The following is a 57,671-nucleotide window of genomic DNA, read 5'->3' on the forward strand; positions in this document are numbered from 1 at the left end:
AAGTATGTCCTCCATTAAATTTACCAATACTTTTTAGAAGAATATAATTATTGGATTTATATTCAGTAAAACATTCAGTTGTCCAATATTTTTCGAAATTAAAATTATCTAAAGAACCAAGAACGCGCTCTATACTAAATCCTTCATATTCTTCTTTTATGTATTTTGCATCAGTCCAAATTAAATAAGATTGTTGTAATTCTGTTTTCTTAAGAATTTCATTTTTAATGCTCGAGTCCAATATAATTCCACCCATCCAATTGCTACTTTCATCTAAATAGACACCATTCCAAAATACCTTTACAGTATCATTGCCTATTTTGTGATAAATATATTTATCATAAACATATGAATACTCCTTGTTTATTGTATTATACTTAACAAAAATTTCTGTTGGTGAAGTAAATACAATTTTATAAAAAATTATTGCGCCCGCAATAGTGTTTTTAAAGACAAATTTATACATTATAATTAGTTACAATTCCAAACTGGACTTGATGGTGTTACCCCAGGGTAAACATTTGATCCTACAGAAATAGATGGAAATACACTTAATAAAAATTGAAAATTTTCAAATCCTGCAATTTTATATTGAGCATTAAGAATTACTGTTAAATGTATTGCCAAGTTTCGATCCATTGCGGTCCAAATTCCCAATCTAGCTAATTTTAAAGCATTGGCTATGTTAGTTTTTATTGGTTTGTCACTGAGCAATACACCATCAATGTTGTGCTCATTGAATTGAATGGAGATATTGCCGATATTCTTATTAATCCATGTACTTGAAATTTGAGGATGAATTTTATATAGACTCTTTGTAAGCAAGATATAATATGTCAATTGAATATTTTGTAGTATGAATGATTGCCTGCACAAATCGGTTATCTCTTCTTCTACTTCCCAATCTCTATAAGTATTTATATTTTTCATATAACATGATTCGAAATCAGTAAAATTTATATTGTTGCCCAAAGAAAAGTTCTCGAATTTTATATAACAAATGTCCAAATCATTTTGACCCTTCAAAGTAGTATATTTCATTAATTTTTGCAAACAAGGTAAGTTTTCTAAACAGTCTATTAAAAGTTCTTGTATTCCTGTGGACTTATTCTATTATTTTAATGCAAATTTATCCTATTCTGCCAAAATTGCAAGTGTATTACAATTAATATTTGATAATTATTCCCTCAATCAAAAACTCTATAACTCCGTATAATTTAATCTGGTTGACCAACACGAGGAGCAATGTAAATGGAAAAATTTATGATCGGCTTTCCCATTTAAGAAAGTCAGATTGTCAAAAAGTTAATTTGGGGTTTCACTTAAAAGTTGGATTGCGGGTCATCCTTAAGGATCCAGGTGTCGTTCACTTAATTTAATAGATTATAGGTGTATCCAAAAAATTTTAAGATATTTACACTTAGAGAATTTAAAAAAAATAGTATAATCTTATGCTTTTATTCAAAATCTTTACAATGAGAATCCCTATTTTATTTTTAGCCATATTATGTTTTTACTCATTGGGTTGTTCTCAAAATACTTACGCTCCGGAAACCCTCGATAGAATCAAAGAATTCGAGAATAATATCTCAGGAAATCTATTGCTAAATGATGAAATGCCGGGTACCATTGCTGAAAGGATGGCTAAATATAAGGTGAAGGGGATGAGCATTGCAGTCATACATAATTATAAAGTGGATTGGGCAAAAGGCTATGGTTGGGCAGATGTAGCAGAGAAGAGACCGGTAACCACGGAAACTTTATTTGAACCGGGCTCTATATCAAAGTCTTTGAATGCTGTAGGTATTTTAAAATTGGCTCAGGATAAAAAGTTAGACCTATACACCGATATAAATACCTATTTAAATTCATGGAAGTTTCCTTACGATTCACTTTCCGGAGGAAAAAAAATTACTTTGGCTAATTTACTTAGTCATACAGCCGGCTTAACAGTGCATGGATTCCCGGGGCATGATATCCATGGGCCAATTCCAAGCTTGATTGAGGTTTTGGACGGGAAAAAACCTTCTTTTACACCAGCAGTGCGCAGCATGTATGAACCAGGAGTGAAGTATGAATATTCAGGAGGAGGCACTTCAATTTCCCAATTAATTTTATCGGATATCGTAAAGCAACCTTATGATGTTTGGATGTATGATCATATTTTAAAACCAATCGGTATGACCCATAGTACTTATGCACAGCCACCAGCACAAGATAGAAGGTATTTATGCGCTTCTGCCTACAATCAGGACGGCTTGCCGATAGATAATAAATTCCACGTGTACCCGGAACAGGCTGCTGCTGGATTGTGGATGACACCAAGTGACCTTTGTAATTATATTTTGGATATGCAAATGGCATTAAAAGGCACAGCTTCAAAAGTGCTGAATGATGAGATGGTGAAATTGCATCTGACTCCGTATATTGACGAAAGCGCTGCGATGGGCACTTTTATAGAAGATCACGATGGCGTTAAATATTTTCAACACGGAGCTGGAAATGATGGTTTCTGCGGACAATTTTATGGTAGCCTGGAAGATGGCTATGGTGTTGTCATTTTCTTGAATTCAAGCTATCCAAAACTCTTGCCGGAATTAATTAATAGTGTAGCTAAGGTGTACAAGTGGAAAAATTTTTACCGGGAACCCCAAAGGAAAAAGAGTATCATGGTTAAGGAGGAAGTCATAAAGGACTATGAAGGTATATATTTATACGATGACCAGTGGGCTGCAGTCGGAAAGAAAGACAATGAATACCATTTTTATACTAGATGGACTTATGCCAAAATGCATTTTACTTCAATGACCAGTTTTTTCAATGAGGAATTTCCAGCGGTAAAGGAGTTTATTAAAGATGCCAAAGGAAATGTAACAGGCTACAGTAGAAATGTAAATGGAAGGGATTTTCCAAAGGCGATTAAAATTGGGAATCCCGATACTGTCCAATTAACAACCCAATTATTCAATGAAATAGGATGGTATTTCTTAGAGATCAAAAAATATAAGGAGTCATTAGCTTATTTCACCAGAGGAGTCCAGTTATATCCGGAAGATCTGAATTTGTTAATGAATCAGGCTCATCTGTATTTATTTAACCATGAGTATAACAAAGCCATAGATATTTATAAATCTCATCTTAAGGATTCTATTAAGCCAGGTTATATCTGGGAAGATTTAATGAGGGATGATTATATCTTTTTTAAAGATAATAAATATGACCTCGTAATGTTTGATAAGGTATTTGCAGATTTAAATATTAAAAAACCATAGTTGTTTTATTAAAAATTATCAAAAGCAGCTACAACAACTTTTGTAAACAAGTGCCGAAATGTAAGTCGATGTAACTCATTTCACAAACTAGTTTATATTAGATGTTCAGTAATCAATGGTACATTTAGTGCATATCAAACTTTGATCACCAAGTTAAAATTGTAAGGAATTTCACCCACTTTGCAAAGTCGATGAAGTAAGTGATCAGGAGGATTTTATGTTAAAATATATAATTTTTATACAAGAGAAAAATTTATTTATGACCTTTATCAAGGGTTGAATTTGATCGGCGAAGTATTCTTTAATTCTAAATAAAAATGTATTTTTAGCAGATGAATTTTAATTAAAGAAAAATACAAATAGTGTAATATTTATCCATTCTTGCTAGATAGTGATGATTATAATGTAAACAGTCCCAAAAAAGTGGCATATCTTATGGAAACCAAAAAGAATTTAAAGACTTGTAGCAAAGGACATCGGTTCTATAAAAGTTCTGACTGTCCTGTTTGTCCGATTTGTGAAGAAGAACGGAAACCGAAGGATAATTTTCTCTCATTACTTGTTGCGCCGGCTAGACGTGCATTGGAAAATAATGGAATTAAGACACTGGAACAACTTTCAAAGTATGCTGAGGAGGACGTTCTAAGTTTCCACGGAATGGGCAAAAGTACAATTCCTAAACTACAAAGATTGTTGGCCGAAAATGGCTTGCGTTTTAAGAATAAATAATAATTACATTCCGAAGTAATCAAACCAAATGGAAAACAAATCAATTCAAACCCCTTTTGCTCAGACCTATTTTCATGGTACCAAAGCGGATCTTAAAATTGGTGATTTAATTGAAGTGGGGTTTAACTCTAACTTTGGCCAAAGAAAAAATGCCAAATATATTTTCTTAACGGCAACTTTGGACGCTGCCATTTGGGGTGCTGAACTATCTGTGGGCGATGGAAAGGAAAGAATTTATTTAGTAGAACCGACAGGAGAAATCGAGGATGATCCTGATTTGACGGATAAAAAATTTCCAGGTAACCCAACTTTATCTTATCGGTCGACACATCCGTTTAAAGTAGTGGGAGAAGTTACTGTATGGCAAGGACACTCAATCGAACAAGTTGAAACGATGAAAGCACATCTGGCAAAACTCAAAGATCAAGGTATTAATTCTTTAAACGATGAGTAGATTTGAAATTTAATTTACAAAATCTGTAAAAATATGAAATCAACTATTTGTAGAAACGTTTCTCTGAAATTTTAAAGTTAAATGTTGCTTGCCTGTCGTATCTCATAGGGTTGGCAAAAGTTTTTAGTCAGGTAAATTTTATGAGTATTAAGTACAAATTAAACATCTTTAAAAGTTCGATTAAAAGGATTCCGATACCTCATCATATAGATCTCGAATGAGAAATTCAGATCGGCCTTTTTCATTTTAGCATAAACTGATTTAAAAAGCGTTAAAAGCAAAATACTGTTTGAGCTCGCCTGCAGATAAGCTAAGAGGATTATGACAGTAAGGCCAAGAGCTATTATGGATGATTATGGCGAGTTTATTTTGTTTAGCTTTTTAAATCAGTTTTTGCGTTAAGAAATGAAAACAGCCTTGATTTTTTTTGGTTCTTTTTTGTATTAAGACTAAAAGGAACAATGTGAATAAAAGGATGGAATTTAAGACAACTTTAGTGAATACGGGGGGGCGCAAAACTGCTTTCTCCTCAAAATTTTTACTTGACCCAAAGCTTTGTTTCACAAATTTGTTCTTGGCTTAAGATGGAATAGTTTGTTGCTCATTTACCTCAGCAAAATTTTGCAAATCCGACCATTGCAATTTTATTTTTCCTACAAAAACCAATCCCCGGCTTCTGTTTTTTTACGCCTGGAAATAGGAATTTCACAACCATTTTTTAATATAAATTGATCGTCTTTTAATGCATCAATATGGTATCTGTTTACCGGATACGAACGATGGCTACTGAAAAAACTTTTATCGGCAAGTATTTCTTCAAAGTATGCTAAATTTTTTAGAGGACAACTCACGGGAACCGTTTGATAAATAAATATAACTGTAATTGCGCTCTCCTTCAATGTGCGTAATTTGCTTTAGCGTAAAGCGTAATGTACCTGTTTGCGTAGGCAAAACTAACTTTTGATCGTCTATATTTTTTGTTTCCAGATTTTGCAGTGCCAAGGTAACATCACTGTGGGATTTTGTGCTGCCAATTCTACGAATCGCTTCCTTAAGTTCTGAATCTTTAATAGGTTTTACTAAATAATCCAATGCATTAAATCTAAAAGCATTAATTGCATAGTGACTGTGGGATGTAGTAAAAATAGTTTGGAAAGGAATATGGTCCAGCTGATTTAGTAATTCAAAGCCATTCATATCCGGTAATTCAATATCCGAAAAAACAACATTAGGTTTGATAGATTCTATTAGGTGCAGTGCCTCTTTCCCTGTATTGGCTATACCCAAAACTGAAATATTGGAAGCTTCTTGCTGCAGTAGATCTGCCAAAACAGCGGCCATAAAGGCATTGTCTTCTACTATTAAAGCTTTTACCGATTGCATAAAACTTGCAGTAAAGATACATTATTAATTAAAACCGTTTGATCATTATGCTTACCTTTCGATAACTCAAACATAGGCATGAAAGCTATTACAACTATTTTTGAGCTACAATAAAAGATAGACATGAATTCAATAAAAATATTATTATCCCTTTTTATAATTGTTACAGGCATATATCCATGCATTTCTCAAAACAGCTTGCAGGAGAAGAAAAACAAAGATGCAACATCAAAAACCCTTGCACTTCCGCAGGGTTTCGAAAAGCGTCAACAGATACTTTCAAGTATTATAGAGGCTTTACATCGAAAAAATTATAATTTGGCTATAGAGCAAGCGGATAAACTGGTAACAGATGCCATTACCAATCAGGACTCTCTTCATCTTCGTGATGCATATCGCCTACTATCAAAGGCATATCATAAAAAAGGAAATATACAGCAACGCGATCTATGTGAGCAACGTATTCAGGAACTTGCCATTTCCTATGGTTATCATGTGGATGAAGGATAATTGTTTTTATCAAAACTAGCGGTCGGCAGAGATAAAATGTCAGATAAATTACCTTATATTTATGATGAACTTCAACTTCTTGAGGACATGGAAGGAAAATATAGTTTTGAGGAAATCAGTTCCCCTTCATTTCAGGAAAAGTATAAAAATAATTCTACCATAGAGCCAGGAGAAAAGTTATTTAATTTCAGAGTTTCGGAATTAAGCTATTCTGAAACCTCCAGGTTTCTTTTTAATCAAGATGCCGTCTATTGGGTTAAGTTGAAAGTGGTGGGAAGTAAATCAAAAAGAGATAATTATTTGTTTCATGTTGCGCCTTATTGGCAGGCAAGCTGGGATAAGGTAGATTTATTTGTAACTTCAAATAGCGGGTCAACAGAACATTATAAATTTGGTCTGGCGCTTTCGCCAAAAGAGAAAGATTGTAAGTACGGTGCCAATTATTTTGAGCTTAATTTGGCGCCAAACGAGGTGAAGATAATTTATCTGAGACTGGAGGATGCAAGAAAACAGAATGCGGAGGGCTGGCGTCCAGATCACATTTCCCTGGTGTTGGCAGATAATCAGAATTTTTTTGAATTTGGGGAGGTTTATAATATCCAGGATTCTATCATGCATACCCACAATTGGGGACAACCGCGCAGATTAAACCACATTTAACATCTTTTAACTTTTGTTGAAGACCCAAATCAAAAGTATAGTCTGGAAGATGTTATGAACAATTGGGACCAGATGGATCCAATGATCTCGCTTCAAATGATACCCCGAAAACCAGCGGCTTCTTATTGGTGTAGATTGAAGTTAGTGAGTAAAGCAAAAAACAACACGAGACATTCTTTTATGCTGCCCGAACAATGGGATGATGTCGAGGTATATGTGCCGGATGAAAACAAAAACTACACAAAATTTATCACGGGAAGTAATTTAAGTGATGATCAGAAAACGGTTCCCGGAATGTTCAATATTTTCCGCCTTTATGCACATTACGGCGACAGCCTGACCATTTATATTAATTTTAAATCAAACAGATTATTTCCTTATTCATCCACTGGAATTGGTAAATTTGAGGTCGTTCATTTTGAAGAATCCCTACTTTGGTACGATCACTACAGACAAAATCTTCCTCACTACATCATGACAGGCATCCTGTTAATCTTATTCTTGTATTATCTGATTATTTTTCTGATCAATAAGGAGGTCACACATTTACATCTTACGTTTTTCTTTTTGGGTTTATTTCTCAATACATTCAATACATCAAATATCTACGCACAGTTTCAATCCAATCGTGCAATTACTGTTTTTGCAACATCCATCAGCCTATTAGGTTTGTTCAATTATACGGAAACCGTATTGAAAATAAAACAGATATCCCTTTGGGTCCATAAACTGAATAGTTTTGTATTTATATTATTGTTGATCGTCCTTCTTACCCAATTTGGCGTTTTATCTTACCAATATTTATTTGAACCTGCTATTGTTTCAGATGAAGAACCTGTCATTGGAAAGATATCCAATTATTTTACCTTGTTTGTAGTGATTATTTTACTCATTCAAGCTATTTTTGTGGCCATAAAAAGGGTAAAATATGCCAATCTATTTCTATTGTTTTATATCCTGTCCATTGGCTCTCAACTTATACCTTCTTATCCCGGAGTATGGAAATTTGGATATGATCATGTGACTTCCTTTTCTTATGTTTTATTAACTTTATCCACACTTGGATTAATGTTGGTCACCGCTTATCGTCTGAAACAATTACGTGAAGATCAGGCAGAGAAAGAAAAGGCACAAGCCAGGAAAGAGCCAAACATCAATTTCTGGCCAACATGAGCCACGAGATCCGCACACCAATGAACGCAATCAAAGGCATGACCGATATTTTGTTGAGACGCAACCCAAAAGAGGATCAGAAAGAGTACCTGGAAGGCATCAAACAGTCTTCCGATTCCTTACTGGTAATCATCAATGATATCCTTGATATTTCAAAAATTGAAGCCGGTAAAGTTGAATTGGAACAGGAGCCTTTTTCTGTTCATGAATTGGTGGATAATGTGCACACCATCATGCAGTTTAAAGCAGAAGAAAAGGGACTGGAAATGAAAGAGGATCTTCCAAAGGATGCTATACATGTCAAAGGTGATGCGACCCGCTTGCGGCAGATTTTGATCAACCTTTTAGGCAACGCAATTAAGTTTACTGAAAAAGGTTTAGTCACTACGACGTTAAGTTCCGAGCAGACAGGTAATAAAGTGCATTTACACTTCATTGTTTCGGATACGGGTATTGGCATTGATGCCGATAGAATGGACAGGATCTTTAAATCCTTTGAGCAAGCGTACAACGGCACCTCCAGAAAATTTGGCGGTACAGGATTGGGTTTGAGTATTTCTAAGATGTTGATTGAATTGCACGGAGGTAAAATTTGGGTGGAAAGTGAAAAAGGAAAAGGCAGTAGGTTTCATTTTACCCTACCTTATGCCATTGCCGAAACAGCCGTACAGGAACCTCATACTGAATTTTCAAATGCAAATATTGCCGATGAACTCAAGGGCATACGTATTCTGCTTGTAGAAGACAATACATTCAATGCAGTGGTTGCGCAGGAAGAATTGGAAGATGCCATTGAAGGCTTAACATTGGTGCTGGCTGAAAATGGACTTATTGCGGTAGAGAAATTGAGATCTTCAGACTTTGATGTGATATTGATGGATGTACAAATGCCAACCATGAATGGATTCGAAGCAACCAAAGCCATAAGAAACTTTGGCAATGAAAAAGCCAATACACCTATCATCGCCATGACTGCCAACGTGCTCAAAGAGGAAGTAGATTTTTGCTACCAAGCGGGCATGAACGATTTTATTGGAAAACCGTTTGATACAAATGAATTATTACAAAAGATTTATAACTTAAAAAAAAAAAAATGACCAATGACAATCCAACCATTTTCATCGTAGATGATGAGCCACTGTTAACCGAAATGTTAAGTGATTATTTAAAGGAACAAGATGCAGGATTTAATGTAAAAACATTTCCAACCGGGGAAGCGTGTTTATTAAGCCTGGATGAACACCCGGATGCTGTAGTTATGGATTATTATCTCAATTCAAAAGAAAAAGATGCTGCGAATGGTATCGATATTTTGAAAGAAATTAAAAAGCGAAATCCTGCATTACCGGTAATCATGCTGTCCAGCCAAAAAAGTTATGCAATAGCTTCACAAACCATCATGTATGGAGCAATGCATTATGTGATCAAGGGCCAGGATGCTTTTGAAGAAATTTTTCAACTGATTAAGGCAAATGTGTAGATGGTCGATTTAAGCTTTTTAAAAAAGTTCACCAAAGACGATCCTAAAAAAATGAAACGCTACATTTCGTTATACCTTGATGTGACGCCAAAGACTTTTGAGGAAATGCAGCGAAACCTGAAAAATGGAGATTGGGAACAATTACGCATTAATGCACATTCTTTAAAACCACAAGCTGATTTTATGGGCATTGCAAGTTTAAAAGAAGAACTCATCAAAATAGAAGAAGCTGTGAAATTGAATAATGTGGATGTTCTTGAAAAACTATTAAATGAATCGCACTCCATATCGAGGCAATCAGAGAATATACTAAAGGGGATGTTAGATCAGTTTTAAACAACATTTGTATCGGTCTCTTCGACTAAGTGTCCGAAAAGCTGTAAACTATATGCCAAAACATGGGTCAGCTGTTTCATTGTTGTTTTTATTTGTAAAAGCAGAATGTCTGGTGCGTATCGGTAAATACTAACAGAGGTTTAGTCTTGGTGACTTTCTTTGAGGGGAACAGGTGAGTTAAGTAATTTAAACACGATTTTTCGGGTGGGGCGGACAGTGTAAGCATGGAGAGTTAAAGTTTCCGAGTTACTTGATTTTCAGGAATATTATGCGTATTAGAATCCGTATATTTTTTCCTCAAACATCTCTAGTTCTTTTTTTGCTTTTGGTGTTGCATACGTTGACATCAGTTTCATGATCATGGATAAATAGTGACTGATTTGCTCTTGTACACCCATGCGACTGTGTGACACTGCTGCCTCCGAAATCCAGAAACGAATGATTAGCGAGAGTGTGGAAGTTAAGAAATCTATATCCTTTTCATCCTTTATTTTGAGGTAACCGGACTTAGTAAGTGCTTTTATATTTGACTTCATTACACTGTTTCTGTCCTTCCCCGTTTTTTGGTAACGTGCCGAGATGGCCTTATTCTGCTCCATTAAATGGACAAAACTCAACAAAAGACACCTATATTTAACGTGGTTTGCAAATACACTATTCAGCATTTCAAGAAAGGTCAAAACCGTAATATGTTCATTTGCAATGACTAATTCAGAATTCAATTTGTTTAGATCCAATGACAGTTGATTCACCAAATCATCTTTTGTCGGGAAATAATAGGTAATGTTGCTAACCCGCATATCCAAAATAGCAGCCAGTTCCCTGAGGCCAACATATTCAATGCCTCTGTCATTAAACATTTCAAGTGCCTTGGATAATATTTTCTCTTTTGTGGTCATAATAATTTGGACAATGTCCAAATTTATGTATTTTTGGTGAAAAATTAATGCAAATGAACTACAAATATCCATACACCATTGAAAACTGCGTTGGAGAAAAAATTATTTTCCAATCCGTAGAGCCATCCAACGGAGGTGACAAAGTAATATTGGATGCATATTGCAAACCCGGAGCCGGCCCGGCGATGCACACACATTTTAAGCAAGAAGAATCACTCACCGTCGTTTCAGGTAAAATGGGCTATCAACTCCTTGGAGAAGAACCTAAGACGGCAACAGCTGGCGAAACAGTCTTGTTTACAAAAGGCACTCCCCATAAGTTTTGGGCAGAAGGGCAAGAGGAACTACATTGTAAAGGATGGATACATCCAGCCAATTCCATTGTATTTTTTCTTTCGGCAGTTTACGCTGCACAGAATAAATCAGGCAAAGGGGAACCGGAGCCTTTTGACGGTGCCTATTTACTTACAAAATATGCAAGTGAATACGATATGCCCGAAATCCCATCATTTGTCAAGAAAGTAATTTTTCCTATAACCAATTTTATGGGCCGAATTTTGGGCAAATACAAACACTTTGAGGATTCTCCTTCGGCATTGAAATAGAAATAAAAGGGCATTCTTCTGCAGTATTATTTTCTAATTCACCCCATCATCGAAAATACGCACATCAGCTTTTAAAAAGTCTATGCAAGATGACGATGGGAGGATTGTTTGACCATCTGTAGACTTGTTCTGCACAAAATATTTGAACCTTATTATCGGAATATCGCTTTACGAAACGGATCTGTATGTAATGTATTTACTTTTATAAGCAATAAAATAAGATCTTTAAATGCCAAATAAATTAAACCAATAGAGAACCTACAATTTTCTTTTCCTACGCACTTTTTATTCTCCTAATGCAGACCAAAAGGTCTATCCACATGACTAAAGGACTCGATTGATTTTGCAATAGAAATATGGCCTTATTTGAGTGACCAAATTCCAAAGAATCACAAACTTTTATATGTTTGTAACTTCAAGGCTTTAAATAAAAAATTAAATGATACAATTAATCGGACTATTTACAATTTCTTGGATTCTCATTTATTTTTTTGAAAAAGGCAACTTATCGGTTTTGGGATTTGTACCAACAAAAGACAGACTGAAATATTTCACAATTCTTTTCATGGTTTCTACATTTTTTTCTGCGACTGCTTTTCTTTTGAGAATGTATATTGCAAGAGAGGAGTACACAATATCTCAATCTTTATCCCTTAGTTCAATTGTACTTGAAACATGGTATCAGTTTCGATCAGTTTTGACAGAAGAATTAATTTGCAGAGGTGTGTTGCTTTATATTCTAATTAAAAAAATCGGTCAGGTAAAAGCTATTCTTGTTAGCTCTGTATTTTTTGCAGCTATGCATTGGCTAAATGCAGGAGTTTGGGGCAACTGGACCCAAATGACCATTTTGTTTGCATTTACATTTGCAATGGGGCTTTTATTGGCTTATTCATTTGCGAGAACCTTTTCTTTACTCATCCCTTTTGCTATACACTTTGGATGGAATTTAACACAAAACTATATTTTTCCGGATACTGCAACAGGCAACCATATTTTTACTTTAGTAGTTCCTCCACCAACAGTGACTATATCGTATATGGCATTCTTTACAATGCTTTTGTTTCCAAAAATATCAGTGCTTGTGTTTGACTATTTGATTGTAAAACAACATCGACAAATGGATGCACCTTAGAATATGGCATAAAGTATTTTATCATCGTAATAACCATTGACTCTTATGGAGATAAGGTAAGTGAATCAACACTAAATTGAAAAGCCCATGAAGAAGGGCAATAGACTACAATGATTTGCTTCAGGTGTTGGAGGGATAATTCAGCAAGTTTGCAATTTATAAAGTGCCATTCAATGTGACCCACTCAATCTGGGGTAAACTTTGTAAGATATTGTGAGTTAAAAGGGTTAGTTCTAATCTTTAACAAAGGAATAATTGTCCAACGACCTAGTATCTGACTCTTCATAAAAGGTATAAAGTAGCCTATTTGCTCACATATGCAATAAATTGATAGGCTTAGCACCTGAACCAAATTCGATAGTAACATTTACATCAAACCATATTCTCTCAATATCGGGTACCATCACCTCTAACTGGAACAAGTAGTTCAATTGAAAGGCGGATCAAGGTATTCTACGGTTAGATCTGGGGCTTTCTGAGTAACCACATCCTTAAGAGACAGTAGAAATCTTAACAGACCTCATAATTAGAGCTCAAAATATGACCACTCAACTCCTGATTTAAAATTTTGAGAGCTCCTTTCAATTAATATACTGTAGGGATTAATTAATGGTTTCAAATATTTTTTGTTAAAAAATAATAAATTATCGAATAACAATAAATATTTATTATATTTGCCCCATAATTTTAAATTTTAACAAGATGTCAAAAAGAAACAACTATGTATTTATTGGCCTGCAGATTGTTGCTTGGGTCATTTTTGTTGGCTTATGCATTGAAGCAGGAGCCTTGTTAGTGAATTTTATTTACAGTCTGTACAAACCGGATATTATCCAGAATTTGTATCAAAAAATGGACTTAAGTGAAATGTATAATCGCAGCAAATGGGCTTTTTACAGTATGTATAGTTTCATTTTGGTCGTCTCGATTTTGAAGGCATACCTGTTCTATTTGGTCATCGGACTTATTAGCAAACTAAATTTGTTAAAACCATTCAACAGTTTGGTTTCCGATCAGATTACAAAAATTAGCTACTTCACGCTGTCGATTGGACTCGTTAGTTACCTGGCTCGACAAACAGCAAATTATCTCCTGCACCGTGGATATGATATCGATATGCTGGACCAGTTTTGGGCAGATAGCCAGGCATTCATATTGATGGCGGCAGTAATCTATATTATTGCGACAATATTTTCAAAAGGAGTTGAAATTCAAAAAGAAAACGATTTAACCGTTTAATTTATGCCAATAATTGTAAACCTGGACGTGATGATGGCAAGACGGAAAGTTTCTTTAAATGAACTTTCTGAAAGAGTCGATTTGACTTTATCCAATCTTTCGATTTTGAAAACCGGAAAAGCAAAAGCAATTCGTTTTAGCACTCTTGAAGCAATTTGCAAAGCTCTAGACTGCCAGCCTGGAGACATTTTAGAGTATTTAAGTCCACCAAAAGAAGAATAAATTTTAGATGCAGGTTTGAAAAAATTTCGACTTGACAAATGGAATTCCAAGAGTGTATAACCTATTTTCTATCCATGTCAGGACAGATTATGAATGAATGGAAAAACTTTTAATGAAATGGTTATGGCTAAAATAAGGCTTGGCTTAATCGTAAAGGAATTTGTTTATAAATCTTTTATTACTAAGGATATAAATAAGTTAAAAAATGACAACGGGCTTTGTACGTAATAAAGATTTTAAAGAATAAATATACTCTTTCATTAAATTAAAATCCTCTGTTAATTATTCTTGGGATAATTAATTATTAGAATGACATGGTGATGCCATGCACCTAGTTTGTCAACATCTTAAGTGTTCCTCAATATTTTTTCCATTTTCCTGCCTTTTGCCAATTCATCTACGAGCTTATCCAAATATCGGACATTTTGCATCAGTGGATTCTCTATTTCCTCGACACGGAAGCCACATATAACACCGGTGATGAGTTTAGCATTTGGATTTATGGAAGCATTTTGAAAGAAGGTTTCAAAATTTATTTTTTTTTCAATGAGATCCTGAAGCTTCTCATTAGTGTAGCCTGTAAGCCATTCTATAACCTGGATTAATTCTTCTTTAGTTCTGCCTTTCTTCTCCACTTTTGCAACATACATGGGATATACTGAGGCGAAGGTCATTTTTGCAACTCGTTCTTCTTGTACCTTGTTGTTCATAATTTGTGGTTTGGCATTAAGTATTAAGTGAGCTAATTGGATGAAAGGAACAGCTAATCTATTTTACAAATATAGTGCTGTAAAATTTCAAATCATCTTTTGATTAGACTCAAAAATAGTAATCTAAAGATATGCATTAATTTACAAGTTGCGACTTAAATTTAAGTTTCAGTTCATTATGTGGACACTTTCTCAATCAATTTAACATTTAATATTCCAACCTTAAATAAAATGCCGGAACTAAATTAATTTTGAAATTTTATTAATTGAAATGAGGTCATTCCTACTTCGTAGACTAAGGACTGATAAAATTGTATTTATTCTTGTATTGCTGATCATAAATAAAAAAAGGCAGGGGTTTTAAAACCCCTGCCTTTTAGAATTACCAAACATCAAATACAAATTAATTATTCGATATCTTAACTATTTTTTGTGTATAATTTCCCTGTGTAGTGCTAATCTTCAAAATATAAATTCCGGAATTCATACCAAGTATTGTTGCTTCACCATTTCTGGCTCTTGATTTGAAAATCTCTTTGCCGGATAGTTCGTTTATCGAGATATTGAAATCTGCGTTTTGATCTTGACTATTTCTTATATAGATTCTATCCAGTACCGGATTTGGATATACTTCAATGTTTGTTGGCAATATTTCATTAACGGATACAGTTGTTGAAAGAACGGCATCGATGACATGCACAACACCATTATCGGCAATAACATCTGCAACAATTACTTTAGCGTTGTTGATAAAAACGCCATCCGTGTTGATGGTAACCTTTACAGATTGTCCATTGATGGTTTTAATTAATTGTCCGTCAGATAAGTCAGTGGACAAGACTTTGCCACCAACGGCATGATACAATAAAATTTGGGTAAGGGCTCCTTGTGGATCTTTAAGTAAAGCTTCAATGGTACCAGCAGGAAGTGCAGCAAATGCATTATCTGTTGGCGCAAAAATGGTAAAAGGACCAGCACCTTGTAAAGTAGGTACAAGACCCGCAGCTCCGGCTGCAGCTTCAAGGGTAGTAAGTATTGGCGAATTTACGATGACATCTGCCACAGTGGCAGGAGGTAAAAGAACGGCATCAATAACATGTACCACACCATTATCTGCGATCACATCGGCAACCGTTACTTTGGCGTTATTGATAAAAACGCCATCTGAGTTGATGAGGACATTTACAGATTTGCCATTGATGGTTTTGATGAATTGTCCATTGGATAATCCTGTAGACAAAGCATTTGCACCAACCGCATGATACAATAAGATTTGGGTTAGTAATCCTTTCGGATCTTTGAGTAGCGCTTCAACTGTGCCTGCTGGAAGCGCAGCAAAAGCATTATCTGTTGGCGCAAAGATGGTAAAAGGACCTGGACCTTGTAAAGTAGGCACAAGACCCGCAGCCCCGGCTGCAGCTTCAAGTGTATTATGTATAGGGGAGTTAACGATGACATCTGCCACGGTGGCAGGAGGTAAAAGAACGGCATCAATGACATGTACCACACCATTATCAGCGATCACATCGGCAACTGTTACTTTGGCGTTATTGATAAAAACGCCATCTGAGTTGATGAGGACATTTACAGATTTGCCATTGATGGTTTTGATGAATTGTCCGTTGGATAAAGAGGAAGACAAAGCATTTGCACCAACCGCATGATACAATAAGATTTGGGTTAGTAATCCTTTCGGATCTTTGAGTAGGGCTTCAACTGTGCCTGCTGGAAGCGCAGCAAAAGCATTATCGGTTGGCGCAAAGATGGTAAAAGGACCTGGACCTTGTAAAGTAGGCACAAGACCCGCAGCCCCCGCAGCTGCTTCAAGTGTATTATGTATAGGGGAGTTAACGATGACATCTGCCACAGTGGCAGGAGGTAAAAGAACGGCATCAATGACATGTACCACACCATTATCAGCGATCACATCGGCAACAGTTACTTTGGCGTTATTGATAAAAACGCCATCTGAGTTGATGAGGACATTTACAGATTTGCCATTGATGGTTTTGATGAATTGTCCATTGGATAAACAGGTAGACAAAGCATTTGCACCAACCGCATGATACAATAAGATTTGGGTTAGTAATCCTTTCGGATCTTTGAGTAGGGCTTCAACTGTGCCTGCTGGAAGCGCAGCAAATGCATTATCTGTTGGCGCAAAAATGGTAAAAGGACCAGCACCTTGTAAAGTAGGTACAAGACCCGCAGCTCCGGCTGCAGCTTCTAGGGTATTATGTATAGGGGAGTTAACGATGACATCTGCTACAGTGGCAGGAGGTAAAAGAACAGCATCAATAACATGTACCACACCATTATCAGCGATCACATCGGCAACTGTTACTTTGGCGTTGTTGATAAAAACCCCATCTGAGTTGATGAGGACATTTACAGATTTGCCATTGATGGTTTTGATGAATTGTCCATTGGATAATCCTGTAGACAAAGCATTTGCCCCCACAGTATGATACAACAAAATTTGAGTAAGGGCTCCTTTCGGATCTTTGAGTAGCGCTTCAACTGTGCCTGCTGGAAGCGCAGCAAAAGCATTATCTGTTGGCGCAAAAATTGTAAAAGGACCTTGACCTTGTAATGTAGGTACAAGACCCGCAGCTCCGACAGCTGCTTCCAAGGTGTTGTGGTCAGGAGACCCAACAATGATGTCCACAACGGATTGGTTATAAGCATTTAACCACGAAAAACCTGCAATAAGTAGGAGTAACATTTTTGATTTCATAAATTTTTATTTAAAGTTTGATATAGAGCATATATGCGGCCTGAACCAAAAGGGTTGCCTCTTGTTTAACTTTTTATTCAAAATGATTAAACAAAAAAAGGAGACAACCCTTTTTTCAAAAACCGCATATATCTTGAGTAAAGCTTTACAGATTATCGAGGAGAATTTAATATTACGGGCCAAACAAGGTGATGACCGAGCTTATAAAGAATTGTATGATAAATACTGCAATTCCTTCTTTGCCATCTGCTTACGTTATAGTTCATCCAGAGAGGAGGCAGAGGACATGCTGCAGGAAAGTATGATTAAAATTTTTAGAGAATTGCATAGTTTTGATAAAGACCGTGGTACATTTTATACCTGGGGTGCGCGGATTGTAATCAACACCAATCTTGCTTCTCTCAGGAAGTCCAATATTAAATTTGATGCCATTGAAAGTGAAAATTTAGCTAATACTTTAAAAGATCAATACAATGTATTGGCAGATTTAGAGGTAAAGGATGTAATTGCAGCTTTGCAGGAAATGCCGTCCGGATACAGGACAGTTTTTAATCTTTATTATTTTGAAGGTTACAATCACCAGGAGATTGCAGAGCAGCTGGGCGTTTCGGAGAGTACTTCTAAAACACAGTTGATGAAATCTAAAGTTTATCTAAAAAAAACTTTAGAAGATTTAGAATTAGCGAATTAGAAAATGAGTAATAAACTTAATTTAGATAGATTAAAGACCAATAAAATTCAAGAGTTTGAACCTCTAGATGATGTATTTTTCAAACCATCAGATAAAGTTTGGTTAAATGTGCATAAGGAGATCAGGAAGAAGAAAAGGCACCGAAAAGGCTTAATCTTATTTATGCTCACTGGCTCATTTGCCTTAAGTTTACTTTTTATCTGCCAACAGTTCCAGGCCATCCAAAAAACCGAATATATCCAACCTTCTGCAAATCATTTGGAAATAGGTAGAACGAATCAGGAATCAAATTTTTCAAGGATTCATAAAAGTGAAACTTCTAACGGCAATAACGAAAAAGGTGCGCTAACCGAATCAACTGCGAAAAATAAAAAAGAAGAGCAAATAAGGAATTCAAATTATTCTGGAAATTCAAATAGTCATAAGAGTTTAGTAAATGATACCCAAGTAAAAAGTAAGGATGTGGCTACTAACAAATTAAGGGATTACTATTCCACCAAGAATCAAATTGCTCCAAGGGGACTCATGGACTCACTGATTGATTTGAAAAATCTGACTCCATATGTTATTGAAGGATCAGAACGCGATAATTGGCAATATGAGCCCTTAAAGCAATCGAATGATTTAAAATTCAGATTAAATTATGAAAGAAAGTCTATTGACAAATGTAATGTACCTAAAGTGAATTCATCAAGATCAAAATCTTTCATTAATTATATTGGCTTAGAATTAGCCTGTTTCCCTGTCAAATACCATAAGGATATTGAAGTCAGTTCATTGAGTGAAACTGTTTCCTCTTCTATATACGACAGAACATTTGGTGCTGGCATCCAATTCGAAAAATCAATTACCAGAAAATTTGCATTGGTTTTTAACCCTGGATACAGACAGGATCAACTTCTAACAAAATACGATTTGAACATACCTTATGATTACAATACGGAAGAAAAATTACCGACCATAAACATCAATCATTTCACCCATTCTTTGCCAACGGATTTTGGAAACATCCGGACCAATATGACTGTATCCAGAGCAAAAAACAGTTCTGTTGGCCATAATGAATTGGTAAACATTGAATTCCAAGCCAGGCAAATGGTATCCACATTGTCCTTGCCAGTTGGACTTAAGTATTATTTTAAAAAATTCAAAAGTGGTTTTTATACCACAATTTTTGCTGCAACAGAAATAGTTTTGAGTAGAAGAAGTGCAGTAGATAAATTTTTGTCGCATCACAGTCTGGTTCATGGAGATCATGTTGAAATTAACCCAGAATTCTCCTCTTATAAATATAGATTCAATCCGGGCATGTCTCTGCAATATAAATATCAAATCACTAATTCATGGTCGACAGAAATTGGCGTTGGTTATGCCAGAAATCTGAGTAACCTCGGCAGAAATCAAATGTTGAATTTAGGCATATCGATAGGGAAATCTTTGAGATAAACTGATTCGTAATTTCAGGCAGTTCAGGATTTCAAGCAAGTAGCAGTTGCGTTAAAGACATATAATTTTGGAAAAGTGCTATTAGCCTTACTTCTTAAGTATATTTTTTTAAGACAAGTTATCTTTTAAAACGCATTAATCATTCAGTTTTAGTTTCATCATGATGTCCGTCTGCAAGTCATTTCCCAATTGAAAGAGGTGTTTGTCAAACGCAACAAAACCGTTTTTCTTATAAAAATTTATAACTCTGGGATTTTCTTCCCAAACGCCCAACCAAACATAGTCCTTATTTTTTTCTCTGGCAATTTGTATGGCTTTGTTGTAGAGTAATTGTCCAACGTTCTTGCCATGAAATTCTTTTAAAACGTAGATGCGTTCTATTTCAAGCCCATTGTCGTCCCGTATTTCTGTCTGCGATTCTCCGAAATTTAGTTTTAAATAGCCTATAACTTTATCATCTAGTTTGCGAAGTAAAATTCAGCTTTTTTATCGTTCAGTTCAATGCTGAGGTTCGCACTGGAAAATACTTCATCTAAGTATTTATTCATATTTTCTTCCGTATTCCCGGAGGAAAATGTTTCGCAAAAAGTTTGCCGACTGATTTTTTCTAATTGGACTATTTCTTCCAGGCTTACTTTTTGTATGTCCACAACTTAATTTTTAATTGCACAAATCACAGCAAGATAAAAACTGTAATTTAACCAATGTTTGGTTCAATCAATGGGTTCCCATAATTGAATTTTATTTCCTTCGGTATCCAGGATATGGATGAATTTACCGTAATCGTAAGTTTCCATATTATCCACAATGGTTACCCCTTCTTTTTTTAATTCTGCCACAAGTGCTTCCAGGTTTTCAACCCTGTAATTTATCATAAAATCTTTAGAAGAGGGTTCAAAGTATTTTGTGGTTTCAGAAAAAGGTGTCCATTGGGTTTGTGCCTTTTTAGTGCTGTCTTCAGATTCATACCATTCAAAGGTAGCACCATAGGGATTGGTGGTTAAGCCAAGGTGTTTTTGATACCATTCTGTCACTTTTTTTGGATCTTTGCATTTAAAAAAAATGCCTCCGATGCCAGTTACCTTTTTCATATTTGATGCGTTTTTATTTTGATGTACAATTAATGACTTACAAACAAAACCAAAGCCAAATGAGGCTACGGTTAACAGGAGGATAAATGTAAAAGTTTTCATTGATTTTGTAAAGCTATCATTTTTAAATAAACTTATTTTAAGAATTAGTTTGGTTAGAATTCATGTATTTAATTCACCTGAATTTTATAGTTCGGATTGCTTACAATAATAAAACTCATAGGGTCCTATTCCCGGAATTTAATCTGGAGTAGTGATCGTTTAGTTTTGTTTGATGATTAGTAAAATGGATTTACAAATGCATCAAACTGATGGATAGAATCTCGCCTACTTCAATTAATTTCATGCACAGGTACGAATTAAGCTTTCGTCTTTAACTTTATTGTTTTTGCTTATCTTGATTACTATTCAATGACTATTTTCTTATTGGTTAAATTTCTATGCTCATCCAAGATCTGTAAAAAGTAAATGCCATTAATCAATTCACCTCTTTTTAGGATAAATTCTTTCCCATTAAAGTTATGACTTCTTATTTCCTTGCCAAACAAGTCAATTATTTTTATTGTGGTGTTTTTTTGTTCTTCACTAAAGGATAAGGTAGTTTCTGATGTAAGCGGATTAGGATATACAAGGGGCTGATAAACCGTATGCTCATTCAATCCTGTCGTGTTGGGAATGGATTGATTTTGAAACCATGCCATACCACCCGGACCACCAAAACTTGCAGTGAGAATATCCTGATCTCCATCACTGTCTATATCCTCCACTCTTACAAAAACTGGATAATTGATAGCCGTGGTAACCACTTGGTATTTGCTGGAATCAAATACATTACCACCCTGGTTCCAGAAGCATCTGACCGCACCCTTATTGTTGCCACGGACATACATGGATGCAACAAGATCTTTTTGACCATCACTGTTAATATCAGCAGCAAAAATGCTGGTGACTACATAGTTTGTATCCACCACCAGCAAATTATGGATGGTGAAGGTTCCTTTTCCATTGGACTTATACCACTTCATGATGTTGTCAGAATTGGGAAAATAGGTACTTGAAGGATAAAGTATATCTACGTTATTGTCAGCGTCAAGATCACACAGACTCATGTAATAATAGCCAAATTTAAGCAGTGAGTCAATTGTTTTAGGTGCATTAAATCCGCCATTTGTGTTGTTTTGATAAAAAACTATTTTATTGTTGTTTGTATATTGAGCGATGTCTTCAAAAGAGTCGCCATCAAAGTCATGACTTATGGTTGAATAACCGAACAGGCTAAGCTTCGTACCGACGCTGTCGAAAACGCCTTTGGTATTATTAAAAATTCTTCCGGAGGCAACTATTTCAGGGTAGTCATCATTGTTGACATCAACGGTATTGATGCCAAAAAATTCTCCTCCTATATGGCTTGCAACAGTTCTTGTAAAATTTTGAGAGCCATCGTTTATAAACGCAAGGGCATTTTGTCCATAATAATTGTCAGCAGCAAAATCAAGGTGTCCGTCATTATTAAAATCTGCCAAAGCGATGGATTCAGAATAATAAAGGTTGTTTCTTCCGGCGTTCCATATTTGCTTTGCTGGTGAAAAATATCCATTGCCCATATTTTGATACCAGACTATACTGGTATCTGAAGAGCGGTTAACCATAAGTATATCTTTCTTACCGTCTCTATCCAGGTCCACAATCTGTGTGTTGGCTGAAGCTTGTCTGGACAAAGTAAAATGTTTAAAAGAGACTTGTGCTTCTACATGATAATCCAGCGCATAAAATACGAAAACAATAAGTGCGTAAAAAATTTTCATTTTTTTATCTTTTTATCAATTCAAAATGTTTCTAAGCAATAAACTTAAAGTGAGCTCTTTTTACCTGTAGATTCTCACCGCCGTCAAAAATAAAACATTTTTTTAAATCCAAGACCAATTGGTAAAAATAGTTGTATCAAAGAATGGTTGCAATTTGATCTTTTTAATCAGTCTATTTTAGGCTAACTGGTGTTTTTTTTACGACACGATTCATTACTTAGGCCCCTTTACCTTTTAATATTAAAATTTCATATATGTTTTAGGATGGAATATAATATTGATGTAAAAGGCTTGAGATTTCGGTCTCATTGGTAAAATAAATAAATATTGGAATGGTTTACATGGGAAAGTGGTCTACTCGATTGTGTACTGCCTTGTGTAGTATATCTCAAACTCTAACCACACCTATCCTTGCAATTGCTGATAATTTATTGTCAATCGTCAACTGTGGCGCAAGTAATAATCCGTTATGTTTTCCACCTGCCATAGCAAAGACGGCATCATTGGCAAAGTCAATTGGGCACTTCCCCATTTTAGAGTAGGGTTCTTTGGTTGTAAATAGATTGTCGCAATAGTTCTTTTCAAAATAAAGCTGAGAATTGATCCATTCTTTGTTGTTTACGAAAACCTTGAAATGGATATGTGGAATTCGTCCGATATACCAGCAAGGAATAATGGTGTTAAAATTTACCCAACCGTTTTCATCCGTTCTTTGTAAGCCACGCAGATAGGTGATTGTGTCTTTTACTTTTTATAGTTGTAGGGAAAATATGTTTCCCATTTCCAAGGAGTAAATGTGTCGCCAATTAGTTTTTCCAAAAGTTCTTTGAAGATCAATTCTCCATTTGCACTATTTGTCATTATAATAATTGAAATTCCTTTGTCAATAAAATTGATGTTGTAATTTCTCCAGGCGTCATCGTGTCCTTCTTTGAAGAATGCTCTACCATATTTACATTTTAGAAGTCCCCAGCCAAGTCCATAAGATAAGTCTATGGCTTTGTTTTCCGTTGTAGTTTCTTCTGTGATTGTCGGAAATTGGACCTTTGAATGTATTTTAATTTGAGATGACAACATTTCGTTATACATTTTTTTGTCTAACCCTTTTTGTTGCATTACAAACTCAATAAATTTTGAATAGTCAGTAATTGTTGTTACCAATGAACCGCTTGCAACAGGAATTTTTCGTTTTTTCTTTGGGTTTAGCGTTCCATCTTGCAAATGTCCAATTGCAAAATTGTCATCGAATTCTTTGTACCAAATGTAACCAGATCTCTTCATTCCAATGGGAGCAAAAACTTTTTCAATGGCTAAATCTTCAACTGTTTTATGAGTAATTTCTTCTTCAACTAATTGTAAAAGTTTTAAACCTTCTCCTGAATAAGCATATTTTGTACCAGGTTTAAAATAAATTTTCATAATTCCAAGTGTATCTTCCACTCCTGTTGTAGGATGTAACCATCTTACATTTGGAAGCCCGGTTGTATGGCTTAAACACATTCTCGCTGTAATTAATTTCCATCTATCATCTGATTTTAGGTCTGAAAAGTATTCATATTCAGAAATTGGTTTACTTAAATATTTATAAAGAGGCTTATCCAACTCAATTGTTTTTTCTTGAACAAGTTTCAATGTTAAAAAAGCAAATACGGCTTTACTAAATGAAGCACCATACATTACACTATTTGTATCCAATAGTTCTGCATTGGTCTTATTTTTATAACCATAGGATTTTAAATAAACAGTTTTCTTGTTATTGAGAATTGCCAAATCCAAACCTTGAACATTTGCCGTGTCCATAAGATGTTTGACTATTTTGTCAACTTCTGAAAAAGAAATTTTGCTTCCATCAAGTCTTGTAATTTTTTTACTTTGTCCATATGTAAAATAGGATATAAGTAGTAATCCGAATAAGGATTTTAATTTCATAATATTGTTAGTTTAATATTTTGGCGGTGTCGTTTTTTGGCAGAATGTCTTAGGTCCGCAGGCTTTGCGTTCGTGCGGGCTTCGGAGCGCAAAACTGTCAACCTGCACTGAACTTGAATAGAAGCACAAAGCTCCAAGTTTGCACGTCACCACACCTGACGCAAAACATGTGTTAGCGGTAGTTTTAGTCATTTGCTACTTTCAGTTGACCTTTTACTTGTTTACGAACCATTCCCCAATTTTGTAAATCCCCTTTGGGCAATTTCTTATTTGATATAATTTCAAATCCAAATTTCTTATAGATGGCTACATTATCAATATTTTGTGTTTCCAAGTAACACGTTAAATTTTGTCTATCAATTATCTCAAGAGCATGGTTCAAGAGTTTCTTTCCAATGCCTTTTCCCTGCTTGACGGGCAAAACACCCATTACCATAATATAGTAGTGATCAAAATTAGCAGAAGCAAAATGTTCCTTGTCAACATGGTCCATTAGCTCAGAAAAGTTAAAGAAAGTTTTCATGCCTAACTTTAAAGGAAGAGCAAGCATTCCAGCTTTAGCCATTTTCATAAACGTCACTTTAACTTCTGCAGGCGGCAACATAAATAGAACGCCACTATTATCTTCAGTCGCATAGCACTCTCCGTGCGAACATGCATAAATGAATGAGCGTCCCTGAATCCATTCCATTTTTCGTTTGTTATTGATTTGGTTTCCCAAAACAAAATTAAACATTGGGTCTTCGGCAAAAGATTGCCCAAGTAACTCTGAAACCCATTTTAAGTCACTTTTATCTATTCTTTTTATTTCCATGAAAATTCATTTTGTGTTAAATTACCGCTAACGGATTTGGTTTAGACGCTGCACCGCCAAACATTAGCAACCAAAACTAAAAAATTAATTTGTTATTTCCGGAAAAAGAAAAAAAGAGAATGATAAAAGTTGCTTGGCGGAATAGAGTCTATGCCATGTTGGGCGCAGTTACATTCCTTTATTACGCAGTAGCTTCAATTGATTTTTATTTAACATAGCCCAAACTTCTTTTGACTCTAGCACTTGGCCTCCGATGCATATTTTAATTTTTTGTTTTACTTTTATATTGCCTAAAGAAATGTCATGATTATCAAATAGTAGGGATATGTAATAATTTGGTTCTAGTTTTTGCATCCAATAACTATTACCGCAGGTAGCCTTTGAATTTTCTTTAATTATTTGCCATTTGTTATATACAAAAAGATAATTTTCAACGCTGAGTATTGTGGCGTCTGATCTTGGGATTAATACAACAGAATCAGACAGGTTGAATAAATAAGCTTGTATGTACCTGTTTCCATTTTTCTTAATAATTTGATATTTATCAGGAATATAGAAAATAAGTCCAGATTTAGTTTTCAATGATTTATAGTGGTCAGAATTTATGTCAATTTGATCAGTAAATTGGACCCATCCATTACCTTCATTAGATATATAGCCAGATTTTAGTTTTAAGTCATACCATTGTTCAAGAGTAATAATTCCTTTTTCCTTTAATTCCCACAATGAATCGCTTTGCCCCCATGATGCAGTGGTGTACAATAAAATCAGAAATAAATTATATCTCATATTTTCGTTACAATTGTGCCCAACGGTTAGAGATTGATGCAGTGGCCTTTTACTCGATCACCCAAAGAGAAGATACAAAACCAAATATTCAGAGAACACCCTATTTTTCCAATAACGAAGATTTCTGCAGTCCATTGCTTCAATCTGGTGTTATCACCAGCATTCGTTAGTTAATTTTAATATTAATATATTCTTTATATGCGGTTTTTGTTTTTTTGTATACAAAAATATGACATGGGGTACCCGATAGGCCACCGCCAATGCAAGTTATCCCAACCAACAAATACTTTTTATTTCGAAAATAGTTTGGGTTTGTTATATAAACTATATAAGGTAATTTCATTCTTAATCTTTCGTATTCCTTAGCTGAAATTTCAGATTTTATATATTTATTTAAAGGCACCTTTCCTATTCTATTAATTGAGTCTAAAATATCGCAAGCCATTTCAGTATTTATAATTTTACATTTATTTTCTAATGGAAATTGCCAAACAAAGTCCTTACTTAGATTTTCAATAATTTGTTGTTTTTCAATTGATGTAAGAATGATTTTATTTTTGAAATACTTGCAGTTCGTACTATACAAACTATTTTGCTCTAATTTTTCAATAATTATTTTGTTAAGAAATGCTTCTTTTTTGATAGTATCTTTAAGAAAGTAATCTTCTGTGGTGAAGTATTTATTTATTTATTGTTGACGCTAGCAGAGTATCAATTGAAGATTGCGAATAAAGATTATTTTCAATAGAAAAAATTAGTATTATTGATTTAAGGTAATTCATCTTATTTTAGTTGGTGATAACTCGTATATACTTGCCACATCGTTGCACAAGTCTGTCTAACGGTGGAGGGATTGGTGAAACAAAAGGTGTACATATCTTTTTCCAAAATTAATTAAATTTTCTTATAAAGTATCAAATTGGCTGGTAATTTTTTGTAAGTTCTTGTTGCTGACATGCGTGTAAATTTCAATAGTCGTGCTGCTGTTGTGCCCAAACAGCTCTTGAATATATCTCAAATCTGTTCCTGCTTCCAGGAGGTGCGTGGCATAACTATGTCTCATCCAATGTAAAGTGACAGGTTTCTTAATTCCTTCTTTTTCTATAGCTTGTTTTAATACATTGGACAGACTTCTTTCATCGTAAGGTGTATTTTTGGTCTGACCCTCAAACAACCATGTTTTGGGTTTATATGCGTTATAATATTCCCTCAGAATGAGTAGTATTTTTTCGGATAGGGGCACTATCCTGTCTTTATTGCCTTTTGACTGCCGGATAAGAACCACGTTTCGATGGGAATTGATGTCTGAAAATTTAAGATGGACCAACTCACTTCTTCTCAACCCACAGCTATAAATTAGCGAGCGCATTGCCCGATGTTTTAGATTTTTTAATGCATTTAAGATCAATTAAATTTCTTCCTTACTGAAGACATTTGGCAACAATTTCGATCTTTTTGGTCGGTGAATTAAATCAATTTCCAGACTTCTGTTTTCTATTTGCCTGAAAAATAATTTCACGCCATTTACAATTTGGTTTTGGTAGGATGCCGATAAATGATGTTTTAAAATATAGTCGTTGATGAAGTCAAATAAATCCTTATTATTCATGTCTTCTAAGTGTTTTGCTACAAAATAGCTTAAGAACGTTTTTAAAGCTTCGCTATAAGTCTTGATGGTGCTTTCACTATACCGCTTACTTTTCATCCATCTTTTAAAGGATACGATCCTATTTAGGCTTACTTCTGGCAAGAGAGAAGTTTGTGTCGGTAGTGTTTTATTTTCATGCTTAGAGCAATTCTATCCATTACCCACGAATCATGCAAGGTTATCTCCATTCATTATTTATAATGAGTAGTTTCTGAGAAGTCTGCAACACATGAGCGGTTTGTCTTATCTGCAATTTAAAATGAAGTTATCGCAATCAGGAATCCGACTATGCCTTTTTGCACAGGATGATGAAAGCAGGAGGAATGTTGATGGGTACAAATTCAAATCTTACCTGGCCGAAAATCTCTTCGTACATTTTTTTCAAGGAGAGACTGTAATGTAGTTGCACAAAACTGGCGCCTTGCTTCATACAGGATTTGACAGCTTTGAGGATGTTGATGGATAATTCTTTAGGAAACAACACGAATGGAATTGCAGAAATAACGGCATCGATGCTCTCAATCTGAAGATTTTTCAGATATGCTTCGATGTGTTCTGCGGAGTCTTCAATAATGGTGATTCTGGAATCCGGTAGTTTTCTCAATTCCTCGCAAAATGCAGCGTTCACTTCAAAGATCAAAAGTTTGGCATCAGGATGCAGCCTTTTTAAAAGATGCTCTGTTATGGCGCCATCACCGGCCCCTAACTCAACAACTACCCTGGCAAGGTTAAAGTCCACAGCGTCCAGCATGGTCTTGCTGACAAAGCCGGAAGACCTGCTCACAGAACCAATGGTCCGCATGTTTTTTATTCCCTGCCGTAGAAAATCCAGTTTGGCCACTTTATCTGTTATTGATTTTTGTTGTATTCGTTTATCAGTAAAATCAGATCATCGTATTTATCCACAAAATTAATCAGCTCATTTCTTTCCAGTTTTTTACCATCGACAAAGGCACGGATGTTACTACTTTTTTCACTGGTATTCTGGTTTAGGAAGTTTTTAGCCTCCCGGAAAGTTCTGAACAATCCACAATAGTAACTTATCTTTTCGTTCCTAGGGTTTCTTTCTGCAAAAAACTGTTCATTCCCCTTTTGTAAAACAGGGTGATTGAGCACTTGTGCGGATTCTCCAAGCAGGATCGAATAGAACAATCCGGTCTGAAACAGCGCTCTGGTTTCCTGGTTGTTCTCCAGCAGGCTTTCGTTGATCCCTGGAATGTTATAACCTACAAGCAGGTCCGTAGTCTCTGTGCCCAGCAATTGCAGCTCTACACGTTTGTTGATTTTTTGTGAAGCAGGATAAGGGATTCCGTTGATTTCTGTTTTGACAATAGGAAAGGATCGACCTGCTGATCTTAATTCTAATCTGTTTTGTGGGATGTTCTTGCTGATGAGATAATCATTAACCTGGCGGGCTTTTTTCATGGAAAAATACAAATTCAGCGCTTCGGGACTTTCTTCGAAGGAATGTCCCGTAATCCTCAGACGAAGTCCGGGATATTTTTGTAGAAGTTCCACCAGCTTTGCAAGCGTATTGCGGTTGCGCTCGTCTTTGAGAAAATCGTCTCCCTGATCCACAATAGCATCCAGCTTAATTTCCGTTTTAATTGGAAGTGATTTCTCAGGTGTTTCCGTGAATTCCTGGGTCTGTTTGTTTTTTCTCAAAGGTTCGTTAAATTGAAACCATTGAGTGACTGCACTTCCATTGGGTGGATAATATTGCTCTTCGAGATCTTCTTTAAAGTAGGCAATGTAGATATCTCTTTTACCCTGATTGTCTTCTTTGCGGTCAGAGCTAAACACTCCTGCAATCCCATCCGAGGTCAATTTAAAATGCAAATCATCACCGGCGCTGTTGATGGGCACCCCCAGATTTTTAGGTGTCTGCCATTTACCTTCTTCCGCACCAAATCTTGTTCTGTAAATATCAAAGCCACCCATGCTGCCGGAATGATTGGAAGAGAAATACAGGGTCAGGCCATCATTGGCTAAAAATGGGGTGGTTTCATTGTAGTAAGTATTTATGTCCGGACCGAGATTGCTGGCTTGTGACCAATTGCCTTTTCTGAAGACACTAATGTATAAGTCATACCCACCATAACCTCCCGTCCGGGCACTGCTGAAAATCATTATGGAATCCTGAAAGACGCACAAACTGTTGTCCCCAATCTCAGGGTTAAAGATGGATTCGAATTTAGAGAATTTGTATTTGCGGTTGCTGCCGGTAAAGGTGTCTACACTCGCAGTTCCTTTTATTTCATCCCATCCCTGGAAGAAAATCATCACCTCACCGTGTTTCGCAAAATCAAGTATTACGTCATGCTTACTGCTGTTGAGGAGTGGGTTCAGATCTTTCATCGAGGACCAGTTTCCCCTGGCTTCTTCAATCACAAAAAGATCTGCACGAAAACGACCTTTGGTTTTATCCAATACCCCTTCTTCATTTCTTTTCCCCCCTTCATTGTTTTCTTTGACTGCGCTGAAATAGTATTTGCCGGGATAATTTACGCTGGGGAATGCGGCAAACTCATCTTCGTGTGTATTGATTTCGGGGCCGATGGATTCTACAATGGCAAGTGGTTCTTTTTTATGGATTGCGAGTCCTTTTGTGCAGTGTTCAATCTGGGCATAAATCTTTGGTCGCTCATGATTATCCCGGTCCAGTAAGCTCAAATATCTTTTGTGGTAAAAAATAGCCTGCCGAAAATTTCTTTGATACTGATGAATCTGAGCCAGATAACGAAAGGATTCTTTGCGGTATTTTTTGGATTTGCTCAGCAGGTTAAATCCTTCTGCGGCGCGATCCAAACGGTTGCTTTCGTAAAAACATTTGGAAGCAATCAACAAGTCGCTTTTGTCTTTTTTTACTTTGTTGAATAATTGCTCAAATAAGATACCGGCATGGTAATAATCCTCCTGTGCGTAATATTTTTTTGCAGTCCGGATGGATTCTGATTGCGCTTGCATCCTTACCAAAAGCAAGGACAACAGAGCGCAAAAAAACATCCGGCTCATAAGCGTGCTCAGATATTTTGGTTGATGTCAAATTGCTCCAGGTAGTCGCCTACTTTACGAAGGAATTTGCCACCCAAAGATCCGTCCACTACCCTGTGGTCGTAGGAGAGGGACAGGAACATCATGTGACGGATACCAATGGTATCACCTGTTGGTGTCTCTATTACGGCAGGTTTTTTCTTGATGGCACCGGTAGCCAAAATAGCCACCTGGGGCTGATTAATGATGGGTGTACCCATGATGTTGCCGAAACCACCCACGTTGGTGATGGTAAAGGTTCCCTCCTGAATTTCTTCAGGCTTAAGTTTGTTTTGCCTGGCGCGGTCTGCAAGATCGTTTACGGCATAAGTTAAACCAACCAGATTCAAACGATCGGCATTTTTAATGACCGGGACAATCAAATTTCCGGAAGGAAGTGCGGCCGCCATCCCGATGTTGATGTCATTCTTTTTGATGATCCGGGTTCCGTCCACTGAGATGTTGATCATAGGGAAATCCTTGATGGCTTTGGCAACCGCTTCTACAAAAATGGGCGTGAAGGTAATTTTCTGCCCATATTTTTTCTGAAAACTGTCCTTTACTCTGTCACGCCACAAAACGGCCGGGGTCATGTCGATCTCCACAAATGAAGTTACATGCGGTGAGACAGATTTACTCATTACCATGTGATCGGCAATGAGTTTGCGCATGCGATCCATCTCAATGATTTCTACATTGCCACCAATGGATATGGCCGGTGCCTGAGGTTTGGCAGCCGGTGCTTCCACGGGTGAAGAAACTGCGGGTGCTTGTGAGGCTGTAGAGGGTTTACCCTGACTGATAAATTCCAGAATATCTCGTTTTGTCACGCGACCTCCCAGTCCGGAACCTGTGATTTGGTCCAACTGACTTTGGGAAATATTTTCTTCTTTGGCAATACTTCTGACTAGGGGAGAATAAAACCTGTCTTCTCCGGATTTAATGGGTTCTGAAGCAACTACAAGCGTGCTTACGACTGAAGAAGGTGCAGCTGATGTTGCCGGAGCTTCGTTAGCGACAGCAGGAGCAGGAGCTGCTGCAGGAGCAGGGCTTATAGCCACGTCAGATGCATCTGTTTCTATATAGGCGATGACGGTACCGATGGGAACTACATCATTTTCTTTGAAAAGGATCTTACCAATCACGCCGGCGGACGGGGATGGAATCTCACTGTCCACCTTATCCGTGGCTATTTCCAGGATGGTTTCATCCAGTCCAACGGCATCTCCTTCTTTTTTTACCCACTTCAATATGGTGGCTTCCATAATGCTTTCCCCCATTTTGGGCATAATCAGTTCGACTCGAGCCATATGTGATTTATTTTTGTATGAATGTTTAGGTGGTTTAAGTTCCAATTCAGAATCCCCGACCAACGACAAAGGTAAGCAAAATGGCGGCGTTCACAAGTGCTTTTGGTAGTTAGGCAGATGGTTTTTAAGGATAAGTTTCAAATCAGAACCAAAGTAATTTACCTAAGCAAAACCAAAGGCATTCAGATGAATTTACCCCTTACTTTGGGGAAAGTATCCACTCTCTTGCAAGCAAAAGGCCATAGATGCTTGCGGTTTCTATATTTCTGCTTCGGTCTTTCCCCAATTTGAGTTTTCGGGTAAATATTTTATCGGAGTTTCCAGCTGCAATAAAAATGGTCCCAACGGGCAACTCATCCGTTCCGCCTTCGGGTCCCGCAATGCCACTTACCGCAACTGCAAGATCCACACCCAATGCCGCACAGCATCCGACTACCATCTCGCGGACAGTCTCTTCGCTTACCGCACCATGAAACTCCAGAGTGTGGGCGGATACATGCAGCAAACTGTTTTTTACTGAATTGGTATAACTTACAATACCCCCTTTGAAGTAGACCGAACTACCCGCAATTCCGGTAATTTTGTGGGCTATGTTGCCTCCGGTACAACTTTCCGCAGTGCCGATACTCAGGCCTTTTTCCATCAATAATGTGCCTATTGCTTTTTCAAGTGAGCTGTCCCCGGCAGCAAAAACTTTTTCCCCCAAACTGGTGACCATTTGGCCAATATATTCATCGATTTGATTTTTCAACAAATCTGCATTTTCATGATTTCCGGTAAGCCTTACCCGCACTGTCCCCAAGGCCGGGAGATAAGCCAGACTTATGTATTCAGGGAGTGGATCCAGAAGTGGTTCGATGATGGCTGCAATCTCGGTTTCTCCCATCCCCCCCACATGGATGGTCTGATGATACATGTTGGAAGAATAGGATTTGGCGATTAATCCGGGTAGGACACCATGGGTCATAATATAATCCATTTCGTAAGGAACACCCGGCATAGCGACGTAAATCTTTCCGCCATTTTCCATCCACATGCCCATCGCAGTCCCCATTTTATTCTCCAGGAGTGTGGCATTGGCAGGCATGTAACATTGTTGGCGGTGAACCTCGCGGATAGGCACGTTTCTGGGTTCCAGCAAGTTTTTCAGATGGCTATAATTTTCTTCGCTAAAAAACCAATCCGACGCCAAAGTATTCTGCCAATACTGTCTTGGTAACATCGTCTCTGGTAGGCCCAAGTCCGCCGGTGATCAGGATAATTTCAGAGGTTTCACTTGCTTCGGTGAGGGCATATTTTATTTCATTCGCATCATCCCCCACACACCATTTCCGGTGCACGCTTAAGCCAAGAGGTGCGAGAAACTGCCCTATTCTGGCTGAATTACTGTCTATCACCTGACCAAGGAGCAATTCATCTCCAATATTGATGACTCCTATCCTGGTTACTTTCATGCGCTAAGATTTTGTTTTGCAAACCTAACACCCTTCGTTGGAATATGCATGGTCTTGCAATGTTAGGACCTTAAACTTCAGATTGTCCGTCTGAATATTAACTTTGTGTAAACTTATGATTAAATTTTATAACCGAAAGCAATTACATTTTACCCAAAATGAACTTATTGCTTAAGAATCTATATGCAAGAATTTTTATCACTCTACGCAAATATTGAGAATCCAACCCTGGAAATGGTGTTGTTTACTTTTTTGCTTTCTTTTTGCCTTGCCTGTCTGGTAGCCATCACCTATCAAAACACCTCCAACATTACCATCAAGTCTTCCAATTACATTCAATCCCTCATCCTGTCATCTCTGGTGGCTACCACCATCATGCAAGCCATAGGTGATAATGTTGCAGTAGGTCTTGGTATGCTGGGTGCACTTTCTATCATACAATTCAGAACTTCTTTCAGAGACCCCAGAGACATTATTTTTATGTTTGCTGCATTGGGAACAGGTATTGCCTGTGGGGTTTATGGATTTTACGTGGCCATCCTGGGTACAATACTTTTTTGTGTAGTTGCGGTTATTTTGCGGTTTACACCATTTCACAACGGACGTAATGTCGTGTGGGAACTCAGGGTAAGATCGGACAGTGGAATTTTTATGGAGGATTTTCATCTTATCATGGATCAATATTGTATTCGTTATGATTTGGATAATTTGCGCATCGATGCAGAGAAAGGTAAAGAACCTTATCGGGAGTTGGATTACAAGTTGATCTTAAAGCATGAATCAGATTATGAGGAATTGATTAAGAACCTGCACGACAAATCCTATCAGGTAAAAAAGATGTCTCGTCAGGGAGAAGAACAAATCGATAATACATAGGCCCATGAAATTTAATCTCATTTATATTTTTTGGGTGTTGGCGATGATTGGTTTGTATTTTATCAAACAACACATCACCAGTCAAAGTCTGGTAAGTTTTTTTGGCAGCACGGAATCAGAATCAGTGGGTGTTCAGTCTGAACTCGACGGCCAAATTAGTCGTATCCTGATCAGGCCCGGAAGCTATGTGCAAAAAGGTGATACACTCTTTATTCTTCAGGCATTAGAACTTAATAAAAAATTAAAGGAGCAATTATTGCAAATAGATCAATTGAAGAGCGTTGATCGTTTTGATCGTGTATTACTGGAACAGGAAGAGCGCATTACAACGGTTCAGTATGACAGCAAACTGACTGAATTAAAAACAGAATTGAAAGAACTGGAAGGCAAACAAAGTTTTCAGGATAAATTAAAAGAAAGTTTGCTGGGGGCAGGACATCAGCAAGCTGGAGACCTTCAAATCCAAATTGAGGGACTTAGAAAACAAATTGAAAAAATTGAATTGGAAAAATCTGAGAAGTTAAATATTCTGGGAGGAGAGTTGTCAAAAAAGTTTGGACTCAATCAGGGACTGGTACAACAACATCAATCCGAACTGGATTATCTGAATGAGAAAACCGGATTACTTTTTGTGCGTGCCACGTTGAGTGGTTTTGTGGAAGATTTTAAATTACAAGCAGGTGATTTTATTTCTTCCAAATCCAATTTAGTTACCATCACACCAAAAAAACCGCTGAAGGTAAGAGGCTTTATTCCGGAAAGTTCAGAATTGGAATTTGAACCCGGAAGCACGGTGAGACTGGTGTCTTCCTTGCGACCGACCGTTACTGACAGCGGAAGAATTATTTACTGCAATCCACGAGTAGTGGAGCTTCCTACCAGACTTAGAAAAAATCCCGAAATCAAAGCCTGGGGTCGTGAAATATACATAGACCTTTCCGTAGAAAATCCTTTTTTCATTGGGGAGAAAATCAGAATTGAGTTAAATCCTCAGCAATCAAAATAAAATGGGCCTCCACCTGATCATTTATTTTTTTGCAGCAACCATTTTTTATGCGGGTGATCCGGTCATTAAAAAAAATTCGACACAGGTACTGTCCAGTTATAAGTCTGATCCTGTGTTGAACAGCAGACTCTTGCTTTCTGACGCTGCTGCCGGTCAAAAATTTCGTTTACCACTCATCAAAGAACTGGAACTCAGGGCAGGAAACAGGGATCTTTATTTCAACGATCTATTTTATGGGGTTAGGGTCTCTACCAATAATTTTACTGAGCGCAGACAACTAGAGAAACTACCTGCATTGAATGCAGATCTCTATCATTCAGAATACCAGCTTTTGCTGAAGGAAAGTTTGATGGACCGATATGAACTTGTGCTGAAGTATCTGGAGGCACAACAAATGAAATTCTGGATGGATTCTTTATTGTACTGGAATCAAATGAAGAGTGAGATACTTGTTGAGGCAATGGACCACGGAGAGAAAATTGAAATCAAAGATCTCACGAATGCCAGAGAAAATATTTATGCATTGACCAAGGACCTTCATGATTGGAATACCGTTATGGACAATGTCCTCCAAAAGCTGAAGGTGCAATACAAAATTCCTGATTTGGATACGCTTGTAGAAAATGAGCTGGTGCAAATACGGGAATTGGAAAACCGGATGCCATCCAAACTGCAAAATGAAGTTGTGTCACTTACAGAACTCAACAGACAGTCGGAACTGAATTTGTTGCAGCAGGAAATTTTACTGGAAAAAGCAAAGAATCAAAACTGGGGCACTTTTCTTCAATTGAATTATGAAGACAACACCGACCCATTTGTTTACCAGGAAAGATTTGCAGGGCGTGTAGGAGTCAGCATTCCAATTCGTGGCAACTCCAACCGGAAACTCAACGAACTGCAATTGCAGAAAATGGAACTCGAACAAAAAATAGCCGTGAGCCGTGAAATCACCCGGACGAATTATCAACTGAAGACGATTTCTTTGAGAAATGAAATTCGCAATTTTGTGATGGAGGAAGAAAACTTGAGCAATAATATTTTTGTCAGATTTTTAAATTCACCATCGTTGGTGGCAACGATTCAAGCAACTGAGATTATAGAACTCAAGATCGGTCTGATCAAAGAAAAAATTCATTTGGAAAAAAGCAAATGGGCCATTCTTGGATCTTTTACAGAATTTCTTTACGAGTCAGATTTAATTTCTGCAAGCCCTTTGGTTAACCATTTACACAGATCGTCTGTTACCCTTGACTAAATCCTAATTTTGAAGTATTTTATTCTTTTGTTTTGTAGTTGGTGGACCTTGTCGTCCTTTGCGCAAACCGGTCCGATGATTCAGGGCCGGATTTTGGATGAACAGGGTCAGGCTTTACCTGGTGCGAATGTATCTATACTCCGGATCACAGACAGTGTGGTGATGAGAAGCATGCAGACCGAAATGGATGGGAAGTTTAGTTTGCCCTTGCGCAAGGTAGGTACTGTTTTGTTGAAATTCAGTTATGTGGGTTATGAAGATCTGCTGCAAAGAGTGGAAGTCGCAGATGGGACAATGGATATGGGAGACATTCCTTTAAAAAACGAAAGCAGGACGCTGAAAGAAGTCGAGATCAAAGCCCGTGCAGTCAGCGTTGAAAATAAAGGCGATACCACAGAATTTAATGCCCGCGCGTACAAAACCAATCCCGATGCAAATGCAGAAGATCTGGTAACCAAATTACCGGGCGTTGTAGTCACCGATGGAAAAGTACAGGCACAGGGAGAAGATGTCAAACAAGTGTTGGTGGATGGCAGACCATTTTTTGGAGAAGATGCAAATGCCGCTTTACGCAATATGCCGGCGGAAGTCATAGACCGTATTCAGATTTTTGACCGGCGCACGGATCAGAGTTTGTTTACCGGATTTGACGATGGAAACGCTTCTAAAACCATCAACATCACGACAAAACCGGAATTCAGAAATGGTACATTTGGGAGAGCCTGGGCTGGATATGGCAGCGATGAAAGGTGGAAAACAGGTGCTTCGATTAATTTTTTTAAAGACAAAAGAAGAATCACTCTTTTAGGCAATCTCAACAACATCAATGAGCAAAATTTTTCTTCAGAAGACCTCGCAGGTGTGCTCAGTGGAAGCCAGGGAGGTAATCGCGGAGGATCTGGCAGAGGAGGGCCGGGTGGAGGAGGCAGAGGACCCGGACAAGGAGGCCGCGGAGGAGGACCGGGAGGATCCGGAGACCAGTTTCTGGTGGATCAGCGGACCGGAATTGTAACCACAAAAGCTTTTGGCCTAAACTATTCTGATAAGTGGGGATCTGCAGAAGTCAGTGGCTCCTATTTCTTTAACCAAAGCAACAATATTGCAGAAAATGATTTGATCAGAGTTTTTACCAGTCCGGAGAATCTTGGCTTGGTCTATAACGAGATTGGTAACAACCAACTGGACAACGCCAACCACCGGGCGAATTTTAGGGTGGAGTGGAAGATAGACAGCGCTAATGCATTAATCTTTACGCCAAGATTCAGTCTCCAAAATTCAAAAACCATTCAATCAGTAGTTTCTTCCAATGATTTTAATTTATCTCTGCTGAATACAAACAACTACACAAATAATCTGCAGACAGAGTATTATAACTTTTCATTGCCGGTATTGTACCGTCATAATTTTAAATTACCCAGGAGGACTATGTCCGCTCAATTCAATCCTTCCCGGAACAATGGACTCAACAACAATCTTCTTTTTTCTGTATTGGAGGACAGGCTGTTTATGACTACCGATACACTCGATCAATTACAAGATACAGAACGCAAGGGTACTAACTTAAACAGCAATCTAAGTTATACCGAACCCGTAGGAGATAAGAGCATGATGATGTTAAGTTATACGCATGTGCTGAACAACAATGATGCAGATCAAAAAACTTTTCTTTCCACAGGACAAAATGAAATTTACACCTTGGTGGATACTTCTTTATCCAATGTTTTTAATGCAGATTATCAAAGTCACAATGTAAATCTGAGTTATCGTTATCAGTACAAGGCTATTAATTTTAATGTAGGAACTGCGTATCAATTTGCAGAATTGAAGAATGCTCAATTTTTTCCGGCAGAATACAATTTAAATCGTCGGTTTCAAAATATCTTACCGGATGCTTCGCTGCAATGGAAATTTTCAAGCAGCAAGAATTTAAGATTTAATTACCGCACATCCACCAACCAACCATCCATACAGCAATTGCAGGAAGTGGCCTCCATTGCCAACAGTCTTTCCGTGAGCAGTGGGAATCCTGAGTTGTTGCAGGATTTTCGCCACAATATTTTTATGCGATATCAGCAGTCAGATTACATGAAAGGAAATAATTTATTTGCTCTGTTGTCTGTCAGTTTCGCGGATCAATACATTGCAAATGAATATATAATTCCTTCTGCGGACACCGTAATTCTAGGGGATGTGTTCTTAAGTCGGGGAGGGCAATGGGTGCGTCCGGTGAATCTGGATGGCTATCTATCTTTGCGATCATTTGCAACCTATGGTTTTCCGATTACCGCTGTAAAATGTAATTTAAATTTGAATGGAGGTATCAGTTATGTCATCAGTCCTTCCAAAGTAAATGAAACCATCAACGAAAATAAAAATCTGAGCTCCAACCTTGGATTTGTTTTATCCAGTAACATCAGCAAAACCCTTGACTTTACGCTTTCTGCATCCGTCCTGTTAAACGACTTTAAGAATTCTACATCCCCTGATCAAAATACCACCAACTATACACAAAATACCGGATTCAAAATTCAATGGCAGATATGGAAGGGTTTGGTTGTTCAGACGGATTTGAATTCGCAAATCAACAGTGGACTGTCTGATGATCTGAATCAGAATTTTGTCTTATGGAATGCCGCACTTGCCTATAAATTTTTACCTAAGCAGGCGGGAGATCTCAGGTTGAGTGTTTTTGATTTGTTGAATCAAAATGTCAGTTTGGTGCGCAATGTAAGAGAAGCCTATTACGAGGATGTTAAAACCAATGTCCTGCAACAATACGTCATGTTGAGCTTTACTTATAATTTGAAGAGATTCACCGAAAATAAGTCGATGCCCGGCGGTCAGGGGATGCAAAGACATCAGTAAATTCATTTAAGTTACAGGTGGTTGAAAAAGCTTTTTCTTCATACCAAGGTAAGTTATCAGAGTCGGTGAAAATTTTAATGGCAACAGTTACAGCAATCTGATTATTTTTAAGTCTAAATATTGCTGTATGCTAAAAAATTATCGTTTTTATGCTTTTGCGGCTGTAGTGTGCCAATTACTTACCGCGTTTTTACATTCACTGAGTTTTTTCAAAGGTCCTGTAGCTTCCAACGATCAGGAAAAACAGATGCTTGATCTGATGATGAATTATAAAATGGATATGGGTATGGGGATGATGCGATCAATGTATTCACTGTTTAATTCATTAAGTGCTTGCATGACTCTGATTTGTTTTTTGGGTGGGTTGGTAAATTTATTTTTGCTTAGATCCATGGTTGCATCACCTGTGATTAAAGGAGTCATGGGAATCAATGCATTCATTTTTGGTGTAGGTACCATCATCATGATCGTTTTTGCATTTATGCCACCCATTGTGTGTTTTGCATTGATTTTTCTATTTAGTTTTCTGGCCTTTTTGATGGTGCCAAAAACTAAGGTGGGTAATTGAGTTTGAAAATGAATAATCCTTATTTATTTTTTGTGTAATAAATTGAAAACATGCTTTATACAGAATTGGGAGAATTGCCAAAATATTTTGATCGCTACATTAAATTGGTACCGGAGGACATGCATCTTATGGATGCATTGCATAAATATGGTCCGGAATATTACAGGGCAGATCTAAATATCCTAAATGAAATTGGAGACAGAGTATATGCTGCCGACAAGTGGTCCATCAAAGACATTCTTCAACATTTATTTGATGCGGAAAGGGTCTTTACTTATCGTGCAATGTGTTTCAGCAGAGCTGAGAAAATTCAGCTTCCCAGCTTTGATGAAGACGTTTATGCCAAGGAAGCCAGAGCCACACATCGGCATCTGGAGGATTTATTTGACGAAATGCATTTGTTGCGTCAATCTACCATTGCACTTTTTTCATCATTTGACACGCATCATTTACAAAGCAGTGGACAAACCGTTAGTGCAAGCATCTCTGTTCCTGCCATTGGCTTTACCTTGGCAGGACATTTCATTCATCATAAAAATGTATTGGTGGAGCGTTATTACCCGATCATAAATAAAATTTAAAAGGGTCAGGTAAACTTTATTAGGATTAAGTAGAAATAAAGTAGTGTAATAATCTTAGTCATTAAATAAAATTCCATCCTCCTGATCTCATTAATCCCACGCATCATAAAAATCATGGTTCAGACAGATTACGGAATATTGTCTGAACTGGGATTTATGGGATTGTTTGGATTTGTGGGAAGGAATATTGTCTGAACTGGGATTTATGGGATTGTTGGGAGTTGTAGGAATGAAATCATTGTTTATTTTGAAGTGATAGCAGAGGTAATATTTTTAGTCATGAAATAAAATTTCATCCTCCTGATCTCATTAATCCCATGCATCCCAAAAATCATGGTTCAGACAGTTGCGGGGATTGATGGGAGTTGTGGGTTTTAAATCAATGTTTCTTTTAAAGTGATAGCAGATGTGACATCAAACTACAATTTCAAGAGTGTTGTAGTATCAAGCAAAATATTGCTCAAGTAACAATCATCCATGCATCTAGCCTTTGTAATGTGGACTGGAATGCATATATTTGTTTAAAATAGTTTTTTTTTAAATGCCAACAAATAACTTGAGCCTATGAGAAAGGAAAGGAATCGGATCAGCATCCTGCAACAGATTTGGGAAGTAAAAGACAGGATAGAGCAGGCATAAACATGCAGGGTCGATTCATTCATTAACATTGAAACTAATTTTTACTATGAAAATGTACAATAATTTAAAACTACAGAATATTCCTAATATAAAAATTAGCGAGGCAATCTTAATTACATTATCTCTTTCCTAAATGGATAAAATGAGGATGAATTTCAATTTTTTTAAGGCTCACCAGATTTTTTCGTAACGATAATGAAATTCAAAAATTTAATAACAGCAGTTATATTTTTTGTAATCTTTTATGCAGATCTGTCATCACAACCTTGCTTAAGATTTGACTCCAACCATTGTTATCAAATGGATAAATTCAAGCCTTTAGTCACTAGAATCGATAAAAAAATTGAATTTCCTCATAAGGTTTATGACGCCTCTATACATTTACTGGCTGATATAGACGGTGATTGTAATTCTGAGCTTATCACTTTTTCAAGAAGAGGAGATTCTATTTATATTATTGATTTAGTAAATGGAATTACAAAAATAACTATTCCAATTAAAAATGTTAACGCTTCTGAAAATAGCATATTAATTTCAGATATTAATGGTAATAACATTCCTGAATTTATAATTCAAACAGTTCGAAATCCAGCCAATCCAGATAATTTTGATAGCGACAGGCTTATTTGTTATGGTTTGGATGGTTCAATACTTTGGATATCTGACACAACCGTAAACGCAGTCAACAACGGAAATGCTCGGACTGGGGCTATTGGGATATGTGATTTTAATTTTGATGGGATTCCAGAAATATATACTTCAAATAAAATCTTTAATGCCTTAACCAGTAAAAAATTGGCGGATGGAGGCAATAATGGTTTTGGCTACAACAGATTGGCAATCGGAACATATATTCCTATAAGTGTCGCAGCGAATCTGGATTCAGATTCAAGTGATTTGGAATTGGCAGCCGGTTTCAGTATTTACAAGGTAATGATTACCAATCCAAATGGAATGACCGGAAACTCCATGATCGCTAAAAATATTTTATTCAATGGTAGCACTGAAGATGGAACGACTAGTATTGCAGACATCAATTCCGATGGGATATTGGACGTGATTGTCTCTGCACCAACTAGAAACAGCGACCCAATTTTATATGCATATTACCTGGATAATAATTCCCCAAGTTTGATTAGTTATGCCAGGTTTCCAAATGTTCAACAAATCTCCCATGCATCTGTTGGCAATTTGAATAGTAATGGCAGCCCAAGCATTATTGTAAATATCTCCACAAAATTGTATTCTTTTAGGTTCAATGGTTCGCAAGTATTTAACCCGGATTGGATTTTAAATACGACAGATACTTCGGGTGTTTGCGGAATTGGAATCTATGATATAGACGGCGATGGCTTGCAAGAAATAATTTTTCGGGATATGACTGATCTAAGAATATTATCAGGTATTGGAAGCACTCCATTCGTAATGAGTCAAATCAAATGCTCTTCTCCAACTTTAAGAGAATTCCCTACCATATCCGATTATGATCATACAGGTAATATTAAAATTTGTGTGACTTGTACAGATCCTTTTCCATACAGAAACCCTAGAATTACTGTCTTCGGTCCTCCGGATGGAGATCACTGGGCCCCTGCCCGCGGCATTTGGAATCAATATGCCTACAATCCACTGTTCATCAACGATGACCTTACAGTGCCGCGCTACCAGAAGAATCAGGCGACGTATGGGAACGGGAAATACAACAACTTCATGCAGCAGGAATCTCTACTGGATTCCAATGGCTATTACAAAAAACCTGCTGCAAGTATTACCGGAAAGATCCAATGCATAAACTACGATCCCATCACAAAACTTTATACCGTAACTTTTGATTTATTCAATCGCAAGGATGCTTCTGCGGCGGCAGACTCCAATCTGGCGATTTCTTTTTTAATGGTGATCCTACCATTCCGGAACCTTGATCGGGCATCTATTATACGCTGAAATCCATTTATCTGGGAGACAGTTTGCTGAATCTGGAATTTAAATTTTCTGCCGGCAATCTTTCAGATCTGTTTATGGTGATCAACCCAGACGCAATACCCGGGCATTTTTGGAGATGAAGATTTTATTTAGGCAGAATGTGATTACACGGACAATATTTTCCGAACAATTGATCTTCCGAAGATTGACAGTATTCATGCAATGATTTGCAAGGGATCCTCTTATCGGTTTTGTGGATACCATCATCAGAGATGCAGGCAATTATTATCGCAATCTAAGTTCTGTAAAAGGATGTGATAGTTTAATTACAATATTGGATCTGACGACAACTGATACCATCTACATCAATCAATCCATTCAAACTTGCGATGCATACTTCTGGAACCATCAAACCTTGACACAAACGGGCATTTATCGCTTTGATACGATAAATCAATTTGGTTGCGACAGCATCGTTAATCTGGATCTAACGATCCTTATATCCAATTCAACAAACATCAGACACACTGCTTGCGATGCATACAGCTGGAATGGACAAACCTACGATACCGGTGGAATCTATTTGTACAAAACAAAAAATAGTTCCGGCTGCGACAGCACCGTAACACTGGAACTCACTCTTCACCATTCCGATTCCAACCGTGTGCAAATCGAAACCTGCAATTCATTTGTTTGGAATGGAAGGACCTATGCACAAAGTGGTGTATATACACTCGACACCATCAATCAACCTGGATGTGACAGTACAGTACATTTAAATCTGAGCATAAATTCTCAGATCAATAAAACCATTGTTCAAACTTCTTGTGATGCTTATCAATGGAATGGACGCAATTACAGTCAATCAGGAATTTATACGGATACGACACAAAGTTCCACAGGATGCGACAGCATCACTACCCTGCAATTAACCATCCATAAATCCAACAGTTCGAATACGGTGCACACCACTTGCGACCGCTATGTGTGGAATGGAAAGACTTATACACAAAGTGGTACATATACTTTTCAAACACAGAATGCAAAGGGTTGTGACAGCACTGCAACTTTGCAATTGACTATTTATTCATCCACTACTTCAACTTCAGATATTACGACCTGCGATCAATATCTCTGGAATAATGTAAATTATTTTCAAAGCGGAACATATAAACATTCATCTCTGAATGCACAAGGCTGTGACAGCACGGCAATTTTGAATTTGATCATTCATAAGTCGGATAGTTTGTTGCAAAAACAAACGGGATGTGAGACATTTGTTTGGAATAATGTGACCTACACACAATCAGGAAAATATATTTTTCAGACCACCAATCAATTTGGCTGCGACAGCATCGTTACTTTGGATTTAAACATTGTTTCATCTACCAAAAAAGATACTTCCATTACCATTTGCGACAGCATAATGTTTCTGGGTAAAACATTGGCCAGCACGGGAACTTATTCCTTTCCACTAACCAATGCGGCGGGTTGTGATTCCATCGTAAATCTAAATTTGAAAATCAACTCCAACTATTATAAACAAAATGTTACAAGATGTGATGCATACGTCTGGGATTTGAATGGCAAAAAGTTTGACACTTCCGGAATGTATTCAGAAAAATATACAAACAGCTCAGGTTGTGATTCTATTTATTATTTGGAATTAACCATCCATCCGAAGTATGAATTCACACAACAGGCAGAAGCATGTAAACAATACCGGTGGTCACTCAACAATCAATTGCTTACAGAATCTGGCTTGTACACTATTCCACTCAAAACCCATCAGGGCTGTGACTCTATCCTCAGATTGGATCTTAAAATAAATGAGAATTTTGAAAAGCGGGATACGGTCATCACAGATACGACCTACACATGGCCTGTCAATGCACAGACCTATGACAAGTCCGGAACGTATCAAGAGTCCTTCCGTTCGACGGTAGGTTGTGATTCGATCCACTACCTGTATCTGCTCATCAAAAAGAATTATGGAATCTACTATCCGAATGTGATCCACCCCGGCGGGGTGAACAATGGATTTACTTTATTCGATGATGGATCGACCATTGCACAGATCACAAAATTATCGATCTACGATCGCTGGGGATCACAGGTATGGCAACAAGAAAACTTTACAGCCAATGATCCCTCGCTGGGCTGGGACGGCAGCTTCAAGGGGAAAGCAGTCGTTCCGGGTGTATATGTGTGGCATGCACAAATGACCCTGCAGGATGGATCGGTGATCTCCTGGCAGGGGGAGGTGACGGTGGTGAGGTAAGAATATTGTCTGAACTGGGATTTGTGGGATTGTTGGGATTTGTGGGAAGGAATATTATTTTCTTTTGAATTGTTCAAAGATGTAATATTCTTGACCATGGATAAAATTCCATCCTCCTGATCTCATTAATCCCACGCAACCCAAAAATCATGGTTCAGACAATTGACGTGGATTTTGTCTGAACTGGGATTTATGAGATTATTGGGATTATTGGGAAGGAGTATCATTTTCTTTTGAATTGATCGAAGATGTACTATTCTTAGTCATGAAATAAAATTCTATCGTCTCGATCTCATTAATCCCACACATCCCAAGAATCATGGTTCAGACAGTTGACGGGGATTGATGGGAGTAGTGGGTTTTAAATCAATGTTTCTTTTAAAGTGATAGCAGATGTGACATCAAACTGCAATTTCAAGAGTGTTGTAGTATCAAGCAAAATATTGCTCAAGAAACCATCATCCATGCATCTAGCCTTTGGAATGTGGACTGGAATGCATATATTTGTTTAAAATAGTTTTTTTTTAAATGCCAACAAATAACTTGAGCCTATGAGAAAGGAAAGGAATCGGATCAGCATCCTGCAACAGATTTGGGAAGTAAAAGACAGGATAGAGCAGGCATAAACATGCAGGGTCGATTCATTCATTAACATTGAAACTAATTTTTACTATGAAAATGTACAATAATTTAAAACTACAGAATATTCCTAATATAAAAATTAGCGAGGCAATCTTAATTACATTATCTCTTTCCTAAATGGATAAAATGAGGATGAATTTCAATTTTTTTAAGGCTCACCAGATTTTTTTCGTAACGATAATGAAATTCAAAAATTTAATAACAGCAGTTATATTTTTTGTAATCTTTTATGCAGATCTGTCATCACAACCTTGCTTAAGATTTGACTCCAACCATTGTTATCAAATGGATAAATTCAAGCCTTTAGTCACTAGAATCGATAAAAAAATTGAATTTCCTCATAAGGTTTATGACGCCTCTATACATTTACTGGCTGATATAGACGGTGATTGTAATTCTGAGCTTATCACTTTTTCAAGAAGAGGAGATTCTATTTATATTATTGATTTAGTAAATGGAATTACAAAAATAACTATTCCAATTAAAAATGTTAACGCTTCTGAAAATAGCATATTAATTTCAGATATTAATGGTAATAACATTCCTGAATTTATAATTCAAACAGTTCGAAATCCAGCCAATCCAGATAATTTTGATAGCGACAGGCTTATTTGTTATGGTTTGGATGGTTCAATACTTTGGATATCTGACACAACCGTAAACGCAGTCAACAACGGAAATGCTCGGACTGGGGCTATTGGGATATGTGATTTTAATTTTGATGGGATTCCAGAAATATATACTTCAAATAAAATCTTTAATGCCTTAACCGGTAAAAAATTGGCGGATGGAGGCAATAATGGTTTTGGCTACAACAGATTGGCAATCGGAACATATATTCCTATAAGTGTCGCAGCGAATCTGGATTCAGATTCAAGTGATTTGGAATTGGCAGCCGGTTTCAGTATTTACAAGGTAATGATTACCAATCCAAATGGAATGACCGGAAACTCCATGATCGCTAAAAATATTTTATTCAATGGTAGCACTGAAGATGGAACGACTAGTATTGCAGACATCAATTCCGATGGGATATTGGACGTGATTGTCTCTGCACCAACTAGAAACAGCGACCCAATTTTATATGCATATTACCTGGATAATAATTCCCCAAGTTTGATTAGTTATGCCAGGTTTCCAAATGTTCAACAAATCTCCCATGCATCTGTTGGCAATTTGAATAGTAATGGCAGCCCAAGCATTATTGTAAATATCTCCACAAAATTGTATTCTTTTAGGTTCAATGGTTCGCAAGTATTTAACCCGGATTGGATTTTAAATACGACAGATACTTCGGGTGTTTGCGGAATTGGAATCTATGATATAGACGGCGATGGCTTGCAAGAAATAATTTTTCGGGATATGACTGATCTAAGAATATTATCAGGTATTGGAAGCACTCCATTCGTAATGAGTCAAATCAAATGCTCTTCTCCAACTTTAAGAGAATTCCCTACGATATCCGATTATGATCATACAGGTAATATTAAAATTTGTGTGACTTGTACAGATCCTTTTCCATACAGAAACCCTAGAATTACTGTCTTCGGTCCTCCGGATGGAGATCACTGGGCCCCTGCCCGCGGCATCTGGAATCAGTATGCCTACAACCCACTTTACATCAACGATGACCTTACAGTGCCGCGCTACCAGAAGAATCACGCGACTTATGGGAACGGGAAATACAACAACTTTATGCAGCAGGAATCTCTACTGGATTCCAATGGCTATTACAAAAGACCTGCTGCAAGTATTACCGGAAAAATCCAATGCATAAACTATGATCCCATCACAAAACTTTATACCTTAACTTTTGATTTATTCAATCGCAAGGATGCTTCTGCATATGCAGATTCTAACATGGCGGTGTGTTTTTACCTTGGCGATCCTGCAAGTACAGGAACGCTGCTGGGAATCTATTATACCTTGCAACCCATTGGTGCAGGAGACAGCCTATTGAATTTGAAATTTTCCTTCACTGCCGGAAATCTGACTGATCTTTTTATGGTGGTCAATACGACCAGAAGCATCCCTGGTATTTTTGAGGACAAGGATTTTAATTTAGCGGAATGTGATTACACGGATAATATTTCCAGAACATTAGAATTGCCTGACATAGACAGTATACGTGCTGCGATTTGCAATGGAGATGCGTATTTTTTTGTGGATACATTCATTAGAGATGCAGGCATTTATTATCGCAAAATCTACCAGTCAAACGGCTGCGACAGCGTAATAAAAATATTAGCACTGACGGCAACAGATACCATCTTTACCAGACAATCCGTGACAACTTGTGATGCCTATTCCTGGCATGGCAAAATCATTACGCAAAGTGGGACTTATGCATTTGATACGATAAATCAGTTTGGCTGCGACAGCCTGGTTAGTTTGGATCTAAAGATCAATAAATCCACTGCCCAAATTATCCCACACACGGCCTGCGATTCTTATACCTGGAATGGAATGACTTACGATACAAGTGGCGTTTACGATTACCACACAATAAACAGTATCGGCTGCGACAGCATCGCTACTTTGCAATTGAAAATAGATGCTTCAGATTCATTGAACCTGAATGTACAAGTATGCAACCAATATAATTGGAATGGAAAAATCATTACACAAAGTGGTACATATACCCAGGATACCATCAATCAACATGGCTGTGACAGTACAGTACATTTAAATCTAATTATTCAATCTGTACTGAACCACACCCTTACACAAACAGCCTGCGATACCTTCCACTGGCAGGGACAACAATATACCCAAACTGGTAATTATCACGACACCACACAAACATCCACAGGATGCGACAGCATCACTACCCTGCAACTAACCATCCATAAATCCAACAGTTCGAACACCGTACACACCACTTGCGACCGCTATGTGTGGAATGGAAATACTTATACCCAAAGCGGTACATATACTTTTCAAACACAGAATACAAACGGTTGTGACAGTACTGCAACTTTGCAATTGACTATTTCAAATTCAAGTCAATCGGTAAACAATCGTACAAGTTGCGATGAGTACAGCTGGAACAATGTAAAGTATACACAAAGTGGAACGTATCCATACAAAACAATTAATTCATCAGGATGTGACAGCACGGCAGTTTTAAATTTGGTCATACATAAGTCGGATAGTTTGCTGCAAAAACAAACGGCATGTGAGACATTTGTTTGGAATAATGTGACCTACACACAATCCGGAAAATATATTTTTCAGACAATCAATCAATATGGCTGCGACAGCATCATTACTTTGGATTTAAACATTGTTTCATCTACCAAAAAGATACTTCCATTACCATTTGCGACAGCATAATGTTTCTGGGTAAAAATTTAACAAGTTCTGGAAACTATTCCTTTCCGCTAACCAATGCGGCGGGTTGTGATTCCATCGTAAATCTGAATTTGAAAATCAACTCCAACTATTATAAACAAAATGTTACAAGATGTGATGCATACGTCTGGGATTTGAATGGCAAAAAGTTTGACACTTCCGGAATGTATTCAGAAAAATATACAAACAGCTCAGGTTGTGATTCTATTTATTATTTGGAATTAACCATCCATCCGAAGTATGAATTCACACAAGAAGCAGAAGCGTGTAAGCAATACAGGTGGCCACTCAACAATCAATTGCTTACAGAATCTGGCTTGTACACTATTCCACTCAAAACCCATCAGGGCTGTGACTCTATCCTCAGATTGAATCTTAAAATAAATGAAGATTTTGAAAAGCGGGATACGGTCATCACAGATACAGCCTACACCTGGCCTGTCAATGCCCAGACCTATGAAAAGTCCGGAACGTATCAAGAGTCCTTCCGCTCGACGGTAGGCTGTGATTCGATCCACTACTTGTATCTGCTCATCAAAAAGAATTATGGAATCTACTATCCCAACATCATACATCCCGGTGGGGTGAACAATGGATTTACATTATTCGATGATGGATCGACCATTGCACAGATCACAAAATTATCGATCTACGATCGCTGGGGATCGCAGGTATGGCAACAAGAAAACTTTGCAGCCAATGATCCCTCGCTGGGCTGGGACGGCGGCTTCAAGGGGAAAGCAGTCGTTCCGGGCGTATATGTGTGGCATGCACAATTGACCCTGCAGGATGGATCGGTGATCTCCTGGCAGGGGGAGGTGACGGTGGTGAGGTAAGAATATTGTCTGAACTGGGATTTATGGGATTGTTGGGAGTTATGGGATTGGATATCTTTTTCCTTTGAATTTATTGAAGTTGAAACATCCTCAAAATTTAATAATATTCCATCATCGCGATCTCATCTATCCCATGCATCCCAAAAATCATGGTTCAGACTGATAACGGAATTTTGTCTGAACTGGGATTTATGAGATTGATGGGAGTTGTGGGAAGGAATATTATTTTCTTTTGAATTGTTCAAAGATGTAATATTCTTGACCATGTATAAAATGTCATCGTCTCGATCTCATTAATCCCATGCATCCCAAGAATCATGGTTCAGACAGTTGATGGGGAACTAAGTGTGATGAATTTATAAGTTCATAACTAAATACAAAATCAATGCAGGAATTCCCTGAATTTTCTAAAATCAGTGTTTTCCCTTTTTTGTATCCAAACAAAAAAGAACAATGTGAATAAAGGGATGTAATTTAGGACAACGTTTGAGAATGTCTGGGTTCGCAAATCTGGTTTCTCCCAAATTTTTAACTTGACCCATTTAAACGATCCTAGATTATAAAAAAATGCCTGAAAAAGCAGCTCACTCTTTCAGGCATATTAATTTTATAAATTTTATTTTATCTCCAGACAGGATTAAATTCTGTTCGTCGGTTTGTCTTACGACCTTCACTGGTTTTGTTGTCTCCAATTGGTTTGGATTCGCCATAGCCGGAAGCCATTAATCTTGCGGCAACAATTCCTTTGCTGGTAATGTAATTCATACAAGCGTTAGCTCTTCGCTCAGATAATTTCTGATTGTTTTCTGCTTCGCCGACATCGTCCGTATGACCTTCGATGTTTAACATCATCTCCGGATATTTTTTAAGAACATCAACAACATCATTCAGATTTTTGTAGGATGCTTTTGTCAGCGTTGCAGTACCTGTAGTAAATTGAACACTACGCATGGCCACATCCAAAACTTTTTTATCTTCTTTTTTAATTTCAGGACAGCCATTGTTGGCTGCGATACCTGGAGTATTTGGACACTTGTCTAAATTGTCTGCGAGTCCATCGCCATCTGTATCAGGACAACCATTGAATTTACCCGGGGTATCAGGACATGGATCCTTTGCATCTTCCACTCCATCTTTATCTCGGTCATTCGGACATCCTGCATTGGAGGCAGGGCCGGGTTCATTTGGACACTTGTCATCTTTGTCGGCGATGCCATCGCGGTCACTATCCGGGCAACCCATCAGTGTTCCGGCAATTTGAGGACATTTATCGTCTTTATCTGCTACACCATCGCGATCACTATCAGGGCATCCTTTTAAAGTACCTGCTACATCCGGACACATGTCGTCCACATCGTATACGCCGTCCTTATCCCTGTCTGAAGGGCATCCCATGTTTTCCACTACGCCTGCAAGATTAGGACATTTGTCTTCCATATCGGAAATTCCATCTCCATCTGCATCCGGGCAACCCATCACAGTTCCGGGTACTTCCGGACACTTGTCCGTTTTATCCGGAACTCCATCTTTATCGGTGTCTTTAGGTTTGCAACCGAGATTGGCCCTTACACCAAGTGCGTATTGATAGTTGTCATAACCATCCTTGAACGAATAGCGGTAGTCCCCCTGGGCCACGACACTAAACTGATCACTGATCCTGAAATCAAGTCCCAGCCCTACCGGAGCCTGCACATAAAAATTGTCAAAATTTTGCAAGGCACCACCCATGCCGCCATAGAAAAAAGGCGAAATGGCTTTTCCTCTCCACAAATGCAGATTGAGTAAAGCATCCAGTCCGGTATAAAATTGTCTGTCCGTGTATTGATCGACACTGTTGGTTACTTTGTTGAAAATGGGAAAATTGGCAATTCCAATTCTAAAAGGAACCCCCAAGGAAATCATATTTCCAAAATGTCTGTTGTATCCAACCTCAAAAGCACTCGTCAAATCCGTAAACATCCCTTTATTGTCGTTATGGGGGGCTTTATAATTGATCCATACGGGCTTTAAGGTAAGAGTATTCACAGGTAGGTCTTGTGCATAAAGCATGGCAACCAGGGCCAATGAAAAAATGAGTGTGGTAATTCTACGTTTCATTTTTGTTAAGTTAGGTGAAAAAATGGATTATATAAAAGTCATTTCTTTAGAAAAGAAAATGCAAAATTTAAATTCAAATATGATACTGTTTTGTGTTTTTTTCTAGCCTATCATTAATTATTTTGAACCACAGCCTGGGAATTGCTGCCAGAATCATGCTTCCCGGATATCCTGTGGGTAATTTGTGGGATGCCATTTGTGGATTGAGCTGATAGTAAGTTTTGAAGAATGCTGATGGTGATCAGCATGACGAGATAATTCAAACAAGGCAATTCTACCAATCAGTTGTTCTGAATCCCAGGCATGGTTGGCCTGCACCTGTTCGTACGTTCCGTTGGGCAATTTCTTTCTTTCCAGTCCATAGTGTTCAATGTAATTCACCGTCTCCAGTAAAAGAATACTTACCGCGGAAGAAATGGCCAGATATAACACTCCGGACCAACCAAAAAAATACCCGATTAAAATATAATATCCCAAAATAATCAGATGGTAAATTGGCATTATCGGTATTATGCTCCCTTTGCGTCTGTATAATTCCCTACTTATCGTCCAGGCATGTACATAACCTTGTCCACTGCTGCGTACCCAAAATCGGTACAAACTCTCTCCTTTGCGGGCAGTTGCTGGATCGTTGGGTGTTGCCACCTGTTTGTGGTGACCATAATTGTGCTCCAGATAAAAATGCAGAAAACTGCATGGCAGCAAGAGTAAATGTGCGGCAAATTTGTACCAGACTGAAGCTCTGTGGCCCAGTTCGTGTGCCACATTAATGCCGATCACTCCGCCACAAATCCCAAGTCCAAGAATCAAACCGATGGCTTGCAGAGAGAAAATATCCTGATTTTTAAGGCTGTCGAATACCCTGTATTGCAAACCGAACAATACAGGAATGCACAAAAACAAAATTGTGTCAAAGGCCCAACCATCCTGACTTTTGTAATCGTGGGCCTTTCCACTGGCCGGAATGATCCATTCTACTAATGGGATTAATCCAAAGGCATACAGTAAGGTAGCCCATGATGCCCATTCTATATGGTAGCTTGACCAAAAACAAACCAATGGAATCGTAAACACAAATAAATATTGAAGACTGTATAAAGGGTTCTGGAGGATCATTGAATACCTTTGCACCGGATTTAAATTTGAAGTCATTGCACAATTTACAAAAGTATCATAAGAATTCAGAAGGAAAAATACTGAGTGCCCATTTGATCGGCGATCCCTATGGCTTTCATGCAATCATCACCAATTATGGGGCAAAACTCATTGAACTTATGGTTCCGGATGTAAGTGGACAGCTTACAGATGTAGTAGCGGGCTATGACAACATAGAGGAATACCTGAGTGGTTGTCCTTACTACGGTGCCATCTGCGGAAGGTATGCCAACAGGATTGCTAATGGTAAATTTTCCCTTGGACAGCTAAACTATCAATTAGATATCAATCTTCCACCTCATACATTGCATGGTGGGAGTAAGGAATTCAATCCCATGCATGGGATTGGGAAGATCAGGCAGAAAACAGGGCAATATTAAAATTGCTTAGTCCGGATGGAGACATGGGATATCCGGGAAACCTTTCAATTACAGTGACTTATTCTATCGGTACGGACCAAAGTCTAAGCATAAAATACAGTGCCGAATCAGACCGGGATACAGTGATCAATCTTGCCACGCATTCTTATTTTAATCTGCGTGGTAAGGGAGATATACTCCATCATAATTTGCAGATAAACGCAGCACAAATTACAGAAATTGATCGTGATTGCATCCCAACCGGAAGACTGATTTCTGTAGTTCAGACACCACTCGATTTTAGAATGGAAAAGGAGATTGGTTTGGGGATAAATACGCCACATCCTTTGATGCAATGGACAAATGGATACGATCATAATTTTGTGTTGCAGGAAAGCGCCATGGAAGGTGATCCGGCAGCAATTTTGTCCGAACCCATTTCCGGCAGACGCATGGTCATTTACACCAGCCAGCCCGGTCTGCAGTTGTATACCTGCAATTGGGGATCAGAAATAGATCATGGAAAAAATGGTGAGACATATCACGCAAGATCTTTTGTGTGTCTGGAACCGCAGCATTTTCCCGACAGTCCGAATCATCCTGAATTTCCCGAGACTTTGTTAAAAGCAGGGCATACATACGAACATTGGTGCCGTTACCAGTTTGAAAACATGAAGTCACAATGAAATTACATCGAGTACTGGTAGCTGCTGTCATTGATGCAGTAGATCGCATTCTTTCTGAAGGACAATATGCAGATCGCGTCATCGAAAAACTGCTCAGGTCTAATCCACAATGGGGAGCCCGTGATCGTGCATTTCTTGCCGAGAGTTGCTATAATCTGGTCCGTTACTGGCGATTGTATAAATACTGCAGCAGAGATCAAAAAAACAACTGGCGCATTTTTGAAAGCTATTTGGTGTTAAAAAAAATTCCTTTACCGGATTGGGAAGAATTTAAGCAATGCGACAAAGAAAAAATTTTTAAAAAATACGAGGAAGCCCAGACTATCCGCTGCATCCGGGAATCATTGCCGGACTGGTTGGATTCATTGGGGGAAAAGGAGCTTAGGGAAAATTGGGATCGGGAACTTGCTGCCTTGAATGAAGAAGCCCGTGTGGTCCTTCGTTGCAACACACTCAAAATAGAAAGATCCGCACTCAAAGAAATCTTGCAGAAAGAAGGGATCGTCTGTCATGCTCCCGAAACACACTCGGATGCTTTGGTTCTGAACCAAAGGAAAAATGTATTCAAATCTGAATATTTCAAAAAAGGCTTTTTTGAGGTCCAGGACGCTTCTTCGCAGTTGGTTGCGCCATTCCTTCAAGTGGCGCCCGGTATGCGCGTAGTGGATGCCTGTGCAGGCGCAGGGGGCAAGTCATTGCATCTTGCTGCCCTGATGCAGAACAAAGGGAGTTTAATTTGTTTGGATACGGAAGAGTGGAAATTGAACGAACTGAAACTGCGTGCCCGGCGCAATGGTGTATCGGTCATCGAGACCCGAAAAATTGAAAATAACAAAACGATCAAACGTCTTTACGGTACAGCAGATCGCCTTTTGCTGGATGTTCCATGCAGTGGATTGGGAGTACTCCGTCGTAATCCGGATGCCAAGTGGAAACTCAACAAAGAATACATCGATCGCATGAAAAAGAATCAGGAAGAAATCCTGCAGTCTTATGCCAAAATTCTAAAACCCGGAGGCAAATTAGTTTACGCTACCTGCAGCATGCTTCCATCGGAAAATCAGGAGCAGGTGGCTCGTTTTTTACAAAACAATCCTACTTTTTCACTGGAACAGGATCTGGCTGTTTCGCCCGCGGACAGTGGGTTTGATGGCTTCTACATGGCAAGAATGGTACAGGCATAAAATCCTTTGAATGTCAGCATATAAAAAGCTGATCCGGATTTATATGACCATGCAGAATTGCTCATTGGTTAACACACCAAACCCTATGCAAATTTTAATGAGTCAGATAAATTTTATAGGGATTAACTAGAAATTAATCATCCTTAATAGCTGATTAAATAGATTCCAATACTTCATATAGCTATCGAATATGAAATTCAGCCCGGCCTTTTTCATTTTAGCTAAAACTGATTTAAAAAGCGTTCAAAACAAAATACTGTTAAAGCTTGCTTGCAGATGAGCAAATAGATATATGACAGTAAGGCCTAGAGTTATTGCTGATGATTAAGGCGAGTTTATTTTGTTTAGCTTTTTAAGTTAGTTTTAGCGTTAAGAAATGAAAACAGCCTTGATTTTTTTTGGTTCTTTTTTGTGTCAAGACAAAAAAGAACAATTACAATTTGATGGAATTTAGTTCAACTTTAGTGAATACCGAAATACGCAAAACTGGTTTCTCCCTAAATTTTTGACTTAACCCATTTTAATTTGGCAGGCACAATGCGTTGGTGGACAATTCACCACTCGGTATAGGCCAGATGTAATTTTTTGCAGTGACAGGAACAGCAGGTGCTGTACCTATGCTGCCCGTCTTGGCAGGCAACGGTAATACATTGCGCTGTAAATCCTGCAATCTGAGTCCTTCTCCCAAAAACTCAATCCTTCTTTCAGTCCAAATGCTGTTCAGCAAACTATCTGCAGAATTTATTTGTGCATCAGGAAATACATAATTCGGATTGGAACGATTTCTGACGGCTTTGAGTAATTCAGCACCCTTTGTCAAATCATTCATTCTGGTTGCAGCTTCTGCATAATTCATCAGGACTTCCGCATAGCGCATGACCGGCACGTAATCTCTAAAAGGCGCAGTAGTGATCGCAAACTTTCGCAATACTTTTTGTTTGGCGGCATTTGTGCCAATCAATGTAGATCTGGCATCTTGTGCATCTGATAATGCAGGATTACTGACAACCCCTAAGGTGGCTAGAAAAATAATTGGTTGTGCAAGATAATTAAAAGCCAGTGAAAACTGGGATGCCGGAGTTTCGGTATTTGAATTGGCAAATGGAATAAAAAATATGGCTTCAGGACCTGTATAGCTTCCTGTGAATACATTCACAAAGGAAGCTTCCAAATTGTGTGAAAGACTCCCGGCAGTATATTTGTAGGGCGGTGCAGCCGGAACAAGTTTTGAAGCTTCCTGCATTACTTTTGGATAATCGGATTGATTCAGGTACACTCTTGTTTTTAATGCAATGGCTGAACTCTTATGCGCTCTGGATGTATTGAGAAGCGGTGTGGAATAAGCTACAGGAAGATCTGCTTCAGCTTCATTGAGATCCTTGATAATTTGTGTGTAAATTTCTTCTACCGAACTCCTTGCCAAATCATTGTAACCAAGACTGGTTATTGGCGATAATCTGAGTGGTAAGCCTAGTGCAGTCTTGTCCAGATTGTAAGGCTTTGCATAAGTTTGCAGCAAACTCAAATAACTCAATGCCCGGACAAATTTTGCTTCCGCGATATAATGCTTTGCAAGGCTGTCTGAAATCACTTTAGTTTGTTGCAATTGATGGATTAGTACATTGGCAGAATTAATTGCGCGATAACCGGCTGCCCAAACATTGTTGATGTATTCATTGGTAGAAGCAACATTCTGATTCCAAACTGCAGAACCTGTTGCCGCATTCCCATCATTCTGTCCGAATTCATCTGCCCTTTGTTCGTTGAATACAATAAATCTTCCACCATAGAAAATGGAATTTTGCAATTG

The 57,671-nt window shown here is 37.7% G+C and carries 49 protein-coding genes and 3 pseudogenes (2 of these 52 cut by a window edge); 28 read left to right on the forward strand and 24 right to left on the reverse strand.

Annotated elements, in window-relative coordinates; all coding sequences use genetic code 11:
- A protein-coding gene (locus IPJ83_03870) for a hypothetical protein (GenBank protein MBK7879681.1) crosses the window boundary here: on the reverse strand, positions 1-466 show its 5' portion. Its footprint begins 95 nt before the window's first position; the window shows 466 of its 561 coding nt (coding positions 1-466); the start codon lies at positions 464-466; its stop codon lies off the left edge, out of view.
- Positions 467-471: 5 nt separating this feature from the next.
- Positions 472-930, reverse strand: a complete 459-nt coding sequence (locus tag IPJ83_03875; protein MBK7879682.1) for a hypothetical protein — start codon at positions 928-930, stop codon at positions 472-474.
- Between the two features lie 545 nt (positions 931-1,475).
- Between IPJ83_03875 and IPJ83_03880 the strand changes: the two genes are divergently transcribed.
- From IPJ83_03880 to arr, 3 genes are all read left to right on the forward strand, one after another.
- Positions 1,476-3,272 (forward strand): serine hydrolase, encoded by a 1,797-nt coding sequence (locus IPJ83_03880; protein ID MBK7879683.1) that lies wholly within the window; start codon positions 1,476-1,478, stop codon positions 3,270-3,272.
- A gap of 435 nt (positions 3,273-3,707) precedes the next feature.
- Positions 3,708-4,001 carry a hypothetical protein gene (locus tag IPJ83_03885; protein ID MBK7879684.1) on the forward strand — a complete coding sequence of 98 codons (294 nt, stop codon included), beginning with the start codon at positions 3,708-3,710 and terminating at the stop codon, positions 3,999-4,001.
- Positions 4,002-4,029: 28 nt separating this feature from the next.
- Positions 4,030-4,455: an NAD(+)--rifampin ADP-ribosyltransferase gene (arr, locus tag IPJ83_03890; protein MBK7879685.1), complete on the forward strand. Its 426-nt coding sequence runs from the start codon at positions 4,030-4,032 to the stop codon at positions 4,453-4,455.
- A 653-nt stretch (positions 4,456-5,108) separates the two neighbouring features.
- On the opposite strand, the gene IPJ83_03895 is transcribed toward arr, so the two are convergent.
- Positions 5,109-5,306, reverse strand: coding sequence for a LytTR family transcriptional regulator DNA-binding domain-containing protein (locus tag IPJ83_03895; GenBank protein ID MBK7879686.1), 198 nt, complete (start codon positions 5,304-5,306; stop codon positions 5,109-5,111).
- The gene (locus IPJ83_03900) at positions 5,272-5,838 is read right to left on the reverse strand and encodes a response regulator (GenBank protein MBK7879687.1); all 567 of its coding nucleotides are present in this window, start codon (positions 5,836-5,838) and stop codon (positions 5,272-5,274) included. The genes IPJ83_03895 and IPJ83_03900 overlap by 35 nt, the downstream gene beginning before the upstream one ends.
- A 123-nt stretch (positions 5,839-5,961) precedes the next feature.
- Between IPJ83_03900 and IPJ83_03905 the strand changes: the two genes are divergently transcribed.
- The 6 genes from IPJ83_03905 (at position 5,962) to IPJ83_03930 (ending at position 9,997) form a co-directional block, all read left to right on the forward strand.
- Positions 5,962-6,348 (forward strand): hypothetical protein, encoded by a 387-nt coding sequence (locus IPJ83_03905; GenBank protein MBK7879688.1) that lies wholly within the window; start codon positions 5,962-5,964, stop codon positions 6,346-6,348.
- A gap of 36 nt (positions 6,349-6,384) precedes the next feature.
- Positions 6,385-7,008, forward strand: coding sequence for a hypothetical protein (locus IPJ83_03910; GenBank protein ID MBK7879689.1), 624 nt, complete (start codon positions 6,385-6,387; stop codon positions 7,006-7,008).
- A gap of 144 nt (positions 7,009-7,152) precedes the next feature.
- Positions 7,153-8,181 (forward strand): hypothetical protein, encoded by a 1,029-nt coding sequence (locus IPJ83_03915; GenBank protein ID MBK7879690.1) that lies wholly within the window; start codon positions 7,153-7,155, stop codon positions 8,179-8,181.
- A complete protein-coding gene (locus IPJ83_03920) occupies positions 8,178-9,278 on the forward strand; it encodes a response regulator (GenBank protein MBK7879691.1) in 1,101 nt (366 codons plus the stop codon). Before IPJ83_03915 ends, IPJ83_03920 begins: the two co-directional genes overlap by 4 nt.
- Positions 9,275-9,661, forward strand: a complete 387-nt coding sequence (locus tag IPJ83_03925; protein MBK7879692.1) for a response regulator — start codon at positions 9,275-9,277, stop codon at positions 9,659-9,661. Before IPJ83_03920 ends, IPJ83_03925 begins: the two co-directional genes overlap by 4 nt.
- Positions 9,662-9,997 carry an Hpt domain-containing protein gene (locus IPJ83_03930; protein MBK7879693.1) on the forward strand — a complete coding sequence of 112 codons (336 nt, stop codon included), beginning with the start codon at positions 9,662-9,664 and terminating at the stop codon, positions 9,995-9,997. It begins immediately after the preceding gene.
- A gap of 275 nt (positions 9,998-10,272) precedes the next feature.
- On the opposite strand, the gene IPJ83_03935 is transcribed toward IPJ83_03930, so the two are convergent.
- Positions 10,273-10,896 (reverse strand): TetR family transcriptional regulator, encoded by a 624-nt coding sequence (locus IPJ83_03935; GenBank protein MBK7879694.1) that lies wholly within the window; start codon positions 10,894-10,896, stop codon positions 10,273-10,275.
- A 53-nt stretch (positions 10,897-10,949) separates the two neighbouring features.
- Between IPJ83_03935 and IPJ83_03940 the strand changes: the two genes are divergently transcribed.
- From IPJ83_03940 to IPJ83_03955, 4 genes are all read left to right on the forward strand, one after another.
- Positions 10,950-11,501 (forward strand): cupin domain-containing protein, encoded by a 552-nt coding sequence (locus IPJ83_03940; protein MBK7879695.1) that lies wholly within the window; start codon positions 10,950-10,952, stop codon positions 11,499-11,501.
- A gap of 439 nt (positions 11,502-11,940) precedes the next feature.
- A complete protein-coding gene (locus tag IPJ83_03945) occupies positions 11,941-12,636 on the forward strand; it encodes a CPBP family intramembrane metalloprotease (GenBank protein MBK7879696.1) in 696 nt (231 codons plus the stop codon).
- A gap of 702 nt (positions 12,637-13,338) precedes the next feature.
- On the forward strand, positions 13,339-13,875 hold the full coding sequence (locus IPJ83_03950) for a DUF2975 domain-containing protein (GenBank protein ID MBK7879697.1): 537 nt from the start codon (positions 13,339-13,341) through the stop codon (positions 13,873-13,875).
- Between the two features lie 3 nt (positions 13,876-13,878).
- Positions 13,879-14,097 (forward strand): helix-turn-helix transcriptional regulator, encoded by a 219-nt coding sequence (locus IPJ83_03955; protein MBK7879698.1) that lies wholly within the window; start codon positions 13,879-13,881, stop codon positions 14,095-14,097.
- A gap of 347 nt (positions 14,098-14,444) precedes the next feature.
- Here IPJ83_03955 and IPJ83_03960 read toward each other — a convergent pair whose 3' ends face one another.
- Both IPJ83_03960 and IPJ83_03965 read right to left on the reverse strand, forming a co-directional pair.
- A complete protein-coding gene (locus tag IPJ83_03960; protein MBK7879699.1) occupies positions 14,445-14,807 on the reverse strand; it encodes a DUF2200 domain-containing protein in 363 nt (120 codons plus the stop codon).
- 403 nt (positions 14,808-15,210) lie between these two features.
- Complete coding sequence (locus tag IPJ83_03965; protein MBK7879700.1) at positions 15,211-17,544, reverse strand: fasciclin domain-containing protein; 2,334 nt, start codon at positions 17,542-17,544, stop codon at positions 15,211-15,213.
- Between the two features lie 133 nt (positions 17,545-17,677).
- On the opposite strand from IPJ83_03965, the gene IPJ83_03970 reads away from it, so the two are divergent.
- Both IPJ83_03970 and IPJ83_03975 read left to right on the forward strand, forming a co-directional pair.
- Positions 17,678-18,235 carry an RNA polymerase sigma factor gene (locus IPJ83_03970; protein ID MBK7879701.1) on the forward strand — a complete coding sequence of 186 codons (558 nt, stop codon included), beginning with the start codon at positions 17,678-17,680 and terminating at the stop codon, positions 18,233-18,235.
- A gap of 3 nt (positions 18,236-18,238) precedes the next feature.
- On the forward strand, positions 18,239-19,681 hold the full coding sequence (locus tag IPJ83_03975; GenBank protein ID MBK7879702.1) for a hypothetical protein: 1,443 nt from the start codon (positions 18,239-18,241) through the stop codon (positions 19,679-19,681).
- A gap of 135 nt (positions 19,682-19,816) precedes the next feature.
- Here the strand turns inward: IPJ83_03975 and IPJ83_03980 are convergent.
- The 7 genes and pseudogenes from IPJ83_03980 to IPJ83_04010 form a co-directional block, all read right to left on the reverse strand.
- Positions 19,817-20,331 (reverse strand): annotated as a pseudogene (locus IPJ83_03980) (GNAT family N-acetyltransferase).
- A 63-nt stretch (positions 20,332-20,394) separates the two neighbouring features.
- Positions 20,395-20,772 carry a VOC family protein gene (locus tag IPJ83_03985; GenBank protein MBK7879703.1) on the reverse strand — a complete coding sequence of 126 codons (378 nt, stop codon included), beginning with the start codon at positions 20,770-20,772 and terminating at the stop codon, positions 20,395-20,397.
- 404 nt (positions 20,773-21,176) lie between these two features.
- Entirely contained in the window at positions 21,177-22,577 is a 1,401-nt protein-coding gene (locus IPJ83_03990) for a T9SS type A sorting domain-containing protein (protein ID MBK7879704.1), read from the reverse strand.
- Positions 22,578-22,965: 388 nt separating this feature from the next.
- Entirely contained in the window at positions 22,966-23,109 is a 144-nt protein-coding gene (locus tag IPJ83_03995) for a hypothetical protein (GenBank protein MBK7879705.1), read from the reverse strand.
- A 212-nt stretch (positions 23,110-23,321) separates the two neighbouring features.
- On the reverse strand, positions 23,322-24,506 hold the full coding sequence (locus IPJ83_04000; GenBank protein MBK7879706.1) for a beta-lactamase family protein: 1,185 nt from the start codon (positions 24,504-24,506) through the stop codon (positions 23,322-23,324).
- Positions 24,507-24,690: 184 nt separating this feature from the next.
- Complete coding sequence (locus tag IPJ83_04005; protein MBK7879707.1) at positions 24,691-25,320, reverse strand: GNAT family N-acetyltransferase; 630 nt, start codon at positions 25,318-25,320, stop codon at positions 24,691-24,693.
- 168 nt (positions 25,321-25,488) lie between these two features.
- Positions 25,489-26,046 carry a hypothetical protein gene (locus tag IPJ83_04010; protein ID MBK7879708.1) on the reverse strand — a complete coding sequence of 186 codons (558 nt, stop codon included), beginning with the start codon at positions 26,044-26,046 and terminating at the stop codon, positions 25,489-25,491.
- Here IPJ83_04010 and IPJ83_04015 point away from each other — a divergent pair.
- Positions 26,046-26,279 carry a hypothetical protein gene (locus tag IPJ83_04015; GenBank protein MBK7879709.1) on the forward strand — a complete coding sequence of 78 codons (234 nt, stop codon included), beginning with the start codon at positions 26,046-26,048 and terminating at the stop codon, positions 26,277-26,279. The genes IPJ83_04010 and IPJ83_04015 overlap by 1 nt on opposite strands.
- Here IPJ83_04015 and IPJ83_04020 read toward each other — a convergent pair.
- The 7 genes and pseudogenes from IPJ83_04020 to IPJ83_04050 all read right to left on the reverse strand — a co-directional run bounded on the left by IPJ83_04020 (position 26,276) and on the right by IPJ83_04050 (position 33,554).
- A complete protein-coding gene (locus tag IPJ83_04020; GenBank protein MBK7879710.1) occupies positions 26,276-26,695 on the reverse strand; it encodes a hypothetical protein in 420 nt (139 codons plus the stop codon). The two genes, IPJ83_04015 and IPJ83_04020, sit on opposite strands and share 4 nt — an antisense overlap.
- 318 nt (positions 26,696-27,013) lie before the next feature.
- Positions 27,014-27,814, reverse strand: a pseudogene (locus tag IPJ83_04025) (site-specific integrase).
- Between the two features lie 229 nt (positions 27,815-28,043).
- Positions 28,044-28,598: a methyltransferase domain-containing protein gene (locus IPJ83_04030; protein ID MBK7879711.1), complete on the reverse strand. Its 555-nt coding sequence runs from the start codon at positions 28,596-28,598 to the stop codon at positions 28,044-28,046.
- 8 nt (positions 28,599-28,606) lie between these two features.
- Complete coding sequence (locus tag IPJ83_04035) at positions 28,607-30,772, reverse strand: PD40 domain-containing protein (protein MBK7879712.1); 2,166 nt, start codon at positions 30,770-30,772, stop codon at positions 28,607-28,609.
- An 8-nt stretch (positions 30,773-30,780) separates the two neighbouring features.
- On the reverse strand, positions 30,781-32,100 hold the full coding sequence (locus tag IPJ83_04040; protein ID MBK7879713.1) for a 2-oxo acid dehydrogenase subunit E2: 1,320 nt from the start codon (positions 32,098-32,100) through the stop codon (positions 30,781-30,783).
- Positions 32,101-32,299: 199 nt separating this feature from the next.
- Positions 32,300-33,241 (reverse strand): nicotinamide-nucleotide amidohydrolase family protein, encoded by a 942-nt coding sequence (locus tag IPJ83_04045; GenBank protein MBK7879714.1) that lies wholly within the window; start codon positions 33,239-33,241, stop codon positions 32,300-32,302.
- A gap of 28 nt (positions 33,242-33,269) precedes the next feature.
- The gene (locus tag IPJ83_04050; GenBank protein MBK7879715.1) at positions 33,270-33,554 is read right to left on the reverse strand and encodes a hypothetical protein; all 285 of its coding nucleotides are present in this window, start codon (positions 33,552-33,554) and stop codon (positions 33,270-33,272) included.
- Between the two features lie 183 nt (positions 33,555-33,737).
- On the opposite strand from IPJ83_04050, the gene IPJ83_04055 reads away from it, so the two are divergent.
- From IPJ83_04055 to IPJ83_04100, 10 genes are all read left to right on the forward strand, one after another.
- Positions 33,738-34,430, forward strand: coding sequence for a DUF4956 domain-containing protein (locus tag IPJ83_04055; GenBank protein MBK7879716.1), 693 nt, complete (start codon positions 33,738-33,740; stop codon positions 34,428-34,430).
- A gap of 4 nt (positions 34,431-34,434) precedes the next feature.
- The gene (locus tag IPJ83_04060; protein MBK7879717.1) at positions 34,435-35,436 is read left to right on the forward strand and encodes an HlyD family efflux transporter periplasmic adaptor subunit; all 1,002 of its coding nucleotides are present in this window, start codon (positions 34,435-34,437) and stop codon (positions 35,434-35,436) included.
- A gap of 1 nt (position 35,437) precedes the next feature.
- Entirely contained in the window at positions 35,438-36,691 is a 1,254-nt protein-coding gene (locus IPJ83_04065) for a hypothetical protein (GenBank protein MBK7879718.1), read from the forward strand.
- Positions 36,692-36,700: 9 nt separating this feature from the next.
- Positions 36,701-39,556, forward strand: a complete 2,856-nt coding sequence (locus IPJ83_04070) for a TonB-dependent receptor (protein ID MBK7879719.1) — start codon at positions 36,701-36,703, stop codon at positions 39,554-39,556.
- A gap of 127 nt (positions 39,557-39,683) precedes the next feature.
- On the forward strand, positions 39,684-40,124 hold the full coding sequence (locus IPJ83_04075) for a hypothetical protein (protein MBK7879720.1): 441 nt from the start codon (positions 39,684-39,686) through the stop codon (positions 40,122-40,124).
- 50 nt (positions 40,125-40,174) lie between these two features.
- On the forward strand, positions 40,175-40,705 hold the full coding sequence (locus IPJ83_04080) for a DinB family protein (protein MBK7879721.1): 531 nt from the start codon (positions 40,175-40,177) through the stop codon (positions 40,703-40,705).
- 939 nt (positions 40,706-41,644) lie between these two features.
- Entirely contained in the window at positions 41,645-43,288 is a 1,644-nt protein-coding gene (locus tag IPJ83_04085; GenBank protein MBK7879722.1) for a hypothetical protein, read from the forward strand.
- A gap of 232 nt (positions 43,289-43,520) precedes the next feature.
- The gene (locus tag IPJ83_04090) at positions 43,521-45,548 is read left to right on the forward strand and encodes a gliding motility-associated C-terminal domain-containing protein (GenBank protein ID MBK7879723.1); all 2,028 of its coding nucleotides are present in this window, start codon (positions 43,521-43,523) and stop codon (positions 45,546-45,548) included.
- 927 nt (positions 45,549-46,475) lie between these two features.
- Positions 46,476-49,526, forward strand: coding sequence for a hypothetical protein (locus IPJ83_04095; protein MBK7879724.1), 3,051 nt, complete (start codon positions 46,476-46,478; stop codon positions 49,524-49,526).
- A complete protein-coding gene (locus tag IPJ83_04100; protein ID MBK7879725.1) occupies positions 49,526-50,380 on the forward strand; it encodes a gliding motility-associated C-terminal domain-containing protein in 855 nt (284 codons plus the stop codon). Before IPJ83_04095 ends, IPJ83_04100 begins: the two co-directional genes overlap by 1 nt.
- Positions 50,381-51,001: 621 nt before the next feature.
- On the opposite strand, the gene IPJ83_04105 is transcribed toward IPJ83_04100, so the two are convergent.
- Complete coding sequence (locus IPJ83_04105; protein MBK7879726.1) at positions 51,002-52,477, reverse strand: OmpA family protein; 1,476 nt, start codon at positions 52,475-52,477, stop codon at positions 51,002-51,004.
- A 153-nt stretch (positions 52,478-52,630) separates the two neighbouring features.
- Positions 52,631-53,629, reverse strand: a complete 999-nt coding sequence (locus IPJ83_04110) for an alkane 1-monooxygenase (protein MBK7879727.1) — start codon at positions 53,627-53,629, stop codon at positions 52,631-52,633.
- Between the two features lie 122 nt (positions 53,630-53,751).
- Between IPJ83_04110 and IPJ83_04115 the strand changes: the two are divergent.
- Both IPJ83_04115 and IPJ83_04120 read left to right on the forward strand, forming a co-directional pair.
- Positions 53,752-54,677: pseudogene (locus IPJ83_04115) on the forward strand (galactose mutarotase).
- Positions 54,674-55,861 carry an RNA methyltransferase gene (locus IPJ83_04120; protein MBK7879728.1) on the forward strand — a complete coding sequence of 396 codons (1,188 nt, stop codon included), beginning with the start codon at positions 54,674-54,676 and terminating at the stop codon, positions 55,859-55,861. The pseudogene IPJ83_04115 and the gene IPJ83_04120 overlap by 4 nt, the downstream one beginning before the upstream one ends.
- Positions 55,862-56,381: 520 nt before the next feature.
- Here the strand turns inward: IPJ83_04120 and IPJ83_04125 are convergent.
- On the reverse strand, positions 56,382-57,671 hold the 3' portion of the coding sequence (locus tag IPJ83_04125) for a RagB/SusD family nutrient uptake outer membrane protein (protein MBK7879729.1). Its footprint extends 177 nt past the window's final position; only the last 1,290 of its 1,467 coding nucleotides appear in the window; the start codon falls outside the window, past its right edge — the gene reads right to left on this strand; it ends in the stop codon at positions 56,382-56,384.

This window comes from Candidatus Vicinibacter proximus (assembly GCA_016713905.1).
Taxonomy (GTDB): Bacteria; Bacteroidota; Bacteroidia; order Chitinophagales; family Saprospiraceae; genus Vicinibacter; species Vicinibacter proximus.

What these genes read in the sequence shown, in the direction of transcription:
- IPJ83_04015 (MBK7879709.1), top strand. Translation starts at nt 26,046, where the DNA reads ATGAATCGCTTTGCCCCCATGATGCAGTGGTGTACAATAAAATCAGAA.
- IPJ83_04110 (MBK7879727.1), bottom strand. Translation starts at nt 53,629, where the DNA reads ATGACTTCAAATTTAAATCCGGTGCAAAGGTATTCAATGATCCTCCAG.
- IPJ83_03920 (MBK7879691.1), top strand. Translation starts at nt 8,178, where the DNA reads ATGAGCCACGAGATCCGCACACCAATGAACGCAATCAAAGGCATGACC.
- IPJ83_03995 (MBK7879705.1), bottom strand. Translation starts at nt 23,109, where the DNA reads ATGGGGAAGTGCCCAATTGACTTTGCCAATGATGCCGTCTTTGCTATG.
- IPJ83_04075 (MBK7879720.1), top strand. Translation starts at nt 39,684, where the DNA reads ATGCTAAAAAATTATCGTTTTTATGCTTTTGCGGCTGTAGTGTGCCAA.
- IPJ83_04065 (MBK7879718.1), top strand. Translation starts at nt 35,438, where the DNA reads ATGGGCCTCCACCTGATCATTTATTTTTTTGCAGCAACCATTTTTTAT.
- IPJ83_03975 (MBK7879702.1), top strand. Translation starts at nt 18,239, where the DNA reads ATGAGTAATAAACTTAATTTAGATAGATTAAAGACCAATAAAATTCAA.
- IPJ83_04100 (MBK7879725.1), top strand. Translation starts at nt 49,526, where the DNA reads ATGTTTCTGGGTAAAAATTTAACAAGTTCTGGAAACTATTCCTTTCCG.
- IPJ83_03990 (MBK7879704.1), bottom strand. Translation starts at nt 22,577, where the DNA reads ATGAAAATTTTTTACGCACTTATTGTTTTCGTATTTTATGCGCTGGAT.
- IPJ83_03960 (MBK7879699.1), bottom strand. Translation starts at nt 14,807, where the DNA reads ATGAACAACAAGGTACAAGAAGAACGAGTTGCAAAAATGACCTTCGCC.
- IPJ83_03985 (MBK7879703.1), bottom strand. Translation starts at nt 20,772, where the DNA reads ATGAAAAAGGTAACTGGCATCGGAGGCATTTTTTTTAAATGCAAAGAT.
- IPJ83_03955 (MBK7879698.1), top strand. Translation starts at nt 13,879, where the DNA reads ATGCCAATAATTGTAAACCTGGACGTGATGATGGCAAGACGGAAAGTT.
- IPJ83_04000 (MBK7879706.1), bottom strand. Translation starts at nt 24,506, where the DNA reads ATGAAATTAAAATCCTTATTCGGATTACTACTTATATCCTATTTTACA.
- IPJ83_04080 (MBK7879721.1), top strand. Translation starts at nt 40,175, where the DNA reads ATGCTTTATACAGAATTGGGAGAATTGCCAAAATATTTTGATCGCTAC.
- IPJ83_04005 (MBK7879707.1), bottom strand. Translation starts at nt 25,320, where the DNA reads ATGGAAATAAAAAGAATAGATAAAAGTGACTTAAAATGGGTTTCAGAG.
- IPJ83_04060 (MBK7879717.1), top strand. Translation starts at nt 34,435, where the DNA reads ATGAAATTTAATCTCATTTATATTTTTTGGGTGTTGGCGATGATTGGT.
- IPJ83_03900 (MBK7879687.1), bottom strand. Translation starts at nt 5,838, where the DNA reads ATGCAATCGGTAAAAGCTTTAATAGTAGAAGACAATGCCTTTATGGCC.
- IPJ83_04120 (MBK7879728.1), top strand. Translation starts at nt 54,674, where the DNA reads ATGAAATTACATCGAGTACTGGTAGCTGCTGTCATTGATGCAGTAGAT.
- IPJ83_03930 (MBK7879693.1), top strand. Translation starts at nt 9,662, where the DNA reads ATGGTCGATTTAAGCTTTTTAAAAAAGTTCACCAAAGACGATCCTAAA.
- arr (MBK7879685.1), top strand. Translation starts at nt 4,030, where the DNA reads ATGGAAAACAAATCAATTCAAACCCCTTTTGCTCAGACCTATTTTCAT.
- IPJ83_04035 (MBK7879712.1), bottom strand. Translation starts at nt 30,772, where the DNA reads ATGAGCCGGATGTTTTTTTGCGCTCTGTTGTCCTTGCTTTTGGTAAGG.
- IPJ83_03885 (MBK7879684.1), top strand. Translation starts at nt 3,708, where the DNA reads ATGGAAACCAAAAAGAATTTAAAGACTTGTAGCAAAGGACATCGGTTC.
- IPJ83_04040 (MBK7879713.1), bottom strand. Translation starts at nt 32,100, where the DNA reads ATGGCTCGAGTCGAACTGATTATGCCCAAAATGGGGGAAAGCATTATG.
- IPJ83_03880 (MBK7879683.1), top strand. Translation starts at nt 1,476, where the DNA reads ATGAGAATCCCTATTTTATTTTTAGCCATATTATGTTTTTACTCATTG.
- IPJ83_03950 (MBK7879697.1), top strand. Translation starts at nt 13,339, where the DNA reads ATGTCAAAAAGAAACAACTATGTATTTATTGGCCTGCAGATTGTTGCT.
- IPJ83_03925 (MBK7879692.1), top strand. Translation starts at nt 9,275, where the DNA reads ATGACCAATGACAATCCAACCATTTTCATCGTAGATGATGAGCCACTG.
- IPJ83_04105 (MBK7879726.1), bottom strand. Translation starts at nt 52,477, where the DNA reads ATGAAACGTAGAATTACCACACTCATTTTTTCATTGGCCCTGGTTGCC.
- IPJ83_04055 (MBK7879716.1), top strand. Translation starts at nt 33,738, where the DNA reads ATGCAAGAATTTTTATCACTCTACGCAAATATTGAGAATCCAACCCTG.
- IPJ83_03905 (MBK7879688.1), top strand. Translation starts at nt 5,962, where the DNA reads ATGAATTCAATAAAAATATTATTATCCCTTTTTATAATTGTTACAGGC.
- IPJ83_03940 (MBK7879695.1), top strand. Translation starts at nt 10,950, where the DNA reads ATGAACTACAAATATCCATACACCATTGAAAACTGCGTTGGAGAAAAA.
- IPJ83_03945 (MBK7879696.1), top strand. Translation starts at nt 11,941, where the DNA reads ATGATACAATTAATCGGACTATTTACAATTTCTTGGATTCTCATTTAT.
- IPJ83_04050 (MBK7879715.1), bottom strand. Translation starts at nt 33,554, where the DNA reads ATGAAAGTAACCAGGATAGGAGTCATCAATATTGGAGATGAATTGCTC.
- IPJ83_04095 (MBK7879724.1), top strand. Translation starts at nt 46,476, where the DNA reads ATGGATAAATTCAAGCCTTTAGTCACTAGAATCGATAAAAAAATTGAA.
- IPJ83_03875 (MBK7879682.1), bottom strand. Translation starts at nt 930, where the DNA reads ATGAAAAATATAAATACTTATAGAGATTGGGAAGTAGAAGAAGAGATA.
- IPJ83_03965 (MBK7879700.1), bottom strand. Translation starts at nt 17,544, where the DNA reads ATGAAATCAAAAATGTTACTCCTACTTATTGCAGGTTTTTCGTGGTTA.
- IPJ83_03910 (MBK7879689.1), top strand. Translation starts at nt 6,385, where the DNA reads ATGTCAGATAAATTACCTTATATTTATGATGAACTTCAACTTCTTGAG.
- IPJ83_03935 (MBK7879694.1), bottom strand. Translation starts at nt 10,896, where the DNA reads ATGACCACAAAAGAGAAAATATTATCCAAGGCACTTGAAATGTTTAAT.
- IPJ83_04085 (MBK7879722.1), top strand. Translation starts at nt 41,645, where the DNA reads ATGGATAAATTCAAGCCTTTAGTCACTAGAATCGATAAAAAAATTGAA.